We start from the raw sequence: 54,948 nt of genomic DNA on the forward strand, positions 1-54,948 counted from the left end.
GTACGACGCCTCCGCCATGACGCGGCCGAGCTCGGTGCCCACCTCCACCGTCGCCTTGCCCGCCGTGCCGTTCCGGCGGATCGACACCGGCTGGCCGTCCGGCGTCCACGCAGTGGTGGCCGGGGTGCCGTCGGCGTCGACCGCGCCCGTGAACGGCAGGACCCAGTCCTCCAGGTGCACGAGCGGCTCCGGGTCGAGCCGGTAGTAGCGGTGCTGCCCCTCTTCGCGACTGGTGACGAGACCGATGTCGCGCAGGACGCGCAGGTGCTTCGACACCGTGGGCTGGCTGACCCCGAGGCGTTCGACCAGCTGGCCGACGCTGAGCTCCCCGCCGGTGACGTCCGAACCGTAGGCGGACAACAGCGTGCCGAGCAGTTCGCGCCGGGTCGGGTCCGCCACGACGGAGAAGATGTCGGCCATGGGGCAAGGCTAGCCGGGGCACCACGGATGTACCATGACGAACCGTCCCGGCCCATGTCCTCGGAGGCATACGCATGCTCGACCGAACCGAGCCGATCCCGCACCACGTGAGTGTCGGCCGACGGCGAGCGAGCCGGATCGCGACGGTGCTGCGCTCGTCGCCGTCCCGACTGGCGATCGTCGTGTTCATCGCGCTGATCTTCCTGTTCACGGTGCTCTTCATGACGCCGTGGGCCACCGCGGACCGCAGCAGCACCCACTTCGCGGACGCCCTGTTCACCGCGGCGTCGGTGGTCTGCGTCACCGGGCTGTCCACCGTCGACATGGCGACGCACTGGTCGGTGTTCGGCAAGGTGCTGGTGGTCATCGGCACGCAGATCGGCGCCGTCGGTGTCCTGACCTTCGCGTCGATCCTCGGTCTGTTCGTCACCCGCAAGCTCGGCCTGCGCGCCAAGCTCATGGCGGCCGGCGACTCGAACCCGCTCCGCACCCACCACGGCGCCGTGCCCGAGGGACAGGCCGTCCGGCTCGGCGAGGTCGGCACCCTGCTCGCGACCGTCGCGGTGAGCACGCTGTCGATCGAGATCGTCCTCGGCCTGCTGCTCCTGCCGTCGGTGCTGATCGCCGGCATCCCGTTCTGGACCGCGGTCGGTGACTCCTTCTACTACGCGGCGATGGCCTTCACGAACACCGGGTTCTCGCCGAACGCCGACGGCCTCGACCCGTTCGCCCACGACTACTGGTTCCTGACGCTGCTGATGATCGGTGTCGTGGCGGGGTCCATCGGGTTCCCGGTGATCCGTGCCCTGACGAAGCAGCTGCGCACCCCGCGGCGCTGGCCGATCCACGTCAAGCTCACCCTGGCGACGAGCGCGATCCTGCTCCTCGGCGGTGCGGTCGTCTACACCGCACTCGAGGCGTCGAACCCGACGACCTTCGGCGAGGAAGGAGCCGGGCGCACCGCGTTCCAGGCGCTCTTCCTGTCGACGATGACCCGCTCGGGCGGCTTCTCGCTCGTCGACTTCGACCAGCTCAACGGCTCGAGCCTGCTCGTCACGGACATGCTCATGTTCATCGGTGGCGGATCCGCCTCGACGGCCGGTGGCATCAAGGTGACGACCCTCGCGGTGCTGTTCCTGGCCGCGGTCGCCGAGGCACGCGGTCGCCAGAGCATGGAGGCCTTCGGTCGCCGGATCCCGAGCGACGTCCTGCGGGTCGCGGTGGCCATCGTGCTCTGGGGGGCGACGATCGTGGCCGTCGCGACCGTGGTGCTCCTGCAGATCACCGACGACTCGCTCGACCGGGTGCTGTTCGAGGTGATCTCGGCGTTCTCGACCAGTGGGCTGTCCTCCGGCGTGTCCGCGGACCTGCCGGAACCGGGCAAGTACGTGCTCGCCGCCACCATGTTCCTCGGCCGGGTCGGTACAGTGACCATCGCCGCTGCCCTGGCCGCCAGCCAGAGCCGGCAACTGTTCCGCCGTCCCGAGGAGAGGCCGATCGTTGGCTGACCGCACCCGTTCGTCGCACCAGCACGGTGCCATCAGTCACGACGCCCCCGTCCTGGTCATCGGACTCGGGCGTTTCGGGGCCGCCACCGCCGGCCAGCTCGAACGCCAGGACCGCGAGGTGCTCGTCGTCGACACCGACGCCGGACTGGTGCAGAAGTGGTCCGACCGGGTCACCCACGCGGTGCAGGCGGACGCGACCGACATCGACGCGCTCCGGCAGATCGGCGCGCAGGACTTCGCCATCGCCGTCGTCGGCACCGGCAGCGACCTGGAGTCGAGCGTGCTCATCACGGCGAACCTGGTCGACCTCGGCGTCCCGCAGATCTGGGCGAAGGCGATCAGCCGCTCGCACGGCACGATCCTGTCCCGCATCGGCGCGAACCACGTCGTCTACCCGGAGCGCGAGGCCGGCGAGCGGACGGCACACCTGGTCTCCGGCCGGATGCTCGACTTCATCGAGTTCGACGACGACTTCGCCGTCGTCAAGATGTTCCCGCCGCGCGCGGTCCGCGGCAAGGACCTCGCCACCACCGTGATCCGCACCCGCTTCGGCCTGACCGTGCTCGGCATCAAGCCGCCCGGCAGCCCGTTCGTGCCGGCGACGCCGGACAGCGTGATCGGCGAGGACGACGTCATCATCGTCTCAGGTTCCGAGACCGACCTGGAGCGCTTCGCCGCGTACGAGTAACGACCAGCGGACGGACGGGAGGCCCGTGGCGGCGTCGCCACGGGCCTCCCGTCCGCACTGCGGTTGCGTCTACGACGCGGCGATCTCCTCGGCACGCGCGATCGCGGCCCGCGACGCGCGCAGCAGCGTGTCCGCCAGGTCGGCGTCCTGCAGCACCGCGACGGCACGCTCCGTCGTGCCCTTCGGGCTCGTCACCGCACGGCGCAGGTCGGCGGGCTCACGGCCGGACCGCTCGAGCAGCTCGACCGCGCCGCGGACGGTGCCCTGCACCATCGTCGCCGCCTGCTCGTGGGTGAAGCCGAGCTCCTCGGCGGCACGCTGCCACTGCTCGACCAGCAGGAAGACGTAGGCGGGACCGGAACCGGACACGGCGGACAGCGCGTCGAGCTGCGACTCCGGTACCTCGATGACCGCACCCGAGGCGGTGAACACCGACGACGCCAGCGCGACGGCCTCGGCGTCGGCCGAGGTGCCCGCGCTGATGCCGGTGACGCCGTGGCCGACGCCGATCGGGGTGTTCGGCAGGGCACGGACGACCCGGACGCCGGCGGGCACCCGTGCCTCCATGCTCGCGGTGGTGGTGCCGACGGCGACGCTGACCAGGACGGCGCCGGGCTCCAGGTCGGCGGCGACCTCGTCGAGCAGGTCCGCGATCATGTACGGCTTCACGCCGACCACGACGAGGGCCGCGCCACGGACGGCCGTCCGGTTGGCGTCGGGGTCGGTGTCGCTCGCTGTGGCGTCGAGACCGCGCTCCCGGTGGGCAGCAGCGGACACCTCGGACCTCGTGGTGAGGGTCACGGTGGCCGGGTCGAGTCCCGCGGCGAGCAGGCCGTCGAGGACCGCGCCGGACATGGAGCCGACGCCGAGCAGGGCGGTGCGGGGCAGGTCGATCGTCATGCTCCCGACCCTACCGACGCCACCCGCCTAGGATCGTGTCGCAGACCACGAGAAGGGGACAGCTGTGAGCGCTTCCGGAGGCACGAAGGCGATCTTCGCCGCACTCGGTGCCAACATCGGCATCGCGATCGTGAAGTTCATCGCGGCGGCGATCAGCGGATCGGCGTCGATGCTGGCCGAGGGCGTGCATTCCCTGGCCGACTCCGCGAACCAGCTCCTCCTGCTGCTCGGTGGCCGGAAGGCCCGGCGAGCGGGGGACCAGGAGCACCCCTTCGGCTACGGGCGTGAACGGTACGTCTACGCGTTCGTCGTCTCCATCATCCTGTTCTCGGTCGGCGGTGTGTTCTCGCTCTACGAGGGCATCGAGAAGCTCGCCCACCCGCACCCGCTCGAGAACTGGTGGCTCCCCCTCGTGGTGCTCGTCATCGCCATCGGGCTCGAGGGCTTCTCGCTCCGCACCGCCCTGAACGAGGCCCGACCGCAGAAGGGCTCGCAGAGCTGGGTGCAGTTCGTCCGCCGCGCGAAGGCCCCGGAGCTGCCGGTCGTGATGCTCGAGGACACCGCGGCCCTGCTCGGCCTGGTCTTCGCCCTGTTCGGCGTGGGCCTGACCGCGATCACCGGCAACGGGGTGTTCGACGCGATCGGCACCATGCTCATCGCGGCGCTGCTCATCGCGGTCGCCGTGGTGCTCGGCATCGAGACGAAGAGCCTGCTCGTCGGCGAGGGCGCGACCGCCGCCGACGTCGAGCGCATCAAGCAGGCGGTGCTCGACGGCCCCGAGGTCGACGCGATCATCCACCTGAAGACCCTGTACCTCGGACCGGACGAGCTGATGGTCGGCGTGAAGGTCGCCGTCGACGGGGACCGCCGGCTCGGTGACGTCGCCGCCGGCATCGACACCGTCGAGCAGCGTGTCCGGAGCGCCGTGCCGATCGCCCGGGTGATCTACGTCGAACCGGACGTGCTGCGCACCGGGCCGCAGCCGCCGACCGAGGCGATCGTCATCCTCGCCGCGGACTGAAGAAGTCGTCGAGCAACTCGGCACAGGCGGCCTCGAGCACGCCGCCGATGACCTCGGAGCGGTGCGGCAGCCGGCGGTCCCTGGCGATGTCGTAGACGCTGCCGCTGGCGCCCGCCTTCGGGTCCCACGCGCCGAACACGACCCGTGGCACCCGTGCGGCCATGACGGCGCCGGCGCACATCGGGCAGGGCTCGAGCGTCACCACGAGCGTGTGCTCTTCGAGGTGCCAGTCCCCCGTCACCGCCGCTGCAGCACGCAGCGCGAGGACCTCGGCGTGGGCCGTCGGGTCCTGTCGCGCCTCGCGCTCGTTCCGGCCGGTGGCGACCACGAGGCCGTCGCGGTCGAGCACCACGGCGCCGACCGGGACGTCGTCGGTCTCCAGGCACCGTCGGGCCTCGTCGAGCGCGCGCTCCATCGCCGGGACGAACGGGCGGGCTGCGGGCTCCTCCACGGGACCTCCTGACGGTCGACGGCACGCTAGGCTCGACCCTATGCGAGTCCACGTCGCCGACCACCCGCTCATCACCCACAAGCTCTCGGTGCTCCGCGACCGTACGACGCCCTCCCCCACGTTCCGCGCGCTGACCGAGGAGCTCGTCACGCTCCTCGCGTACGAGGCCACGCGGGGCGTCCGGGTCACGGCGACGCCGATCGACACGCCGGTGGCGCACACCATGGGCGTCGCGATCGCCAAGCCGCGGCCGCTCGTCGTCCCGATCCTCCGCGCCGGGCTCGGCATGCTCGAGGGCATGGTCAAGCTCGTCCCGACGGCCGAGGTCGGCTTCCTCGGCATGGCCCGCAACGAGGAGACGCTCGAGCCGCAGACCTACGCCGAGCGCCTGCCCGACGACCTGTCCGGGCGGCAGTGCTTCGTGCTCGACCCGATGCTCGCCACCGGTGGCACCCTCGCCGCCGCGATCGACTTCCTGTTCGCCCGCGGTGCGCAGGAGATCACGTGCGTGTGCATCCTCGGTGCCCCCGAGGGGCTCGCCATGGTCGAGCAGGCCGTCGGCGACCGCAACGTCTCGATCGTCCTCGGTGCGCTCGACGAGAAGCTCGACGAGAACGGGTACATCGTCCCGGGCCTCGGCGACGCCGGCGACCGGCTCTACGGGCTGGCCGAGTAGCGCAGACCCGCTACTTCGCGGACTGGAGGCGCGGTGCCGGCTGGCACCGCGCCTCCAGTCGTCCGTGCGGTCGCGCTCACCGCACCGTCCCGTTCCGGGGGTACCCGGTCGTTCCGGGCGTACCTGCCCGTTCCGGGCGTACCAGGTCGTTCCGGGCGTACCCGGTCGTTCCGGGCGTACCCGGTCGGTTCTTTCCACCCGGTACGCCCGATTCCACTTTCCATCGCGGGCGCAATGGGAAAGAACGGGCGTGCCTCCTGTCGTCCGTGCGGTCGCGCTCACCGCACCGTCCGTGCGGACGGTTGACACCGCGTTGGTATACCGCAGATACTCGTCACATGACTGCAACCGTGTCCACCCGCGTCCTCTCCGAGGCGTGCTCCTCCGCAGGGGCAGTGGGGACCGTCGGCGTGATGATGCCGACCATGCCGGTCATGCGTTGTCGAATGTGTGCCTGATCGGCACCCGTTCCAGCCGGATCCCCCGCGACACCACCCCCGTCGCGAGCGCGTGATCCCCGGGTGACGGACACCGTCGGCGACGCGCACCACGTCACGAGGTCTGTCTCCCGTTCCCCCGGGTCGGCCCCGGTCCGCAGCAGGACCGCAGGGCACATCGGCGCACCGCCGTACCCGGGATGACGCATTCGACACCGGCCGCCGCGCCACCCGCGCACCGGCCACACCGCCCGGAGAACCACCATGTCGCTCACCATCGCCCAGCCCCGCACCGCGCTCCGCTCCGCACCGGCCCCGACCGACCTCGGCACCGTGACGCCGATCCGTCCGCGCCCGGCCTCCCCGGTGGCGACCGGACCGACCACCGTGCCGACGAGCCCCGTGGTCGCACCGCAGCGGAACCGCGCACTCCCCGAGGGCACCGAGGCCCGCGGCTTCGCCCTGTACGTCGGCATCGACGAAGCGAAGGCCGCCGCCGCCGGCACGAACCTGGCCGCGGTGGTCGAGCAGCTCAAGGCCCTCACCGCGCAGCTCGTCCCGTCGTCCGAGACGTACGCGGCCGTCGCCGTCGCCGCCGAGCACTCCGGTGGCCGGGACGTCGACGTCGTCCGCCTCGCCCTGCAGGACCGCTCCGCGGTGGCCGCCCGCAAGCAGGCCGAGAAGCCCGAGCCCGAGGAGACCGGCGTCGTCATCGACATCTCCCGGAAGCGCGTGACCCTCGACGGCGAAGCGGCACCCCTGACCTACAAGGAGTTCGAGCTCCTGCAGTTCCTGGTCCTCCGCGAGGGCCAGACCGTCGACCGTTCCGCGATCATCGACGGCCTCTGGTCGGACGGCGAGGACGAGACCCCGAACGAGCGCACCATCGACGTGCACGTGCGTCGACTCCGCTCCAAGCTGGGCGCGTTCGAGGAGATCGTCCGCACCGTGCGCGGCGTCGGCTACCGCTTCGACCGGCACGCGGACGTCGCCGTGCGGTACGCGTCGACCCCGTCGCCCGACCTCTTCTGAGCCTGATCGGCTGCTCTTGGGGAACTCGCAGCGAACCGGCCCCGGAGAGGCTGGCGCGCCGTTACCGCTTCGTTATACAGTCGGTGGTGCAGACGGTGTTTGCTGTGGCACCGCCTGTGGAATGTGATTGCAGGAAACTCTTGGTGCAAGGGAGAGGGCCGGTCGCCGACAGGCGGCCGGCCCTCGTGCATGTCGCCCGGCTCCTGTCGGACCCCGTCGGTAGTGTGGTCAGACCGTACGACCGGAGGGAACGCGAACGTGAGCGAGACACGCCGCAGTGAGAAGGCGACCGCCGTCGCCGCCTGGGAAGCGCTCTTCCGCGCCCAGGTCGCCGTGATGCGGAGTCTCAACGCGGACTTCCCCGGCGACGAGATCTCGTTCAACGAGTACGACGTCTGCTTCAACCTGTCGACCCAACCCGGCCGCCGCTGCCGGATGCGCGACCTCACCGGGCACCTGCTCCTCACCCAGCCGAGCGTCAGCCGTCTGGTCGACCGACTGCTCGCCCGCGGCATCGTCGAGAAGCAGCCGGACCCCACGGACGCCCGCGGCGTGATCGTGGCCCTGACCCCGCACGGCTTCGACGTCTACCGCCAGGTCGCCGTGCAGCACGCGGCGAGCATCGCGCAGCAGGTCGGCGCCGGGCTCTCCGACCCCGAACTGCGAACCCTCACGGAGCTTTGCACGAAGCTCCGGCTGGCGGTCGGCACGGCACCGAGCCGGCGGTCGACGGCCCGCCCGGTGGCCGCTGCGGATGCGGCAACGGTGTGACCGGCGCGATCGTCTGGCTCCGTTACGACCTGCGGCTGTCGGACAACCCGGCGCTCCGTGCAGCGATCGACCACGGCGGCGACGTCACGGTGGTGGTCGTCCTCGACGAGCAGTCCCCCGGGCTCCGTCCGATCGGTGCCGCGAGCCGCTGGTGGCTGCACCAGTCGCTGACCGCCCTCGACGCCGACCTGCGCGAGCGGGGTTCCCGGCTGGTCCTCCGACGCGGTGCCGCGGCGACGGTCATCGACCAGCTCGTCGCCGACACCGAGGCGGACGCCGTGTACTGGAACCGTCGGTACGGCGCCGTCGAGCGGGACATCGACGCCGGCATCAAGGCGGCGCTGCACGACCGTGGCGTCGGGGCGCACAGCTTCGCCGCGAACCTGCTCTGGGAACCGTGGACGGTCCTCACCGGGCAGGGCGAGCCGTACAAGGTCTTCACCCCGTTCTGGAACGCCGTCCAGGCGCTGCCCGAACCGCGCCATCCCCTGCCCGACCCCGACGACCTGCCGGCTCCGGCCGACGTCACGGGTGATGCGCTGGCCGACTGGGCACTGCTGCCGACGAAGCCCGACTGGGCCGGCGGCCTCCGTGACGCCTGGACCCCGGGCGAGCACGGCGCGCAGCAGCAGCTCGAGCACTTCGTCGAGCACGCGCTCGAGGACTACGACCAGCGCGACGAGCCCGCGATGGAGGCCACGAGCAGCCTGTCGCCGTTCCTGCGGTGGGGCGAGATCAGCCCGTACCAGGTGTGGCACCGCCTGCACGAGCAGCTCGAGCCCGCGCAGCGCCAGAACGCGGCGGCGTTCCTCCGGCAGCTGGCGTGGCGCGAGTTCAACTGGAACGAGTACTTCCACTGCGACGACATCGCCACCGTCAACGTCCGTCGGAACTTCGACGCGTTCCCGTGGCGTGATCCGGAAGCGGCCGAGCTCGACCGCTGGCGGCAGGGTCTGACCGGCTTCGACCTGGTCGACGCGGGCATGCGCGAGCTCTGGCACAGCGGCGCCATGCACAACCGGGTGCGGCTGGCCGCCGGCAGCTTCCTCGTGAAGAACCTGCTCGTCGACTGGCGCGTCGGGGAGCAGTGGTTCTGGGACACCCTGGTCGACGCCGACCCCGCCAACAACGCGGCGAACTGGCAGTGGGTTGCGGGCTCCGGCTTCGACGCCGCCCCGTACTTCCGGGTCTTCAACCCCGATCGACAACTCGAGCGCTTCGACCCGCACCGCGAGTACGTGCACCGCTGGGTCCCCGCCGACGAGCTGCGCCCCGAGCCGATGGTCGACCTGAAGGCGTCGCGGCAGCGGGCGCTCGACGCCTACGAACGGATGCGGCGCTCGTGACCGGGTCGCAGCCAGCGATCGCCGCGGTCGTCGACCAGGTCGACGAGCTGTTCCGTGCTCGCGTCGAGCAGGGCATCGCGCCGAGCAGCGTGTGGGGCGTGTTCGACCGCTCCGGCCTCGTCGCGTCCGGGGGCCACGGCGACCGCGGGGACGGCCGGCGACCGGACGCCGACACCGTGTACCGCATCGCCTCCTGCACCAAGAGCGTCACCGCCGCGACCCTGCTGACCCTCGTCGCCCGGGGTGCGCTCGACCTCGACGCGCCGATCACCGACTTCGTGCCGGCCTTCGGTGCCGTCACCCTGCCGACCCCGGACTCCCCCGTCCCCACGGTGCGGATGCTGCTGACGATGTCGGCCGGGTTCCCCACCGACGACCCCTGGGCCGACCGGCAGGAGTCGATCTCGGACGCCGAGCTCGACGAGGTCCTGCGCGCCGGCCTGCTGTTCGACTCGCTGCCGGGCACCCGATTCGCCTACTCGAACCTCGGCTACGCGCTGCTCGGCCGGGTCGTCGCCGTCGCGTCGGGGCAGCCCTTCACCGCGGCCGCCAGCGAGACCGTGCTCCGTCCCCTCGGGCTCACCGACACGGTGTTCAGCGCGGACGAGTCCGGCGGCTTCGTCGTCACCGGGGTCCGCGGACACGAGGGCGACTGGGAACCACTGCCGATGACCGGCCCCGGCGCCTTCTCGTCGATCGGCGGGCTCTTCTCGACCGTGCGTGACCTGGCGCGCTGGGCGACGCACCTCGGTTCGGCGTTCTCCACCGCACCGGAGCCCGGCCCGGTCTCCCCCGCTGACCGCCGGCTGATGCAGCAGGCCATGCGGGTCGTCCCGTCGTCCGTCGTCCCGGGTTCGGCCCGCGCGACGGCGTACGGCTTCGGGCTGTTCGTCGAGCAGGACGACCGCTTCGGCGAGCTCGTCTCGCACTCCGGCGGCTACCCGGGCTTCTCCGCGCACATGCGGTGGTCCGTGCGCGACGGCTTCGGGGTCGTCGCGTTCGAGAACGCCACGCAGGCCAAGGTCTCCGCGGCCGCGCAGCAGGCGCACGACCTCGTGCTCGACGCGGCGCTGACGGCTCGGACACCCGACCCGGCGGAAGCCGGCACCGACGTGGCCGGAGCGACCAGCGGGGTGGCGGCGACCACCCGCGCGACGCGAGCCGCCCAGGCCGCCGTGACGCGCCTCCTGGCCGACTGGAGCGACGACCTGGCGGACGCCATCTGCACGCCGAACGTGGCCATGGACGTGCCCTACGACCGACGGCGCCGGGCGGTGGCGCAGGCCGTCGCGGACGTCGGTGCCGACCTCGGTGCTGCACCGGTGTCCGAGTACTCGGCGGCACCGTCGCACCTGCGCTGGTGGCTCCCCGGCACCTGCGGGCGACTGCGCGTCGAGATCCGGCTTGCGCCCGCCGCCGCGGGCCGCGTCCAGACCCTGAACGTCGTCGCCGAACCGTCGGAGCGCTGACCCGACGGCACCAGGCGGGCACCCGTCGGATCAGACCGGCGGTCGACCGCCCACGAAACCGAGTGCCCGCGCGGCGACCCGGGTGCCCTCGCGGGCTGCCGCGCCGACGCGGACGGGATCCGTCGCCCACGCACGGACGAACCCGGCGACGAAGGCGTCCCCGGCCCCGATGGTGTCGACGACGGTCGCCGGTGTCGCGGGGACCCGGTGGACGCTGCGGCCCCGGCGCCCGATGAGTGCACCGTCGGCCCCGGCCGTGACGACGACCAGGGGGACGTGCTCGGTCAGCCGCCGCACCGCGGCGTCGAGGTCGTCACCCCCGGCGAGGGCGAGCGCCTCGTGCTGGTCGGGGAAGAGCACGTCGACGCCCTGCAGGGCTTCGAGGAACCGGTCGGCACCGATCGTCTCGATCACCGCCACCGACGAGGGGTCCACCGCCACGCGCGCCGGGCCGGTCCGGGCGCACGCCACCAGGTCGGCGAGCCGGTCGGCCCCGCCGCCGAGCATGGCAGCCCCGGTCAGGTGCACGATGTCGGCGCGGGCGACCACCGACGGCGGGACGTCGGCGGCACTGATCTTCCCGCTCGCGGCGGGGTCCGACATCGCGGTGCGACCGTGGTCGTTGCGGACCGAGACCACGACCCCGGTGGACGTCATCGCGTCGTAGCGCAGGTGGGCGCGGACCCCGGCGTCCTCGAGCGCGCGCTCGTGGCGGTAGACGTCGTCGACTCCGACCCGGGCGACGACGTCGACCTCGGCCCCGAGCCAGCCGAGCCACGTGGCCGTGTTGCCACCGGCGCCGGTCGGCCGGTGGCGGATCTCCGCAGCGGGGTCGTGCACCCCGATCCGGTGCGCGGTGGTGTGCACGAGGACGCCGTCCAGGACGTCGCCGACGACCAGGAAGCGTTTTCCGGCGCCGCGACGACGGCCCGCGACCACCCGTCCGGCGCGGGTCCCCTCGGGCCGTGACGGCGGCAGAGCGCCCTCGTACGGCATGGACATCCGCAACAGTCTACCCGGAGCCGAGTTTTTCTCCGTTTCTATCGGTGAAAACGGAGGCTTCGCGGAAAGATCGCTCACAACGACCGATGGTGTCACTGATATACCGGCTGCTAGTATGTAGGCGGTCGCGCGACCACCGCCCCGACGACGGAGATGCCATGCCCAGGAAGCCCGACCCCACCCGCAAACCCGCGATCCTCGAGAAGGTCGTCGACCACTTCGTCGAGACCAAGATCGAGGACGTCACGGTCCGGGGCCTCGGCCGCGTACTCGGTACGAGCGCCTACCCGGTCGTCTACCACTTCGGCTCCCGCGACGCCCTGATCGACTCCGTCGTCGAACACCTCGCGACCTCGCACCGAGCACCCGCGCTCGACCCGGCCGCCGACACCGACGCCCTCGCCGACCACCTGGTCGCGACGTTCGGCGGGCTCGACGACCCGCACCGTGCGCTGGCCGCACGGCTCACCTTCGAACTCGGGTCGGTCGAGTCCCTCGACGGGCGGGACCGGCAGCGCCGCGCGCACCGCTGCCAGGTGGCCGCCATCCGGGCATGGTGCCGAGCACACGGCGCCGACCCCGTCCTCGCTGACCGTGCGGCTCAGCACACGGTCATGGCCGCCCGCGGAGCCCAGTGGGGCGCGCTCGTCGACTGCGCGCACACCGATGCCGACGCCGCACTGCGTCGCATCGCCCACGACCTGGCAGCCAGCACGGCCGACGCAGACCGCGTGCGCTGAGCGCACGCACCCACGCGATCGCGGACCGCTCGCGTACCCGGCGACGGGACACCGCGACCGCGGACGGCGACCGCGCACGGCCCGGAACGTGACCCGCACCACGAACAGGAGGCACGGTGCCAGCTGGCACCGTGCCTCCCGTTCGTCAGGTGGTCACCGTGGTGACCCGCCGACGCGGATCAGAGCGTGACGAGCCGCTGCGACTTCGCGTTCTCGAAACGAGCGGCGACGTTCTCCCAGTCGACGATGTTCCAGACGGCCTTGACGTAGTCCGCCTTGACGTTCAGGTAGTCGAGGTAGAAGGCGTGCTCCCACATGTCGAGCATGAAGATCGGGACGAGGCCGAACGGGATGTTGCCCTGCTGGTCGAAGAGCTGGAACGTGGTGAGCTTCTGGCCCACGGTGTCCCAGGCCAGCACGGACCAGCCGGAGCCCTGGATGCCGTTCGCGACGGCGGCGAACTGCGCCTGGAACTTCTCGAACGAACCGAAGAACTCGTCGATCGCCGCGGCGAGCTCGCCCTCGGGGACCTTCGTGTCCGGGCCGAGGTTGGTCCAGAAGATCGAGTGGTTCACGTGACCACCGAGGTGGAACGCGAGGTCCTTCTCGAGCTTGTTGATCGCGCCGAAGTTGCCGGACTCACGGGCCTCACCGAGCTGCTGCAGCGCGGTGTTGGCACCGGTCACGTAGGCCTGGTGGTGCTTGTCGTGGTGCAGCTGCATGATCTTGCCGCTGATGTGCGGCTCGAGCGCGGCGTAGTCGTACGGCAGTTCCGGCAGGGTGTACTCAGCCATGTGAGGTCCTTTCGATCAGTGGGTTGTGGACGCGGCTCCGCGGCTCACGAGAGCCGGGAACGATCGGTGAGGGAGTGGAATTCCCGGTTGTGGTAGACCAGCGGCTCGCCGCGGTCGGCGCCGACGATGATGTCGAGCACCTCGGCCACGACGACGGTCGAGCTGCCGATGGGCGTCGTCGACAGCGGTCGGCAGCGGAGTGCACTCGCCGCACTCGGCAGGTAGCGGTCCCCGGACGGCAGGGTCCCCCAGATCGGGTCGTCGGCGGCCGGGCTGCCGGTCGAGGCGAACCGCTTGGCCAGTGCGACCCCGAGGGAGTCGACCAGGTGCACGACGAACAGCGGCGCACCGAGCACGACACCGGCCGAGCCGGAGTTCGTCGAGAGCGAGAAGACCAGCACGGGTGGGTCGACGGCGACGCTCGCGACGCTCGAGGCGGTGAGGCCGGTCGGTCCGTCGGGGCCTTCGGCCGTGATGACGGCGACGCCGGCAGGGTGCCCGCGGAAGGCGGACTTGTACGCGTCGGCGATGGTTGCCGGTGCTTCGTCGGGCATGGTGATCGTGGTCGTTCCTTCGGGAGGGGCTGCCGTCACTCGGCGGCTGTCACCCAACGTATGACCTGAACCCTGGTTGAGGTCAACGATTCACAGGTTCGGGCATGGCCGGGCGCGCCGTTGCGGGCGCTTCGTGAGCAGGAATGGTCGGGTCACGCACGGCCACCCGACCATTCCTGCTCACGAAGCGCAGCGACGCTCGCGGAGCGCAGCGCGCGCCCGCGCGGCCGCTCAGCGGCGCTTGAGCATGACGAGTGCACCCGCGGCCGCCACGACCATGAGCACCGCGGCGACGCCCGCCGTGATCGTCACGCCGGAGTCGAAGGCCGCCCGCGCCGACTCGAGCAGCACCTGCCCGGCGCTGCCGCCGAGCTGCCCCGCCGCGGCGACCGCGCCGCCGAGGGTCTCCTGCGCCGCGACGTGCGCCGCCGAGGACAACCCGTCGGGCACCACGACGTGCGCCCGGTAGGTCGTCGCCAGGATCGTGCCGAGGACCGCGGTGCCGAGCACGGCGCCGATCTCGTACGCCGTCTCGGACATCGCCGACGCCGCACCCGCCTTGTCCGCCGGTGCCGTCGAGATGATCAGATCGTTCGTCACCGTCTCGGACGCGCCGATCCCGATGCCGAGCAGCACGAACGCGAACGCCAGGGCAGCGATGGAGGCGTGGTGTCCGAGGACCGCGACGAGGGCGTACGCCGCCGCCGAGAACAGCAGCGCGACCGACACGACCCAGCGCGGGGCGACACGAGCCACGATCGGCACGACCGCGAGCCCGGCGACGATGGTCAGGACCGACCCCGGGATGAGCACGATGCCGGACGCGAACGGGTCGAGCCCCGCCACGAGCTGCAGGTGCTGGGCGATGAAGAACAGGAACCCGGTGAGCGAGAACATCGCCGCCAGGTTCATCAGCACGCTGCCGGTGAAGGCCGTGCTGCGGAACAGGCGCAGGTCGAGCATCGGCGTGCGGGACCGCAACTGCCGACGGACGAACGCGATGCCGCAGACGACACCGACCGCGAGCATGGCGATCGCGAGACCGCGCTCCTCGGGGTGCACGACCGACTTGATGGCCCAGGCGATCGGTGCGAGGGCGCCGAGGGACAGGAACATGCTCGGCAGGTCGACCGGCCCGGGCATCGGGTCGCGGGACTCCGGCACGCAGAACGGCACGCCGACGAGCATGAGCACGAGGATCGGCACCGCGACCAGGAACACGCTGCCCCAGTGGAAGTGCGCGAGCAGCGCGCCGCCGACGAGCGGCCCGAGCGCGTTGCCGGCCGCGAACATCGTCGACCAGACGGCGAGCGCCATCCGCCGCTCCCCCGCGTCCACGAACACGTTGCGGATGATCGAGAGCGTGGCGGGCATGAGCATCGCGCCGAAGACGCCCATCGCGATCCGGGCCGCGACGAGCATCCACGCGTCGGTCGCGAACGCCGCGGCCACCGAGAACAGGGCGAAGCCGGTCGCGCCGATCACCAGGATCCGTCGGCGGCCGATGCGATCACCGATGCTGCCCATCACGACGAGCAGGCCGGCGAGCACCAGCGGGTACGCGTCCACGATCCAGAGCTGCGTGGTGGCGTCCGGGTTCAGCGCGCGGCTGATCGACGGCAGCGCGAAGCTCAGGATGGTGTTGTCGACCGAGATGAGCAGGACCGGCAGCATGAGCACGGCGAGCGCGAGGAACCGTCGGGCGCGGCTCCCGGTGACGCGGGTGGCGACGGGGCTGGTGAGCAGTGCGGACACGGCGGACTCCTGGGACTTCGAGCCGGACCAGGTCGACGGCGGGTGGTACGTGGGGCAGACGAGACGGGACGCGGGATGGACACGCGCCCCGTCAGGACTCCGTTAGTGTACCGTCCGGACGGTTTTGGTTGCAAATGCAACTGACGACGGCCGGGAGGCCCGTGGCGGTCCCGCCACGGGCCTTGCATCGGTCCACTGGTCGCGTCGTCGGGCCTACGCCGATTCGCGGAGCAGCAACCGGTGGCGCACCGTGCGCTGCACGGCTGCGCCCGAGCGCGGCAGCTCGCCCGCGAGCATGCCGAGGGCCAGGTCGAGGGCCTGACCGGCGACCTCGTCGAGGTCGACGGCGAGCGTGGTGAGCGTCGGCGCGACGAGCGTCCCGAGCGGCAAGCCGTCGACGCCGACCACACGGACGTCACCGGGGACGTCGACGCCGGCACGACGGCAGGCCGACAGCACGCCGAGGGCCAGCACGTCGTTGAACGCCAGGACCGCGTCCACCCGGCGGTGCTCGGCGAGGATCCGCTCGGTCTGTTCTGCACCGGCCTCTGCGGTGGGCGCGGACGCGACGACGAGGTCGGGCAGGTACCCGCGACGCCGGAGTGCCGCGACCATGTGCTCCCCGCGCTGGCTCGGCACGCCGTCGGCGGCGGCGTCGAGCACGACGGGGTGCTTCACCCCGACGTCGACGAGGTGGTCGGCGAGGTCATCGATCGCGGCGGTCGGGTCGATCCGGACCGCGGCGCGGGTCACCGGCCCCGAGGGGTCGAGTTCGACGACCGGGACCGAACCGAGCCGTTCGATCCACTCCGGCGCACGGGACCCGAGGTAGCCGATCACGACGTCGGTCTGGGCGCCGAGGGACTCCACCATCCGGTCCGAGTCGCTCGCGAGTCCGACGTCGGCGAGCATGACGTTCCACCCGCGGGCGGCGGCCAGGCCGAGCACCGCGGATGCGAGTGCCGGTGCGTAGGGGTTCCGCAGGTCGTTGACGACGAGCCCGAGCTGGTGGTCGCCACCCGTGACGAGCCCACGGCCGAAGCGCGACGGACGGTAGTCGAGCGCCGCCGCGGCCTGGAGCACGCGGTCCTTGGTCGCCGCGCTGATGCCGGACATGCCGTTCATCGCGCGGGTGACGGTCTGCCGGGACACCCCGGCGGCCGCGGCGACGTCGATGATCGTCGCGCGGCCGCCCGGGGTCAGGCGCGGAGGTCCAGCCATGCCACCTGTTCCGGGGAGAGGTCGACGGAGAGGCCGGTCATGGACGACCGGGCTTCCGCGATCGTACGGGGTCCGAAGAGCGGGAACGTCGGGAACGGCTGGTTGAGCACGTACGCCAGCGCGATCGCCGTCGCGGGGACGCCGAACTGCTCGCCCAGTTCGCGCGCACGCCGGAGCCGCTCGAAGTTGTCGTCCGAGTAGTAGCAGCGGACGAGCTCGGCGTCGCTGGTGTCCTCGGGAGTCGCACGGCCGGTGAAGAACCCGCGGGCCTGCGAGGACCATGGCAGCAACGGGACCTGGCGTTCCTCCAGCCACGCCTTCGATGCCGCATCGGTCGCGTGTTCGCAGCCGTCCCACGGCACGTCGTACGCCTCGGCGAGACCGAAGTGGTTGCTGAGCACCTCGAACCCGTGCTTGCCGTTGGCCCGTGCGTAGGCGTTCGCCTCGTCGAACCGTGCGGGGGTCCAGTTCGAGCCGCCGTAGACGCGGATGCGGCCCGCCCGGCGGTGCTCGTCGAGCACGTCGACGAACTCCCCCACCGGGATGTCGGGGTTGTCGCGGTGCATCATGTAGATGTCCGCGTAGTCGGTGCCCTGGCGCTCGAGGCTCTCGAGCAGCTGCCGGGTGATCGACTCCGGGTCACAGTGCGGGGTGTGGGCGCCCTTCGTGATGACCACCACGTCCTCGCGGATCCCCCGGTTCTGGATCCACTTGCCGAGCCGACCCTCGAGCACCCCGCCGCCGTAGATGTAGCCGGTGTCGAACACGTTGCCGCCCTGCTCGACGAACAGGTCGAAGATCGCGCTGGCGTGTGCCAGGTCGGGCTGGTTGTCGACGCCCATCACCAGGCGGGACATCCGCTTGCCGACGCCCGGCACCTCGCCGTAGCGCATCGGGTTGCCGTCCTGCACGGTGAGCGGTCGGCCGGACACCGTCGGGATGTCGGCGGTCTCGCCCTCGAAGGGGTAGCGCAGGCCGATCGCCGCGCGCCACCTGTCGAGCGTGCGGGCGGTGGCGAGGGTCTCGTCGATGGTCATCTGCGCCGCCTCGACCGCACCGGCACGAAGTGCGTCGGTGGTGGCGTCGGCTTCTCGGGCGTAGGGGTGCTCACCCGCGAACGACATCGAGCGAGGGGGTTCGTCGACGGTGTGGACCTCGATGGTGGGGTCGTCGCCCAGGGTCCACGGGTCGGTGAGCACGATGCGACCGCGCGAGCCGTACACCGACACGGCGTTGTCGTCCTGCACGAAGACGCCGGTCCGGACCGTCGCCGTGATCCCGCCCTTGTAGGTGAGCTGCGCGACCGTCCACTCGTCGACCCCGGTCGGCCCGAGCGTGCCCGTGGCGGTGAGGTCCACCGGCTCGGCGACGGCGACCCCGGTTGCGGCCTGCACGATCGCCGCGGCCATCGTCACCGGGTACCCGCCGACGTCGAGGATCCCGCCGCCGGCGGTGTCGACGTCGAACAGGCGACCGGTGCGCTCGCCCGTCCGGAACGCGAACGAGGCGTCGACGTGGGTCACGTCGCCGATCACGCCGTCGCGGATCAGGTCGAGCAGTGCCGCGGTCTGCGGGTGGAAGCGGTACATGAACGCCTCGACGAGCGGCAGGCCGGCCTGGCGCGCAGCATCGGTGAGTGCCATCGCGGTGCCGTGGTTCACGGCGAGGGGCTTCTCGCACAGGACGGCCTTGCCGGCCTCGAGTGCGGCGAGGACGAGTCGGGCGTGCCCGGTGTGCACGGTCGAGACGTAGACGGCGTCCACCCGCGGGTCGGCGAGGACGTCGTCGTAGGTACCGGCGGTCACGTCCGCGAACCCGAACCCGGCGGCCTCGTCGGCGAAGACCTGCGCCCGCTCGGCGGACGAACTGCCGGCCGCGACCAGGACACCCCCGCTGGCGGGCAGCTGCGAGAGGAAGCGTCGGGCGATGCCGCCGGGGCCGAGGACGGCCCACCCGGGGCGGTCGGTGGCGGTCGAGGTCGGGGTGGTGGCGGTGTTCGCCGTCTGCGCTGACATGCGGATCCTTGTCGTCTCGTGAACCTTCACGGTCGTCTCGACGCTAGCGGGCGCCGGAGCGATCGGCAATGGCCCCGAGGGAATTCGTGAGCGTTCACGGCCGCGACGGCGGAGCTGGCGTCTGCGCCCCCCGGAACTGCTCCTAGACTCTCGGCATGGCCAGTGCCCGCGACCGTGTCCTCGACAGCTTCGTCGCCATCGTGTGCGAGGAGGGCGAGCGTCCCGCCACACTCGACGCCGTCGCCGCGCGCGCCGGTGTCTCGAAGGGCGGCCTGCTCTACCACTTCGGCTCCAAGGCTGCGCTGGTCGAGGGGCTCTGCGAGCGACTGTCGGACCTGTCCGCGATCGACGTCGAGCGCATGCAGGAGGCCGAGGACGGCGCCGCGCGCTACTTCGTCCGCAACTGCCTGTTCGTCGGCAGCGAGCTGGACCTCGCCCTGCTCGCCGCAAGCCGCCTGCAGCAGGCCGGCTACGAAGAGGCCGGACGCACCCTCGACGACACCGAGAACGCCTGGCTCGCGACCCTCGTCGACGCCCTCGGCGACGAGCCGACCGCGCAGGCCGTCAAGCTCCTCGGCGACGGGCTGTACCACCAGGCCTCACTCGGTGCCGCGAGCGAGGTGCGACCGAAGCGGGGCAGCGTCGACATGGAGACCCTGCTCACCGTCGTCGACCGTCTGATAGCGACGCGACCGGGAGCGTGAACCGGCACACCCCCGGCTGGGGATAGACTGGGGAACGATCCACTCGTCGACACCCGGAGGTATCCCGTGGGCCGCGTCATCGCCGCTGTTTTCTCGATCCTGCTGCTGCTGGTGTCGATGTACCTGTTCGGGTTCGCCTTCCAGGTCGAGTCGGGCCAGGCCTTCGTCTTCATGGCCGGCGTGCTCCTGATGAGCCTCTCCTTCTTCCTGCCGATCCACGTGTTCGGCAAGCGCTAGCCAGCAAGCACCGCCGCTGACCAGCAAGCACTGATCAGCACACACAGAACGGCCCCGCACCTCTCGGTGCGGGGCCGTTCTGCGTGGAGCGTCAGATCACGAGCCGATCAGACCGGGAGGCGCAGGGACCGCAGGGTCACCGCGGTGCTGATCGCCGCGTGTGCGGCCTCGGCGCCCTTGTCCTCCTTGGAGTCGGGCAGCCCGGCGCGGTCGAGTCCCTGCTGCTCGTCGTCCAGCGTGAGCACGCCGAACCCGACGGGCTTGCCGGTGTCGATCGCGACCTGCGTCAGGCCACTCGTCGCCGCGCCCGAGACGTACTCGAAGTGCGGGGTGCCGCCGCGGATGATGACGCCGAGCGCGACCGCCGCGTCGAAACCGGCCTCGAGCGCGGTCTTCGCGACCACGGGCAGCTCGAAGCTGCCGGGGACGGGGATGACCTCGGCCGTCGCCCCGAGCCGCTCGACCTCACGCTTGGCCCCGGCCAGCAGGCCCGCGGCGATGGTATCGTGCCACTGTCCGGCGATGACGGCCACCCGGATCCCGGTGCCGTCGACCTGGTCGCGGTCCGCCGCGCCTGCTCCGCTCATCGTGTCGTTCCTTCCGTGGGCGCTGCGGTCGCTGCCGCCGCCCGGTCTGCAGCGTCCAGCCACTCGGCGAGCGCGGCGATGGTGATGACGGGCACGCCCTCGCGTGCCCCGAGTGCGACGAGCGCCGGCAGCCGCATCATGCTGCCGTCCTCGTCGACGATCTCGCAGATCGCCGCAGCGGGCCGGAGCCCGGCCGCGGTGACGAGCTCGATCGCTGCTTCGGTGTGCCCGGCGCGCTCGCGGACCCCGCCCGGTCGTGCGCGCAGTGGCACCACGTGTCCGGGGCGGTGCAGGTCGTCGCGCACCGAGGTCGGGTCGGCGAGGACCCGCAGCGTGCGGGCGCGGTCGTGGGCGCTGATGCCGGTGGTCACGCCGACGGCGGCGTCGACGGTGACCGTGTAGGCCGTGCCGCGGACGTCCTCGTTGTGCGCCACCATCGGCGGCAGGTCGAGGGCGTCGGCGATCTCGGTGCTGACCGGCGCGCAGATGAACCCCGACGAGTGCGCCACGGTCCACGCGATCCACTCCGGCGAGGCGAGTTCGGCGGACAGGATGACGTCACCCTCGTTCTCGCGGTCCTCGTCGTCGACGACGATCACCGGGCGACCGGCGGCGATCGACGCGATCGCGGCCTCGATGCTCGACGACCCGAGTGCCTGCGGGACGGCACCGGCCTCGGCGACCATCACCGGGCCTCCGATCCGACGGTCTCGAGCGACTGCGCCGCGGCGTCGAGCCGCAGCATGCGGCGGACGTGCCGCGCCAGGACGTCGGTCTCGACGTTCACCCGGTCACCCGGCACGCGGAGCCCGAGCGTCGTGGCCTCGAGCGTCTCGGGGATCAGGCTCACCTCGAACCAGGCCGCGTCGGGCGCGGTGTCCTCGGGCGAGACCGCGCTGACCGTGAGCGAGACGCCGTCGAGCGCGATCGAGCCCTTGTCGACCACGAGCGGGCTGAGCGCCGGCGCGAGCGAGAACCGCAGACGCCGCCAGCCGTCGCCGTCGGCCGTCTCGAGCACCGTGGCGGTGCCGTCGATGTGGCCCTGCACGATGTGCCCGCCCAGGCGGTCACCCACCGAGGCGGCGCGCTCGAGGTTCAGGCGGTCTCCCACCCGGAGTGCACCGTGGGCGCTCATGTCGAGGGTCTGCTTCATGACGAAGGCGGTGAAGGTCTCGGGGGTCTGCTCGACGACGGTCAGGCAGACACCACTCGTCGCGATCGAGTCGCCGTGCCGGGCGTCCTGCACGACGACGGGGCCGTGGACGGTGAGCGCGACGGAGTCGCCCTGCTGCTCGACGGCGGTGACGGTGCCGAGTTCCTCGATGATGCCGGTGAACACTGGTGTCCTCTCAACGGGACTCCGGGGGCGTTCGACGATCGTCGGCATCGACGGACGGGTCGCACCCCACGGGTCGTGGGGTCGTCCTGTCCGCCCAGCGCGCCTCCCATCCGGACTTTCACCGTCGGTCCCGGAATCCCACCGGGTCAACCTCTGTCGGGTTCGCACCCGTCATCAGTTCGTGGACTGTCACCACCGGCTCGGAATTACACCGACCCCGGAGCGCTTGCGTAATCGGAACGATACCCCAGGCCGCTGACGGCCGCGCCACGGTGGCAGGGCCGTCGTAACCGGGCGTCTCCCCCGGGCACGGTGAGCACGTGGCGCCCGAGGCGTCCGGCGTCCGCGTCCCGCGTCCGCACTGCGACGATGCACGAGTCGATCGACGAGCGTTCCGTCGGAACATGCACACGCATCCGATGCGCCCACATGTTCCGACGCGCACGGCCCGTCAGCGACCCCCGGGCACGGTGACGAGGGGCGCCACGGTGTGACGCCCCTCGATCACCCGCCGGTCAGTGCCGACGACGGAGCGCGAGCGTGCCCGCTCCGGCGAGGAGCAGCAGGAGCGCGAACCCGGCCGGCAGGACCGGCGAGCCGGCTCCCGTGTAGGCGAGCTCCGGCTGGCCGTCACCGGCCGCGGCTGCTGCCGCGACGGTCCCGGCGCTGGTGCGGACCCCGCTGGTGGCAGCGGTCGTGGTGGTCACCACACCCGCCGTGGAGGCCCGGGTCGGCTCGACGACGCCGACCACGCCCACCGGGATGGTCGCCGTGCCGGGCGTGGTGCCGGTACCGGTGCCCGTCCCGTCGGTGGGGACGGTGCCCGGGTCGGTACCCGGGTCCGTGCCCGGGTCCGTGCCCGGGTCCGTGCCCGGGTCCGTACCGGGGTCGGTGCCCGGGTCCGTACCGGGGTCAGTGCCCGGGTCGGTCCCGGGGTCAGTGCCCGGGTCGGTCCCGGGGTCAGTGCCCGGGTCGGTCCCGGGGTTCGTGCCGCTGCCGGGGGTGGTGCTGGTGCCGTCACCGACGATGCCGATCCCGTTGCCACCGATGGTGATCGGCAGGCTGATCACCGGGGTGACCTGGGTGCCGGAGAGCAGGCCGCCGTCGCCGGAGGTCGAACCGCCGGCCGTCGGGGTCGTCGTGCCGGTGGTCGGAGCCGTGGTGCCGCCGGTGCTCGTGCCGTCACCGAGGACGCCGATGCCGTTGCCACCGATCGTCACCGGGACGTCGACGACCGGGGACACCTGCGTGCCCGAAGCCGTGCCGTCCGAACCAGAGGTCGAACCACCGGCCGCCGGAGCGGTCCCGGTACCCGTGCCCGAGCCAGCAGCGGGCGCCGTGCCCGTCGCGGTCCCATCACCGAGGACACCGATGCCGTTGCCACCGATCGTCACCGGGACGTCGACGACCGGGGACACCTGCGTGCCCGAAGCCGTGCCGTCCGAACCAGAGGTCGAACCGCCGGTCGTCGGGGTCGTGGTGCCGGTTGCCGGAGCCGTCGTGCCGCCGGTGCTCGTACCGTCACCGAGGACACCGATGCCGTTGCCACCGATCGTCACCGGGACGTCGACCAGACCGGCCACCTGGGTACCGGAGAGCAGTCCGTCGGTGCCCGAGGTGGTGGGCGCCGACGGGGCTTCGGCAGCCGGTGCCGGGGTCGTCGCCGCCGGGGCGGTCGACGTCGAAGCGCCGTCGCCGAGGACGCCGATCCCGTTGCCGGAGACCGTCACGGGGACGGTCACGGCCGGGGCGACCTGGGTGCCGGAAGCCGTGCCGTCCTCGCCCGAGGTGCTCGGAGCGGGAGCGGCAGGAGCGGCAGGAGCCGGAGCGGGGGCAGCAGGCGCCGGAGCCGGAGCAGGCGCCGGAGCTGCCGCGGGTGCGGCGGCCGAGACCGCGTCACCGGCGACGGCAACGGCGTTGCCGCCGACCGTCACCGGAGCCGCGACGTCCGGAACCACCTGGGTGCCCGAGAGCGTGCCGTCCTGGCCCGAGGTGCTGGGGGCAGGAGCGGTCGTGGCCGGAGCAGGCGCCGGGGCCGGGGCCGGGGCCGGAGCGGCGGGCGTGGACCCCGTCGCCGTCGACACCGCGTCGCCGAGCACGGCGATCGCGTTGCCGCCGAGGGACACCGGGGCGTCCACGGAGGGGGCCACCTGGGTGCCCGAGACGGTGCCGTCGGCACCGGATGTCGTGGCCGCGTTCGCCGCAGCCGTGCCGCCGAGCGTGAGCCCGCCGACGAAGAGGGCGAACCAGAGCCCTCTGGAGACGTACTTGTTCATGGTCGTACTCCCTGATCGAGATCGTCACCGACCGCGGACGCAGCCGGGATGTGTGCGTGCCTGCCGTGGCGGACAGGCGCACCGATCTCAGTCAGGGGCGACGTCGTGCTCGCCGACGACCGATGCGGGGACCGCGTCGTCGGAGAGCGTGCCGCGAGACCCCGCGGCGAGGGAGACGATGTCGTCGGTCGAGCCGACGATGCCGACGGCTGCTGCGCCGCCGGAGGTCGAAGAGGCGCTGCCACCGAGCACGCCGGCGTCGGCTCCGTCGAACGGGAGCCCGTGGCCCTCGCCGTCCGCGGGGACGAGCAGCGCGTGTCCGCCGAAGGTCGCGTCCTGCGCCTCGACGGCCGTGACGACCGGACCGGCCGTTGCCGTCGTGGCGGCTGCAGCGAGCGGCTCCGAAGGGCGGAATCCGGCTGCGCGGTCGCCCGGGGCATCGGCGGCGACGACACGCGCGGATGCGGGTGCGGTGGGCACCGCGGCGCCCTGCGCGGGGACGGTTCCGGGCCGGACGGGTGTGTCCGCGACCGGCACCGACGGGACGGGCCCGGCGGACGGGTTCGAGCCGCCGCCCACCGGGAGCGCGGGGACGTCGACGACGGGGTCCGTGCCTCCTGGCAGGGTGCCGCCGACGGACGGGACGACGCCCTCGACCGCGTCGGGGACGGTGCCGACGGTCGTGCCGACCGAGCCGAGCGTGTCGTCGACCAGGCCCGTGACCGGGGCGGTGACGGTGCCGAGGGTGTCGTCGCCGAGCACTGTGCCGACCACCGGGACGCTGCCGACCACGTCGTCGACGGTGTCGACGACGGCGGTCACGGGGCGCGCGTCCGTGACGCGTTCCACGGTGCCGGTGACGGGGCGCAGGACGTTCGCGACGGTGTCGGTGACCGGCCTGGAGGCGCTGCTCACCTGGTCGACGACCTGTCGTACCGGGCGCGTGGCCGGGGCGGCCGCAGGGGCGGTCGTGGTCGGTTGGGCAGCCGGTGTGGTCGCGACCGGAGCGGGGCTCGACGGCGCGGGGGCTGCGGGAGCCGGAGCGGGGGCTGCGGGTGCCGGTGCGGGTGCTGCGGGCACCGGAGCAGGTGCGGGCGCGGGAGCAGGTGCGGGGGCCGGAGCGGGCGCGGCAGGTGCAGGTGCAGGTGCCGGTGCCACGGCCTTGCGGACGGGGTCCGTCACGCCGCCGACGACCTTGCCGACCTCGCCGGTCACGCCCTGCACGGTGCCACCGACGCCGTCGACCACGCTGCCGACGAGTCCGCGCTGCTCGGTCGGTGCGGCGGAGGTCGTCGCGGCGGAGGCAGGTCGCGCGCCGAGGAGCAGGGACAGCAGCACGAGGGCGGCGAGGGTCCCGACGCCCAGCAGGACGATGCGGAGTGCGGCGCGCCAGGGTGCGCGCAACGGGTGGTCCATGCGCTCACCTCCTGATCTCGGCTGCGCACGTAGAGTGGTTGACCGGCAATGTACGCCGATCCGGTCCGGAACACACCCCGTTTCGGAAGAAATTCTCAGGAAGGGCCGTCCGTGGTCTCGATCTTCAACGCTCCGACCCGCAACCTGGACATCGTCACGCTGCACGAGATCCTGCGGCTCCGCCAGGACGTCTTCGTCGTCGAGCAGGAAGCCGCGTACGGCGACATCGACGGCCGTGACCTCGAGCCCGGCACCGTGCAGTTCTGGGCCGGCAACGGTTCGGTGGACGCGACGCTCCGCCTGCTCCGCGAGCCCGACGGCACCGAGCGCATCGGCCGGGTCGCCACCGCGAAGCACGCCCGCAGCCAGGGGCTCGGCGCGCAGCTCATGGAGGCAGCGATCGCCGAGTCCCGCTCGCCGAGCATCGCCCTCGGCGCCCAGTCGCACCTGGAGCAGTGGTACGGCCGCTTCGGCTTCGTGCGCTCGGGCGACGAGTACCTGGAGGACCGCATCCCGCACATCCCGATGACCCGGGAGCGCTGACCCGGGTTCCGCGCGTCAGGCCCGCCAGCGCCGCAGTTCGTCGAACGAGCGGCCCTGCGTGGCCCGGTCGGCGACGAGGCGTTCGAACACGATGTTCGTCTGCGTCGTCGCCACCGAGGGGTCACCGCTCAGCTCGTCGGCGACGAAGTCCCGGAGCTGCTCGGTCGACTCGCACGCGATGTGGACGAGGAAGTCCTTGTCCCCCGCCAGGAACGACACGTCCTGCACGACGGGCACCCGCAACAGGCGCTTGGCGAAGTCCCGCAGTTCGTGGCGGGCCGCGGCGTGCACCCGGACGGACACCATCGCCTCGATCGAGAACCCGAGCCGGGCAACGTCCACCTCGGCCCGGTAGCCGCGGATCACCCCGGCGTCCTCGAGCGCACGGACCCGTGCCAGACAGGTCGACGGCGCGATGCCGACGGCGGCCGCGAGCCGGTTGTTCGGGATCCGGGCGTCGGCCGACAGGGTCCAGAGGATGCGCTCGTCGACCTCGTCGAGGCGCGGAGCGGGGTCGGGGCGACGTGCGGGACGGTCGGACACGGCTCGACGCTACCGCGGCGGCGCGAGCAGGGCGCGGAGGGCGTCCTCGAGCGCGGCCGACACGACGGCGTCGTCGGCGGATGCCAGCGGTTCCACCGCGGTGGACTGCCGGAGCATCGACATCCCGAGCACCACCGCCAGCGCGATCTCGGCGCGGACGAGCAGTTCCTCGGACCCGGCGCCGCCGACCGTGCCCGCGAGCCGTTCGGCGTACCGGCGCAGCGTCTCTCGGCGGATGGCATCGGCACCGTCGTCGCCGGAGGACCGGAGCAGGAGCATCAGCTGCAGTGAGTCGTCGTCGGTCGGGGCCCGCACGATGTGCGTGATGATGCCCGTCAACGCCCGTTCGAGGCCCTGCTCGCTCGTCTCCTCGGCCCCCAGGTCGCGGACGACCCGGTCGAGGCAGGCGCGGAAGAGCCCCTCCTTCGAACCGAAGTACCGGTTGATCAGGGCGACGTTCACCCCGGCGTCCCCGGCGATGTCGCGCACGGTCGTCGCGCGGTACCCGTCGAAGGCGAACCGACGGCGGGCGGCCTGCACGAGCAGGAGTCGGGTGGCCGCGGCGTCCTTGCTCATGGAGCGCAGCCTACCGGTCCTCACAGGGATGTAAGCAAGCGTTGACATGCCTTCTCGAACGCGTACGCTCGTCATGTCAGCAATTGTTTACATCGACGACCACGACGACACGGAGCACGATGACCGACACCATGCAGAGCCCACGGACCGGCTCGCACCCCACCACCGACGGGCGCCGTCCGAACAGCACGGCGATCATCGTCTACCTGTCCCTCGGCGGCCTGTCCTTCGCGGTCCTGCAGTCGCTGGTCGCCCCGGCACTGTCGACCATCGGGCAGGACCTCGGCGCCTCCACCAGCGCGACGAGCTGGGTGCTCACCGCCTACCTGCTCTCCGCCTCGGTGCTCACGCCGATCCTCGGTCGCCTCGGCGACATGATCGGCAAGCGCAAGGTCCTGATCGTCGTGCTGTCGATCCTGCTCGTCGGCGCCGTGCTCGCCGCCCTCGCACCGAACCTCGGCGTGCTGATCGTCGGGCGCGCGCTGCAGGGTGCCGCCGGAGCCGTGATGCCGCTGTCGATCGGCATCGTGCGTGACGAGCTGCCGAAGGAGAAGGTCAGCGTCACGATCGGCCTGCTGTCGGCGATCTTCGGCATCGGTGCCGGTGTCGGCATCGTCGCGGCCGGGCCCATCGTCGAGCACCTGTCGTGGCACTGGCTGTTCTGGCTCCCCGCCGTGCTCGTCGTCATCGCCCTGCTCGGCGCGGTCTTCGGCATGCCGGAGTCCCCGGTGCGGAAGCCCGGTCGCCTGGACATGGCCGGCACGTTCGTCCTCGCGGTGTCGCTCGTCGCGATCCTGCTCGCCGTCAGCGAGGGCGAGACCTGGGGCTGGGGTGACGGCAAGACCATCGGTCTGCTGGTCCTCGGCGCCGCCGCACTGGTCGTGTTCGTCCTGGTCGAGCTCCGGGTCGCCGAGCCGCTCATCGACGTCCGGCTCTTCGCGGTCCGCGGCGTCTGGACCGCCCACGTCGTCGCACTCGTCTTCGGGTTCGCGATGTTCGGCACCTTCGTCCTCGTCCCGACGCTCCTGCAGCTCCCGACGGCGCTCGGCTACGGCTTCGGCAAGGACGTCACCCAGGCCGGGCTCTTCCTGCTGCCGACCGTCGTGATGATGGTCGTCGCCGGGCCCATCGCAGGCATCCTGGTGCGCAAGGTCGGCCCGAAGCCGCCGATGCTCATCGGCGGGTTCGCCATCGTCGCCGCGTTCGTGCTGCCGGCGATCGCACACGCCGAGCTGTGGCAGGTGGTGACCTCCGGCGTCCTGACCGGCATCGGCATCGGCATGGCCCTCGCCGCCTGCTCGAACGCGATCATCGAGAGCGTCCCCGCGAACCAGACCGGTGAGGCCATCAGCGCCAACACGGTCGTCCGGACCATCGGCTCGAGCGTCGGCACCGCAGTCATCGCCGCGCTGATCACCTCGCACAGCACGCCGCAGGGACTGCCCACCGACGACGCCTTCACCATCGGGTTCTGGGCGTGCACCGGTGTGGCGGTCGTGGCCGTGCTCGCCGCCGTCGCCGCGCCGTCGATGCGCGCCCGCCGCGCAGCGGCCGCAGCCCGTGGGATCGACGACCTCGAGGAGGTCGCCGAGTAGGGCCGTGGGCCCGACCACCCGGGAGGCCCGTCCAGCGTCGTCGACGCGGGGCGGGCCTCCCGTCCGTTGCACAACCTGGGAACGCACCGGGCAGACGGGAGTCAGCGTGACGATCATCGGACCGGTCGCGTCCTGTCAGGGGACGCGGACCGCCGCGCCCGGACAGGAGACCCCATGAGCAGCACCGACCACGACGACACCACCACTCCCGGACGGCCGTCGTTCCGCGACACCGTGACCGCCGGACTCGTGCAGAAGGCCCTCGAGCCGGTGCTGCGCGCCGTGCGCGAGGAGGTCGCCTCGGCGCGGCGCGAGATCGGCGAGCGCGCGAGCGGTGCGAAGACCGGGCTGGTGCTCACCGGTGTCGCTGTCGGGTTCGCCCTGACGACCCTGGTCGCGCTGGCCGGCTTCGCGGTGGCGCTGCTCGCCCTGGCGCTGCCGCTGTGGGCGGCGACCGGGATCACCTTCGTCGTGTTCGCGATCGTGACCGCGATCCTGTTCGTCGTCGGCCTGCGCGGGATCCGGCGGGGTGTGCCGCCGGTGCCGAAGGACACGATCCAGGCGGCGAAGCAGCGGGTGACGCACGCGGCGGACACCCAGGAGGACAGCGCCGCGCGCGACTGACGGACCCGACGGACCGGCTGCGGGGGCAGCGACCGCCGGCGCGGGCTCCGCTACATCGCCAGGGTCATGCCGACCACGGCGACGGTCATCGCGAAGACCTCGCCGCTGCGGACGGCCCGCCGGTCCTCGCGGCCCCACTCGTACCGGAGCAGCCAGCCGCTGAACGCGCAGTAGCCGATCACGCCGGCGCCGAGCACCGCGGACAGCGCGATGCCGTGCCCCGCGTGGTCGCCGGCGACACCCGAGGCGTGGCCCATCAGCAGCATCCCCGCCATCACGACGGCGGACAGCGCGCGGTGGACGTCCATCGGCTCCGCGCGGCGACCGTCGGCGCGTCGGCGACGCATCACGGGCAACGGCGCGAGCAGGAGCAGGAGGGTCGCGGCGAACAGGGTCCACACCGCTCCGGCGTCGACGACGGGCATGAGCATCGCGACGAGCATCACGCCCGCCGGCACGATCACGCCAGGGCGCGGTCGGTAGCGGTCACCGACGATGCAGCACACGGACGCGAACTGCGGCACGACGAGCATGGCGTCGGCGACGGTCTCGTGCACGTGGGGCGTCCTCGGTGCGGCGGAGTGGTGCGGGGTGGGGTCAGTCCTCGGCGCGGGCAGCGGCCTTGGCGGCACGCTCCTGCTTCACGCGGGCGTTCTCGGCGTGGACGGCGGCCTGCGTCGCACGCTCGCGGACGAGCCACTCGGGCTTCTGCTCGAGCAGCGTCTTGATGTCCGCCGTCGTCAGTGCGTCGTCGATCCCCGCGCGGCTCAGGCCGGAGATGGAGATGCCGAGCTTCTGCGCCACGACCGGTCGCGGATGCGGGCCGTCGCGTCGGAGGTCCTCGAGCCAGGTCGGGGGTTCGGTGCGGAGCTCGTCGAAGGCGGTCCGCGTGAGGGGAGCGCTCTGGAAGGACTCCGGAGCCGCCGTCAGCAAGATGCCGAGCTTCTTCGCAGCCGTCTCGGGCTTCATGGTCTGTTCCTGCGCCATGAGGACAAGGGTACGGCCCCTATGCTCGTCTGCATGACCGCGGCTCTCAGCATCGCCTTCGTGCCGGGGGTCTCCCCCGCAAAGTGGGCCCGTGTCTGGCGGGAACGCTTCCCCTCCATCGAGCTCCGGCTGCGGCCGATCGGCGCCGACGACGTCGACGACACGCTGGCCGGCGAGGCCGACATGGTCTTCGCACGCATGCCCGTGTCCGAGCAGCACAACGCCATCCCGCTCTGGACCGAGACGGCCGTCGTCGCGATGCCCAAGGACTCCCCCCTCGCCGAACTCGCCGAGGTCGACCTCGCCGACGCCGAGGTCCACGTGATCGACGCCGGCCCGGTGCCGGCCGACATCGACGGATCGCTCGACCTGGTCGAGGCGAACGTCGGCGTCGTCGTGCTCCCCCAGTCACTGTTCCGCGCCGCCAGCCGCAAGGACCTGGTCGGTCGTCCGCTCATGGACGCCGAGGGCACGCGCATCGCGCTGGTCTGGCGGGACGAGGACGCCACCGAGACCACCGAGGAGTTCATCGGCGTGGTGCGCGGGCGGACCGCCAACAGTTCGCGCCAGCCAGGAGGCCCGGATCGCGACGCCGACGACGACTCGCGTCCGGCTCGTGGCAGCGCCAAGGCCGGGTCGGGTGCCAAGGGTTCGTCCGGTGGTTCGGGTGGGTCCGGCGGTTCGGGTGCGTCGGGTTCGTCGGGTTCCAAGGGCGGCGCCGCGGGCGCCGGCGGCAAGGCCAAGGCCAAGTCGCCCGGCAGCGGCAAGTCCGGCGCCGGCAAGAAGTCCAACACCGGCAAGGGGCCGACACCCGGACGCGGCAAGATGCGCGGCAAGCCGAGCCGGGGTTCCAAGGGCAACCGATGACGGACACGCGGCTGGCACTGATGCCGGCCACGCGCCTCCCGGCCTGGCTCCAGCGCACGATGGCCGAGTACGTCGAGTCGCGGATGCAGGCGGGCGAGACCCGCGAGCAGGCCGAGGCGAACGAGCAGCAGTCGCGGGACCGCTGGTTCCCGGGCGGGTCCCCCGCTGACGGGCACCTCGTGTGGGACGTCACCGACCAGGACGACACCGTCATCGGGTACCTGTGGATCGGACCGCTCACGCCGGGCAGCACCGACTGGTGGGTGTTCAACGTCGAGATCGACGAGGCACACCGGCGCCGCGGGCACGCACGGCGGGCGCTCGAGCTCGGGCACCGCGCAGCTGCGGAGCACGGCGCGACGAGCATCGGGCTGAACGTGTTCGGCTACAACGCCGGGGCGCAGGAGCTCTACGCGGCGCTCGGGTACCAGGTGACGTCGGCGCAGATGCGGAAGCCGCTGGTCTAGCGCAGGACGGCTGCGGCGGCGCGGGTCACCCTCGCGCCGCGCGACTCCTCGGCTGCTGCGCGGGCCCGGGTGACGACGACGGCGTCGGCGCGCTCGGCCGATCCGTGGTCGAACGGCGGTTGCGGGTCGTACTCGATCTGCAACTGGATCGCCTCGGCAGCGGGCCGTCCGGCGAGCTCGGCCGCGAGCCACAGCGCCATGTCGATGCCTGCGCTCACCCCGGCCGCGGTGACGACGGCGCCGTCCCTTGCGATCCGGGCGTCCACCGGCTGCGCGCCGAAGGCCTCGAGCATCGGCTTCGAGGCCCAGTGGGTGGTCGCGCGTCTGCCGGCGAGCAGCCCCGCGGCGCCGAGCACGAAGGCGCCGGTGCACACCGAGGTGATCCACGTCGCGTGCTCGGCCTGGCGCCGCACGAAGGCCACGACGTCCGGGTCGAGCATCGCGTCGAAGGCACCGTCGCCACCGGGCACCACGAGCACGTCCGCGGGGCCTGCATCCCCGATCGTCACGGTGGGGACGAGCGCGAGGCCGCAGTCGCTCGGCACCGGGTCGAGCGTCGCCGCGACGTACTCGACGCGTGCGCCGGGCACGCGGCTGAGGACCTGCGCCGGACCGGTCAGGTCGAGCTGGGTCAGGTGGGGGAACAGCAGGAACGCGATCCGGATGTCGTCGGCCATGTCGTGACCATAGTCCCGGCGTTCTCGTTCTCGTTCTCGTTCTCGGGCCTGCTCGTGTCCGTGGGCGGGGCTCAGCTTGGCTGGGCTTGCCCGTCAGCTCCAGACGCCGGAGGTCCCGCGCCGGTGGCTGCCCATCAGGTGGGTGTCGACGATGCCGAGCGCTTCCATCAGGGCGTACATCGTGGTCGGTCCGACGAAGGCGAAGCCGCGCTTCCGCAGCGCCTTCGACAGGGCGAGGGACTCGTCGGACTTCGTCGGGACCTCCGCGGAGGACCGAGGCTCGGGCGTGGTCGCCGGCCGGAACGACCACACGAAGTCGGCGAGCCCGCCGTCCTGCCGCAGGGCGATCGTGGCGTTCGCGTTGGTGATCGTCGCGAGGATCTTCGCGCGGTTCCGGACGATCCCGGCGTCGGCCATGAGCCGTGCGACGTCGTCCTCACCGAAGGCTGCAACGGTGTCGGCGTCGAAGTCGGCGAAGGCGGCCCGGAACGCCGGTCGTTTGGCGAGGATCGTGCGCCACGACAGACCGGACTGGAACGCCTCGAGCGAGAGCCGCTCGAACACCCCGCGTTCGTCATGGACGGGCATGCCCCACTCGGTGTCGTAGTAGTCGCGTAGGAGCTCGTCCGACGACGCCCAGACCGGCCGGGCGAGGCCGTCGTCGCCGGTGACGAGGTCGGGCACGGGCGGGGCGTCGACGGGCTCGGTGCTCATGCGACCATCCTGGCGGGCGCCGCCGACAGCCGATCACTCACTCGGCGGGCGGGCCGTCCTGCGTCGCCTGCTCGTCCATCCACACGTACTCCCAGCGGTGTCCGTCCGGATCGGTGAAGCTCCGCTGGTACATGAAGCCGAGGTCCATCTCCGGGCGGTCCTCGGTGCCGCCGGCAGCGACCGCGGCGTCGACGATGCGGTGGACGTCCTCCTTCGACGGGGCGCTGAGCGAGTTGATGACCTCGATCGTGTCGGTGTCGGCGATCGTCTTGTCGGTGAACTCGGCGAACTTCGCCGTCGTCAGGATCATCACGGAGATCGTGTCGGACACCACCACGCACGCCGCGGTGTCGTCGCTGAAGGCCGGGTTGATCGAGTACCCGAGTGCCTCGTAGAACGCCTTCGAGCGCTCGAGGTCCGTGACGGGCAGGTTGATGAAGACCATCGTGTCCATGGCGGTTCCTTTCGTCACGCTCAACCTGGACCCACCCGGACCAGCGCGCAACCGTTTCGTGGGGGAACCAACCGGTACACAACATGCTGGCCGGATGCGGGCGTACGTGGACGAGTCAGAACCCGGTGGTGGACGAGACCACACCGCGTACGTCCTCGCTGCGGTGATCATGCGGATCAACGGCGAGGACGAAGCCCGCGAGGCGGTTCGACGGGCGACCCCTCGGCGGATGCGGAAGCTGCACTGGTACGAGGCACTCGGAGAACAGCGACTCTCATGGCTCGACCTCCTGCGGCATGCCGTCGCCATCGTCGTCGTCCGTTACGCCGGTCATCCGGCCCGGACGGAACGCCGTCGCAGGCGGTGCCTGGAGCGCCTTGCTTGGGAGCTCGATCAGCGAGGAGTCAGTCGCGTGGTCTTCGAGTCGCGCGGGCCGTCACGCGACGCGAGTGATGCTTCGATGATGGAGTCGCTCCGCGGTCGGGGCCTCGGCGCAGAGTTGCAGTACGAACACGTCCGAGGCGGCGTGGAGCCGCTGTTGTCACTCGCCGACATCGCCTGCGGGATGCACGTGCACGGCGCCGAGAGCGAGCACGTGCGATTGGAGGTCGTGCGGGCCGAGTGACGGTCCGGACAGCGCAAAACCCCGGTCCCGCGCTGGCTGCAGGATGCTCCGGGGCTCACTTTCGACCGAGCAGCACCCGATCGACATATCAATGCTACCCGCAACGCTCGGCCCCGGTCAAGGCGCCGGCCGCCGCGGCCGGAAACGACGAAGTCGCTGTCGTCCGACAGCGACTTCGTCGTTCCGCGTCAGGCCGGGGACGCCCGACCCAGATGGCCTCAGGCCAGCTCGCGCCCCTCGCCCGCGGCACGCTGGTGCGACTCGGCCTCGGCCTGGCTGATGATGTCCTCGGCGGGTACCGGGTTCAGGCGGTCCCAGAGGAAGAACAGGCCGCCGCCGACGAGCAGCGAGATCCCGACCCACAGGTTGATGTGGATCCCGCCGGTCTTCTCGGGGTCGGTGTTCCAGTGCACGATCCCGACGATGGTCGTGATCACGCCGTAGAGCACGAACAGGCCGCCGAGGATGCGGCGCAGGTCGAGTCGGCGGGTGGAACGGACGAGGGCTGCCTTCTGCTCCTCGGTCATCGCGCCGGGGGTGGTGGTGTCACTCATGAGAAGTGGTCTCCTTCGCGGATCAGAGGAACGGGAGGTAGAGGACGACGCACAGGACGAGCGCGACGGTGCCGAGCAGGGCGGGCGAGCGGTACCAGGCGGTGTCCGTCGCGACCGAGTCGCCGTGCAGGTCGATCTTGCCCACGCCGTAGACGAGTCCACCGAGCTCCTTCTCGTCCTTCGGCTTGGTGAGCATCGAGACGACGAAGCCGACGACCAGCACGGTGACGAACGAGATGATCGCTCCGTACAGGGTCTCCGCGGTCGCGGTGGCGAACAGGTCCGGGTTGACCAGGTAGGCGATCCAGGTGATCGTCGGGGTCACGATGCCGAGGACGTAGCCCCAGAGCGCACCCTGCGTCGTCATGCGCTTCCACAGCAGGCCGAGGATGAACACGGCGAACAGCGGTGCGTTGAAGAACGAGAACAGCGTCTGCATGTACGTCATGATGTTCGACGCCTGGGCCGCGATGAACGCGGTCGCGATGCCGACCACGACGCCGACGACGGTGACCCAGCGGCCGGTCTTCAGGTAGTGCAGGTCGGGCATGTTCGGGCGGATGTAGCGCTGCCAGATGTCGTAGGTGAAGACGGTGTTGAACGACGAGACGTTCGCCGCCATGCCCGCCATGAACGACGCCAGCAGGCCGGTCACCGCGATGCCGAGCACACCGGTCGGCAGGTACATCTGGATGAGCTTCGGGATCGCGTCGTTGTAGGTCAGCGTGCCGTCGGCGAACTGGTTGCCCACCACTGCCGCGGCGATGAGGCCGGGGATGACGACGATGGCCGGGATGAAGAGCTTCGGGATCGCGGCGATGAGCGGGGTGCGGCGGGCCGCGGACATGTTCTTCGCCGAGAACGCGCGCTGCACCTCGGTGAAGTTCGTGGTCCAGTAGCCGAACCCGAGCACGAAGCCCAGGCCGAGCACGATGGCGAGCCAGTTGGCGCCGATCGGGTTGGTGACGTCACCGAAGCCGGTGCCGGCCCAGGCCTGCAAGTGCTGCACGCCCTGGGTCTCGGTGATGGCCTTCGACAGACCGTCCCAGCCGCCGACGCGGTGCAGACCGACGATCGTCAGCGGGATGAGCCCGGCGATGATCACGAAGAACTGCATGACCTCGTTGTAGATCGCGCTCGAGAGCCCGCCGAGGGTGATGTAGACGAGCACGAAGCCGGCGGAGACGATGATCGCCAGCCACTCCGGCCAGCCGAGCATGGCTTCGATGACGATGGCCATCGCGTACAGGTTGATGCCCGCGATGAGCACGTTCGACACCGCGAACGCGATCGCGTTCACCAGGTGCGGCGCCTTGCCGAAGCGGCGCAGCATGAACTCCGGCACGGAGCGGACCTTCGAGCCGTAGTAGAACGGCATCATCACGAGGCCGAGGAACACCATCGCGGGCACGGCGCCGACGAGGTAGTAGTGCAGGGTGGCCATGCCGATCTGGGCACCGTTCGCCGCCATGCCGAGGATCTCGGTGGCGCCGAGGTTCGCGGACACGAACGCCAGGCCCGTGATCCACGCCGGCATCGAGCGCCCGGACAGGAAGAAGTCCATGCTCGTCCGGACCTGCTTGCGGGCGGTGAACCCGATCCCGATGACGACCGCGAAGTACACGATGATCATCAGGTAGTCGACCCAGCCCAAGTCGAGCCGGATCCCTTCGTTCGCTGCAGCGAGAACCATTCACATCTCCACGTCAGTGTGTTGCAGTCGACAACTCTGCCGACCCGGACGGAGACGTTACACCGATTTGTGACCGTTCACATAGCCAGCGCATGCATCGTCCGAGCCGCGCGGCGCTCCCCCGGTTCGCTACGCTCGGCCCATGACCGACGCGTCGCGCATCCTCGTCCTCAACGGCCCGAACCTCGACATCCTCGGGCGCCGCGACCCGGAGCAGTACGGCACCGTGACGCTCGCCGAGATCGAGGCGATCGTGCACACCGAGGCGGCCGTGCACGGGCTCGAGGCCGACTTCCGCCAGACGAACCGCGAGGGCGAGCTCGTCGAGTGGCTGCACGAGGCCCTCGACGACTTCGCCGCGGTCGTCATCAACCCCGCCGCCTACGCGCACACCTCGGTCGCGCTGCACGACGCGGTGGAGGCCCTGTGGGTCCCCGTCGTCGAGGTGCACCTGTCGAACACGTGGAAGCGCGAGCCGTTCCGCCACGTCGACCACGTCGCCACCGCCGCGACGGCGGTCATCGCCGGCGCGGGCGCCGACGGCTACCGCCTGGCGGTCGCGCACGTCGCGTCCCTGCTCGGCTGAGCCACAGTCGCGCGGGAGGCCCGTGGCGGCGTCGCCACGGGCCTCCAGTCCGCCTGCTGGTCACGCTGGGTCGCGCCCGTTCCTTCCCACGGCACGCGCGATGCCGGGTGGTTCCGGGCATACCTGGTGAGAACTTTCGACCAGGGACGCCCGGAAGCACCGGGGACGCCCGGAAGAGCCGGGCGCGCGCACGCTGATCAGAACTCGGCGGGGCGCCGCACGTCGGTCAGGCCGGCGGTGGCGAAGCCGCCGCGGATGAGCGGCACGGCCCGGCGCACGGCCTGGTCGATGCGGAGCTCCAGGTCGACGCTCGCGATGTCGTAGCCACCCTCGCGCTTGGTGAAGTCGCGCTCGTTGCCGAACACCCCGAGCGGCAGGGTCGTGGACTGGAAGAACCCGAACAGCGGGCGCATCTGGTGCTCGACGAGCAGGGCGTGCCGGTCGCTGCCGCCGGTGGCGGTCAGGAGCACCGGGGTGTCGACGAGGTCGTACTGCCCGACCCAGTCGAAGAAGAGCTTGAAGGCGCCGGAGTAGGCCGCACGGAAGGCCGGGCTGCCGACGACGAGCACGTCCGCGGCCTCCACCGTCTCGAGGGCCCGACGGGTGCGGTCGGACGTCGTCTCGCGACCCGACGCCGCTCCGAGGTCGGCGAGCAGCGGGCCGATCTCGATCGTCTCGGTCCGAGCGCCGTCGATCTCCTCGGCCAACCGGGCCACCGTCGCCGCGACCAGGGTCGAGGTCCGCGAGGGGTCCGATGGGCTGCCACTGACGCCGACGACCAGTTCTCCGCTCATGCGGTCGATGCTCACACGCTGCCGGGGCGGGCGGCACGTTCGTGACGACATGTGTCGGGTGCCAGTCGGTCGGGGTAGCGTCCGCGCCATGCAGACCTTCCTGCCGTACGCCGACTTCCGGGCATCCGCCGAGGTCCTCGACGACCGGCGGCTCGGCAAGCAGCGGGTCGAGACCCTGCAGGTGATGCGCGCGCTGACGCTCCCCGACTACGGCTGGCAGCACCACCCGGTGACGGCGATGTGGCGCGGCTACCGTCCGGCGCTGATGGCGTACCAGGAGGCCACGTGCCGCGTCTGGGCCGAGCGCGGGTACGCCGACACGTGTCTCGAGAAGACCCTGCTCGACCTGGGCCGCGTGCCGGAGGACCTGGCGGCGTACGAGCGCGGCGACGTGCCCATCCCGCCGTGGAACGACGACGAGGCCCTGCACGTCTCGCACCGCTCGAAGCTCGTGCAGAAGGCGCCGGAGCACTACCGGGAGCTGTTCCCGGACGTACCGGACGACCTGGACTACGTCTGGCCGGGGACACCCGAACCGGCGACGCACAGCGCCTGACCGTCAGGCGACCGCCCGGCTGTCAGGCGACCGCCCGGCTGTCAGGCGACCGGGATCCAGCGACCGCCCTCGCGCCGGGTGACGACGTCGGAGCGGATCTCGACCACGTCCCGCAGCCCGTCGACTGCGGCATCGCGGACGGCCGCGGCGGCACGGTCGTCCTCGGCCTCGAAGCGCACGACGGCACAGGGGACGCCACGGAGCAGCCGGACGTCCTCGGCCTCGACCACGGCGTGTTCGCGCACGAGGGCGGCCGCGGCGGGCAGGACGGCGTCCGGGGCGGTGCCGGGTGCGAGGGCACCGATCGCCAGGGTCGCGCGGTACGAGGGCATGCGACGACGCTACCGGGGAACCGGATCCCGCCGTGGGCTGCAGGGGAACCGACGCCGCTCAGGGGTGCGGACGTCGACCCACGGCGGGATCGCGGTGTACGGCGGGACACGACGACAGGGGGAACGTCGCGCCCCGCGCCGGACGTCGATCAGGGGGTCGACATCCGGTCTGGGTCCACCGCGCGGCTCGGTTCAGGGGAACCGCACGGTGGTGGACCTCAAGGGTGTTCGGTGTCCTCTCGGTACCGGTCCGTCTCGGTCGGTGCGGGCATCGACCGGTGGGCGGCGGCTGGCCGGACCATCGGGAGCAGGGCACTCCCGGCGGTCGCGAGCGCTCCGACCACGGCGATGATCCCGAGCGGGGCCGTGCCGAGGTCGTGCTGCGCTGCCAGGGCGAGCGCGACGAGGGTGGCCGGCGCCGGCAGGAGCTGCACCGCGCGGAAGCGGTCGTCCCGTCGTGTCCGGGTCATCATCGCGTTTGCCATGACGACACTCTGACGCAGATCGGTTGTCCGCAGAAGGGGGGACACGTACCCAGAGATGGAGTAGAACGTCTAGTACACCTCAGCCGAGGGCGCGGACGGTCGCCACGGCATCTGCCACGGCCCCGACGACGACCGGGACGTCGTCGGCGGTCAGGGCCGCGTCGAACGTCAGGCGGAGCGCGGTGCGGGCCACGTCCTCGGGGATCCCGAGCGCCGTGAGCACGTGGGAGGCCTCGGTGCTGCCCGCGGCACAGGCGCTGCCCGACGACGACACCACGTCGCGCTGCTCGAGCTCGAGCAGGACGGTCTCGCCGTTGACGCCCGGGAAGCAGAACGACGCGTGCCCGGGCAGTCGGTGCTCCCGCGACCCGGTGACGAACGCGCCGGGGACCGCGGCGAGCACGCCGTCGAGCACCGCGTCGCGCACGGTGGTCGCCGTGCCCTCCCCCGACCGCACCGTCTCCGCCGCCAGCCCGAGGGCGGTCGCCACCGCCACGGCACCGGCCACGTCCTCGGTACCAGACCGCCGCCCCCGTTCCTGTCCCCCGCCGTGCAGCAGCGGCTCGAGCGGGACACCGGCGCGCACGGCGAGCACGCCGGTGCCCTTCGGGGCGCCGAGCTTGTGCCCGGACAACGACAGCGCGTCGACGCCCAGCACCCCGAGACCGATCGGCAGCCAGGGCGCGGACTGCACGGCGTCGGTGTGGATCCGCGCCCCGACCTCGTGCGCCACCGCCGCGAGCGCGGGGACGTCCTGCACGGTGCCGATCTCGTTGTCGGCGTGCGCGATCGAGACGAGCGTGGTGTCCGAGCGGAGTGCCGCGCGCAGCACCGCCGGGTCGACGCGGCCGTCCGGGCCGACGGGCAGCACGGTGACGTCGAAGTCGTGGAAGCGGGCGAGGTACGCGCAGCTCTCCAGCACGGCCTCGTGCTCGATGGCGCTCGTGACGACGTGCCGACCGCGGGGCGCGGCGAGGGCGATCCCCTTGATCGCGGTGTTCGCCCCCTCGGTGCCGCCGGTGGTGAAGACGACCTCGGCGGGCCGGCACCCGAGCACCCCGGCGACGGCGGACCGTGCAGCGGTGAGTCCCCGCGCGGCCTCGTCCCCGACCCCGTGCGTCGACGAGGGGTTGCCGAACACCCCCGTCAGGTAGGGCCACATCGCCTCGAGCACCTCGCGGCGGACCGGGGTGGTGGCGGCGCGGTCCAGGTAGAACACGGTCAGTCCCGGACCGGCACCGCGACGTCGATGTCGAGTCCGAGGTCGAGCGCCCGCGCCGAGTGGGTCAGCGCCCCGACCGAGATGACGTCGACGCCGGTCGCTGCGATCGCCGCGACGGTGTCGAGCGACACGCCTCCCGAGGCCTCGACGAGCGCGCGTCCGGCGACGATGCCGACCCCGGTCACGAGTTCGTCCGGGGTGAAGTTGTCGAGCATGATCGTGTCGACCCCGGCCGCGACGACGGGTTCGATCTGGTCGATGCGGTCCACCTCGACCTCCACGTGCACGGTGTGCCCGAGCCGCTGGCGGGCCTGGGCGATCGCGTCGCCGATGCCGATCCCGCCGGCCAGGAGCACCGCCAGGTGGTTGTCCTTGGCGAGCACGGCGTCGGACAGCGAGGTGCGGTGGTTGTGCCCGCCGCCGCACCGGACCGCGTACCGCTCGAGTGCTCGGAGGCCGGGCGTCGTCTTCCGGGTGTCGACGATCCGCGCCGAGGTGCCCGCGGCGGCCGCGACGTGCGCCGCGGTGGTCGTCGCGATGCCCGACATCCGCTGCACCAGGTTGAGGGCGACCCGCTCGGCCCGCAGCACGGCGCGCGCCGACCCGGTCACGGTCGCGAGGACGTCGCCCGCCGCGAAGTGCGTGCCGTCGGTGACGTGCACGACGGCGTGGATCGCCGGGTCGACGGCGTGCATCACGGCGACGAACACCGCCCCGCCGCTCAGCACGCCGGGCTCGCGTGCGCCGAGGGTCGCGGTTGCGGTCGCCTCCGCGGGGATCAGGGTCTCGCTGGTGACGTCGCCCCAGGGCGCGTCCTCCTCGAGCGCGGTCTCGATCACGCGACGGAGCGCGTGCGGCGGGATGGTGCCGGGGTCGGTGGTCATGCGGGTACCTCCTGCGGGACGGCTGCGGAGCCGTCGGCGCGTTCGTCCGTGTGCTCGTCGGGGTGTGCGTCGGTGGGGTCGGCGACCCAGGCGTACGAGGCCGGGGCGGTGGGGTCGGTGTCGGGGTGGTCGGTGCGGGCGTGTGCCCCGCGGGACTCGGTGCGGGCCTCGGCGGCGAGCGCGACGAGTCGGGCCAGGTCGAGCAGCGCACGGTCCTCGTGCTCGCGCACGCCGCCGCCGGTCGGCGCGGTCAGCGCGTCGAGGTCGCGGCGCGCGCTGGCCAGCCCGACGGCGTCACGGAGCAGCCCGACACGGTCCGTCATGACGGACTGGACCGCCTGCCGGACGGCACCGACGTCGTCGAGGTGGGTCGCGCCTCCAGGCAGGGTCGGACGGGAGGAACGGATCGCGTCGGCCGCTCGGGGCACGCTGGTGACGTGGAGACCGGCGTCCCCGCGCAGGCGGAGCAGGCCGGGTCGCGGTGCGGCGACCGCGTCCGCTGCGCGGACCGCGAAGACGAGTCCCTCGACCAGGGAGTTCGAGGCGAGCCGGTTGGCGCCGTGGACGCCGGTGCAGGCGGCTTCACCGACGGCGAGGAGTCCGGGCAGGCTGGTGCGGCCCTCGGCGTCGGTGGCGATGCCGCCCATCGAGTAGTGCGCGGCCGGTGCGACCGGGACGCCCTCGCGGGTCCAGTCGAACCCGGCGGCGCGGGTGGCCCGGGTGAGTCCGGGGAACCGCGTGACCAGGAACCCGGCGTCGAGGCCGGTGGCGTCGAGGAGCACGGGTGCGCCGCCCTGGTCGCGCACCGCGGCGGCGATCCCTCGGGCGACGACGTCACGCGGGGCGAGTTCGGCGTCCGGGTGCACGTCGGTCATGAAGCGGCGCCCTGCGGCGTCGCGGAGGACGGCGCCCTCACCGCGGACGGCTTCGGACACCAGGCCGCCTCCGGGGACGGCCAGCCGTGTCGGGTGGAACTGGACGAACTCCAGGTCCGCGAGGACGGCACCGGCGCGCCAGGCGGCGGCGACCCCGTCGCCGGTGGCGACCAGGGGGTTCGTCGTCTCGCGGTACAGGTGTCCGGCTCCCCCGGACGCGATGACGACGGCGTCCGCGTCGAGCCGGCGGGGTTCCCCGAGCAGGTCGAGGACGTCGACGCCGACGACCACGCCGCCGCGGACGACGAGGTCGGTCAGGCTCGTGCGCTCGAGGATCGTGACGTGCCGTCGGTGCAGTGCCGCGATGAGGGTGCGTTCGATGGCGGCTCCGGTCGCGTCGCCGTCGGCGTGCACGACGCGCCACCGGCCGTGCGCGGCCTCACGACCGCGGGCGAGGTCGTCGCCGTACCGGTCGAGGGTCGCCGGGTCCGACGACCGGTCGAAGGGCACCCCGAGGGCGAGCAGGTCGCGGACGCGGGCCGGACCGTCGGTGCACAGGACCTCGACGGCCCGGGCGTCGGCGCTGCCCGCCGCGGCGACGTGGGTGTCGGCCTGGTGCAGTGCCGCGGAGTCGTCGGCACCGAGCGCCACCGCGATGCCGCCCTGGGCGTACGCGGTGGCGCTGTCGGCGAGCGCCCCCTTCGTCACCAGGGTGACGTCGTGCAGGGCACTGGCGCGGATCGCTGCGGTCAGCCCGGCGATGCCGGAGCCGACGATGACGACGTGCACGGTGGTCTCCCTCGTTCGCTCGGACTCGTGTGTCAGCCGCGCGGCTTGGCGGCGAGCATGCGCTCGAGCGCGACCTTGGCGTCGGCCTGCACCTCGGCGGGGACGACGATCTCGTTGAGGACCTCGCCGCGGACGAGGGCTTCGAGCACCCAGGCGAGGTAGCCCGGGTGGATCCGGTACATCGTCGAGCAGGGGCAGACGACTGGGTCGAGGCAGAAGATCGTGTGTTGCGGGTACTCGGCGGCGAGCCGGTTCACCATGTTGATCTCGGTGCCGATCGCGAACGTCGTCGGCTCGGTGGCCGCGGCGACGGTCTTCCGGATCAGGTCGGTGCTGCCGGCGTGGTCGGCGGCGTCGACGACGGCCATCGGGCACTCCGGGTGCACGATGACCTGCACGCCCGGGTACTCGCGGCGGGCCTGGTCGATCTGGTCGACGGTGAAGCGGCGGTGCACCGAGCAGAAGCCGTGCCAGAGGATGACCTTCGCCGCTTCGAGGTCGCTCGTCTCGTTGCCGCCGAGGGGCTTCCGGGGGTTCCACATCGGCATCAGGTCGGTGCTGATGCCCATCGCCTTCGCGGTGTTGCGGCCGAGGTGCTGGTCGGGGAAGAACAGGACGCGCTGCCCGCGCTCGAAGGCCCACTCGAGGACGGTCGCGGCGTTCGACGAGGTGCAGACGATGCCGCCGTTGCGACCGCAGAAGGCCTTGAGGTCGGCGGCGGAGTTCATGTAGGTGACCGGGATCACGGGCACGCGGCCGTCGGCGTCGGGCTCGGTGCCGTACACCGCGGTCAGCTCCGCCCACGCGGCCTCGACGCTGTCGATGTCGGCCATGTCGGCCATCGAGCAGCCGGCGGCCAGGTTCGGCAGGATCACGCGCTGGTCGTCGCGCGCCAGGATGTCGGCGGTCTCGGCCATGAAGTGCACGCCGCAGAACACGATCGCCTCGGCGTCGGGCTTCGTCAGGGCGGCGTTCGCGAGCTGGAACGAGTCGCCGAGGAAGTCCGCGTGCCGGACGACCTCGTCGCGCTGGTAGAAGTGCCCGAGGACGACGACCCGGTCGCCGAGGGTGGCCTTCGCCCGCTCGATGCGCTCGTGGAGCTCGTCGGTCGGAGCCGTCTTGTACTCGTCGGGCAGGACGCCCTGGCGCGGAGCGCTCGTCGGGATGACGTCGGACATCGACGACCCCGGGCCGTACCCGGGGCGGGAGTCGAAGTCCCACGTCGGCATCGCGAGGTCGGGCGTGCAGGTGCTGCCGCCGGCCTTGCCGTTGGAGATGAGTTCGATCGTCGTGGCGATGGACACGGGGCTTCCTATCGGTTCCGCTGCTGGTGCTGATCGGCCCCGGTCTGCAGCGGGCCGTTGTCCGCGTAGGCCAGGTCGGGGTTCGAGCGGTACAGCCGGGCCGGACGGTGCCGGCCCCCGCTCGTGGTCTCGTCGGTCGGCAGGACCGCGTCGGTCTTCTCGACCTGCCGACGGAAGTTCGCGGGGTCGAGTGCTCGGCCGAGCACCGCCTCGTACACGCCGCGGAGTTCGGCGAGGGTGAAGCGGTCACCGAGGAACGCCTGCGCGATCCGCGAGTACGACATCTTGTTGCGCAGCCGCCACAGGGCGTACTCGACGATGCGGTCGTGGTCGAAGGCGAGCGGCGGGTGCTCGTCGGCCAGGAACCACCGGACGTTCCAGTCGTCGGGCACGACGTTCGCCTCGTCCGGGTGCACGAGTGCCCAGTACACGATCGACACCACGCGGCTCGGGGAGCGTCCGACGTCACCGAACGCGTAGAGCTGCTCGAGGTAGCGCGGCTGGACGTTCGTCGTCTCGCGCAGTCGGGCGGCCGCGGAGTCCTCGAGCCCCTCGTCGTCGCCGACCCAGCCGCCGGGGAGCGCCCAGGAGCCCTCGAACGGTTCGGCGACGCGACGGACGAGCGGCATCCACAGCGCCGGGGCGCCGGTGTCGGGGTGCGGGCGCAGTGCGACGATCACGGTGGAGACCGCGACGCGGATGCCTGCTTCGTCCATGGTGGAGATAGTGTCAATCTGACTCGAAGTGTTCGGGTTGGGATGACACTATCACTCCCGACGCGGCGCGCTCGTCACGAGCCGGAAACAGATCGTCACGGGGCCGAAAACTCCCGGGGTGCCGCCGCGGTTAGCGTGGAGGACATGACAACGGTGACGAGGGTGCATGCCGTGGTGTCGGGGACGGTCCAGGGGGTCGGCTTCCGGTACTGGACCGCTCGGAAGGCGGACGGGCTCGACCTCGTCGGCTACGCGAGGAACCTCTGGGACGGCACGGTGGAGGTCGAGGCAGAGGGACCCTCGGTCGCCGTGGACTCGCTGGTCGAGTGCCTGCGCACCGGGCCACCGTCGGCGACCGTGACGGACGTCAGCCTGCGGTCGGTGGTGCCGCACGGGGACGCCGACGGGTTCGCGATCCTGCACTGAGCGGACGTGCGTGGGAGCTGCGCCGACGACCGGCGTGCTCGGCACCGATCGTTCACCTGCGGATGTCGGAGCGAAGCGGAATAATCGCATCCACTCAGGGAGTTGGCCTGTCTGCGCGTCCTGCGCCACACCCGTTCCACCCGTCGTGACCCACCAGGAGCACCCGCATGACCCAGGCCGTCGATTCCGCCCCCCGCACGGGAAGCGTCTCGCAGCCGTCCGCTGCCGAGACCCGACTCGTGATCGGGCTGCTGCTCGTCTCCGCGTTCGTCGTCATCCTCAACGAGACCATCATGGGCGTGGCCCTGCCCCGGCTCATGGACGACCTGGACATCAGCGCCGCGACCGGCCAGTGGCTGACCACCGGCTTCCTGCTCACCATGGCGGTCGTCATCCCGATCACCGGGTTCCTGCTGCAGCGCTTCAACACCCGACCGGTGTTCGTCTGGGCGATGGGCCTGTTCTCGGTCGGCACGCTGATCGCCCTGCTCGCGCCGGGCTTCACCGTCCTGCTCGTCGGCCGCATCGTGCAGGCCAGCGGCACCGCGATCATGATGCCGCTGCTCATGACGACGGTCCTGACCCTCGTCGACCCCGCACACCGTGGCCGCATCATGGGCAACATCTCGATCGTCATCTCGGTCGCTCCGGCCATCGGCCCGACGATCTCCGGCCTGATCCTCAACGCGTTCTCGTGGCGCTGGCTGTTCGGCTTCGTGCTGCCCATCGCGATCGCGGCGCTCATCCTCGGCATGGTCAAGGTGCAGAACGTCTCGACGCCGCGCAAGGCGCCGATCGACGTCGTCTCGGTCATCCTCTCCGCCTTCGCGTTCGGTGGCATCGTCTACGGCCTGTCCAGCATCGGTGAAGCCGGCACGACCGGTCCGCTCGTCCCGGTGACCGCCCTGGTCGTCGGCGCCGTGGCCCTCGCGGTGTTCATCGTCCGGCAGACCCGCCTGCAGCGCACCGACAGCGCCCTGCTCGACCTGCGCACCTTCCGCACCCGTGGCTTCACGGTGCCGATCGTCGCGATGGGCCTGAGCTTCATGGCGATGTTCGGCACGCTCATCCTGCTGCCGATCTACCTGGAGCGCGTCCTCGGCCTCGAGGTCCTGCAGGTCGGCCTGCTGCTGCTCCCCGGTGGGCTGCTGATGGGCCTGCTTTCCCCCATCGTCGGGCGCATCTACGACCGCCGTGGCCCGCGCGTGCTGCTCATCCCCGGATCGATCATCGTCAGCGCCGTGCTCTGGGCGCTCTCCACCGTGGGCGTCGACACCAGCGTGTGGTTCGTCCTCGGTGCGCACGTGGTGCTGAGCATCGGCCTGGCCCTGACCTTCACGCCGCTGTTCACCGCGGCGCTCGGCGGGCTGCCCCCGAAGCTGTACTCGCACGGCAGCGCGGTGCTCGGCACGGCGCAGCAGCTCGCCGGTGCGGCGGGCACGGCCCTGTTCGTCACGCTGCTGACGATCGGTGCGGCCACCGCCGTCGAGGGCTCCGGTGCCCGCGGGGTCCAGGTGGCCACCGCGTCGGGCGTCGGCACCGCCTTCATGGTCGGCGCGATCATCTCGCTGTTCGGCATCCTCGCTTCGGTGTTCGTCCGCCGGCCCGAGGTGCCGGAGGGCGCGCCGACGCCCCCGCCCGTGCACTGACCGACGAGCCTCGCGCACCGACCGACGAGCCGGGCCGGACGCCGAACCCGTGACGGGTCCGGCGCCCGGCCCGCGCCCGTCTCCGGGCCGCGTGGCAGGGTGGGCGCCATGCGGTCGACGACGAGCGAGCTCAACTGGTCCGGCACGGTCACGTACACGGCCGAACGGGTCGTCCGTCCGTCGTCGATCGACGAGGCCGCCCAGGTCGTGGCCGACGCCGATCGGGTGCACGGCCTCGGTACCCGGCACTCGTTCAACGACGTCGCCGACACCCCGGGCACCCTGCTCGACCTGACCGGCATCCCCACCGACCTGGTCGTCGACGCCGAGCACCGCACCGTGACGCTCGGGGCCGGCACCCGGTACGGCGACGTCGCGGCCGACATCGACCGTGCCGGGTTCGCCCTGCACAACACGGGTTCCCTGCCGCACATCTCCATCGGGGGTGCGGTCGCGACCGGCACCCACGGTTCCGGCACGACACTGGGCTCGCTCGCCACCGCGGTGCGCGCGTTCGAGGTGCTCGGTCCGGACGGCTCCGCCCGGACGATCGACCGGACGGACCCCGCGTTCGACGGTGCCGTGCTGCACCTCGGCCTGCTCGGCATCGTGACCCGGGTGACCCTCGACGTCGAACCGTCCTACCGGATGCGTCAGGACGTCTACGGCGCGATCCCCTGGGACACCTTCACGGCGAACGTCGCCGAGGTGCACGCCACCGCGTACTCGGTGTGCGCCTACACGGTGTTCGGCGACGCGATAACCGAGGTCCTGGTGAAGTCGCGCGTGCCCGAGGGCGCCGAGGACGTGCCGGTCCCGGAGACCCTGGCCGGCGCACGCCGTCTGCCCGGCACCCCCGGCGACGACCACCGGACCGCGCGCGACGGCTCGGTCGGCCCGTGGTGGGACCGCCTGCCGCACTTCCCGATCGGGTCCGTCCCGAGCCACGGGTCCGAGGTGCAGAGCGAGCACTTCGTCCCGCTCCGGCACGCGGCGGCCGCCCTCGACGCGCTCCGGGGGTTCGCCGACCGGATCCAGCCGCACCTGCACGTCTGCGAACTCCGGACGATGGCGGCGGACGACCTCTGGCTCAGCCCGACCCAGGGCGAGGACGTGCTCTGCATCGCGTTCACCTGGAAGAAGCACCCGGCCGAGGTCGCCGCACTCCTGCCCGACCTGGAGGCCCGGCTCGCGGCCTTCGACGGCCGACCGCACTGGGGCAAGATGAGCTCGCTCGACCACGCGGCGATCGCCGGGCTCTACCCGCGGCTGGCGGACTTCCGCGACCTCGTCGCCCGGGCCGACCCGGAGCGGACGTTCGCATCCGCGTTCGGCGAGCGCGTGCTCGGGACCTGACCCGGGCCTCCAGGCCGTGCCCCGCTAGTCGGTCGTGAACGCGAGCGGCGTGATCGTCCGCGTCTCGCCGTCCCAGTGCCGCACGCCGCCGACGTCGAGCGTCTCCGGCAGCGGCACGGCGCGCAGCGCAGCGACGGCGCGCGGCAGGTCCTCGTCGCGCACCCGACGGGCCAGCGTGACGTGCGGCGACCAGTGCCCGGGCACCGACGTCTCGACGCCGCCGGGGGCGACCGCGTGCACCTCGGCGTGGAAGGTCGTGAGCGCCGCGTCGAGGACCACCGCGCGCACGAGCACCGACCGACCGGCACCCGCGGGGAAGAGCAGCAGCCCGCCGAGCCGGATCGCGGTCGGGACCGACGTGCGGAACCCGGCCGGCACGGGCAGCCTGTCCCCGGCGGCCAGGGTGACGTGCGGGGCGTTCGACGGCGACGGGTGCCGACCGAGGCTCGGCAGGTCGGCGTCGATCAGGGCCTGCCAGGCGGACCGCACGGCGGCGTCCGACTCCGGGCCGAGGACGAGTTCGATGCTGCGCACGATCCGAGTCAACCAAGTCGTGTCGGGACGCGTGCTCCGACGCAGGCGGCACGGATCGAGTGCTGCGTAACACGACGGAACGGAACTCGCACCGGGGGTGGGCCGCACGTCACACTCGTCTCCACGCCGCGGACCACCGCGGCGCCCCCACACGCACGGCCCACGAGGAGCACCAGCATGTCCGCAGCCCCCGCACTGCCCGAGAAGCCGAAGGGCAAGCGCCCGATCGGCTGGATCGTCGCGGCCGCGATCGTCGTCGTGGCGATCGTCGTCGCCGTCGTCGTCGGAGCCCTCCGTTCCGGGAGCAACGACGCCGGTGCCGCCGGTGACGCCGCCCCGAAGACCGTCACGATCGGTGTCTCGGACAAGTCGCTCGGCTACTGGAGCACGTACACGAAGCTCGCGAAGGACAAGCTCAACGTCACCGTCAAGCTGACGAACTTCTCGGACTACTCGCTGCCGAACCCCGCCCTCAAGGACGGCCAGCTGGACATCAACCAGTTCCAGCACATCCAGTACCTGGCGGACTACAACGTCACCTCGAACGACGACCTGCAGCCGATCGGCTCGACCGCCGTGTACCCGCTGCCGCTCTACGCGACGAAGTACGACAAGCCGTCCGAGCTGCCCGCGAACGCGAAGGTCGCGATCCCGAACGACTCGATCAACCAGGCCCGTGCGCTCCTGATCCTGCAGGCGGCCGACCTGATCACCCTGAAGGACGGCGGCTCGGCGTTCTCCACCGCGGACGACATCGAGACGAAGAAGGTCGACGTCCAGCCCCTCGACGCCTCGCAGACCGCGAACGCGCTGCAGCAGGGCTCCGTCGCCGCCGCCGTCGTGAACAACAACTTCGCCACCGCCGCCGGTCTGCCGATCTCGGACGCGATCTACCAGGACGACCCCTCGAGCGCGAGCGCCGCCCCGTACGTGAACGTGTTCGCCGTCCGCGACGAGGACAAGGGCAACAAGACCTACCTCGAGCTGGCCGAGCTGTTCCAGGACGACGCCGTGCAGAAGGCCTTCGCGAAGGACCTGCCCGAGGCCGTCGCCCGCGACGAGAGCGCCTCGAAGCTGCAGGACGAGCTCGCCCAGGTCGAGCAGGACGCGAAGGCGGCCAAGCAGTAGTGCCGGTCCTCGTCGAACTCCGCGGCGTCTCGAAGCACTACCGCCGCGCCGACACCGGCGAGACCGTGGTGGCCGTCGAGGACGTCTCCCTGGACGTGCACCAGGGAGAGGTCCTCGGCGTCATCGGGTACTCCGGTGCCGGAAAGTCCACCCTGGTCCGCCTGGTCAACGCGCTGGAGCTGCCGAGCTCCGGCACGGTGACCGTCGCGGGCCGCGAACTGACGGCGATCCCCGAGCGGGACCGCCGTCTGGCGCGTCGCAACATCGGGATGATCTTCCAGCAGTTCAACCTGTTCCGGTCCCGCACGATCGCCGGCAACGTCGCGTACCCGCTCAAGGTCGCCGGTGTGCCGAAGGCCGAGCGGAACCGTCGCGTCGCCGAGCTGCTCGACTTCGTGGGCCTGCTCGAACGCGCCCACGCCTACCCGGAGCAGCTGTCCGGCGGCCAGAAGCAGCGCGTCGGCATCGCCCGCGCCCTCGCCGCGTCGCCCGACCTGCTGCTCGCCGACGAGGCGACCAGTGCCCTCGACCCGGAGACCACCTCCGAGGTGCTCGCGCTGCTCCGCCGGGTCAACCGGGAGCTCGGCGTCACCATCATCGTCATCACGCACGAGATGGACGCCGTCCGGCAGATCGCCGACCGGGTCGCCGTGATGGAGCAGGGGCGGGTCGTCGAGGTCGGCGACGTCTACGACGTGTTCTCGGCCCCGAAGACCGGTGCCGCGCAGCGCTTCGTCCGCACCGCGCTGCACGACCGGCCCTCCCCCGAGACGCTCCGGCGCCTGCGGGACCGGCACCCGGGTCGGCTCGTCACGGTGCAGATCACCGACGAGGCCGGGCTGCAGAACCGCATCGACGCCGCGTTCCGCGCCGCCGGGGTCACCGCCGAACTCGTCTACGGCGGGGTCGGCGAGATCCGGGAGCGCCGGATCGGGTCGCTCACCTACGAACTGAGCGCGCCCGGCGCCGAGCCCGACGCCATCGATCGCGCGATCGCCGCACTCCGCGCCGACGGCGTCACGACCGACGAGGAGGCCGCCGCGTGAACAACAACTCGTTCCAGAGCGTGATCGACACGTTCGACGTCTTCCTCGCCGCCATCCGCGACACCATCGTGATGTCGCTGATCTCGCTGGTCATCGCCGGGGTCATCGGCCTCGCGCTCGGCCTGCTGCTCTACGCGACCCGGCCGGGCAACGTCCTCGGCAACCGCACCGCGTACACGGTGCTCAACGTGTTCGTGAACCTGATCCGCCCGATCCCGTTCGTGATCTTCCTCGCGGCGATCGCGCCGCTGTCGCGGGTCGTCGTGCAGACCACGATCGGCGTCCCCGCGGTGACCTTCGCAATCTCGTTGGCCGCGGCGTTCGCGGTGTCCCGGATCGTCGAGCAGAACCTGCTGTCGGTCGACCCGGGCGTCGTCGAGGCGGCTCGGGCCTCGGGCGCGCACCCGGTCTCGATCCTGCTGACCGTGCTCATCCCCGAGGGTCTCGGCCCCCTGATCCTCGGCTACACGTTCATCTACATCGGCATCGTCGACATGACCGCACAGGGTGCGCTGATCGGTGGTGGCGGGCTCGGCGAGTACGCGATCACCTACGGCTCGCAGCGCTACGACTGGTGGGTGGTCTACGTCTCGGTGGCGGCGATCGTCGTCATCGTGCAGCTCGGCCAGTTCATCGGCAACCGCTTGGCGCGGGCGACGCTGCGTCGCTGACGCGGGCTCGCGGGCTCTGAGGGCAACCGCCTGGAGGCCCGGTGCCGGTCCACGAGACCGGCACCGGGCCTCCGGTGCGTCGCCGCCCCGACGGGCGCGCCCAGCGTCGTCCGCCGAGCGGTCACGACTCCCCGCTCATCTCCGCCGAGGTCGCACGAACCGTCGCTGCGCGCCCCCGCAACCGACCGTTTGCGACCACTCAGTGATGCGCACGCGGCATGTCGTGCGACCTCGACACGCACCGCCGAGCGGTCACGACTCCCCGCTCGTCTCCGCCGAGGTCGCACAATCGGTCGCCCGACGCCCCCGCAACCGACAGTTCGCGGCCACCCGGCGGCACACCCGCGGCATGTCGTGCGACCTCGGCAGGCGCTGCCGAGCGGTCGGAACTCCCCGCTCACCTCCGCCGAGGTCGCACGAACCGTCGCCCGACGCCCCCGCAACCGACAGTTCGTGACCACTCGGCGGCGCGCACGCGGCATGTCGTGCGACCTCGGCAGGCGCTGCCGAGCGGTCACGACTCCCCGCTCTCCTCCGCCGAGGTCACACGAACCGTCGCCCGACACCTCCGCAACCGACAGTTCGCGACCACCCGGCGATGCGCACGCGGCATGTCGTGCGACCTCGGCACGAGCGGCCGATGGCGCGTGTCAGGCGGCGGGAGCCTCGACGGTGGTGACCGCGCCGGTCTCGCCGGGGTGCTCGTAGTGGGCACGGACCAGGATCGGGCGGTGGTCGGAGATGCCGGCCGGCAGGGTCTCGACGCCGGCGATGTGCAGGCCGACGCTCGTCGCGAAGTCGAAGTGGCCCGTGAACTTGCGGTAGCGCAGGTACGTCGGCTGGTCGGAAAGCGACAGCGCGAACCCACCCTGCTCGATCTTCCGGCGCAGGTTCGTCTGGAACCACGGGTAGTTGAAGTCGCCGACCATGACCGCGGGGACGTCCTTCGCAAGCTCGCGCAGGAACTGGTGTGCCGCCTCGATCTGCTTGCGGCGCAGGGAGTTCGTCGCGGTCAGGGGCGAGGCGTGGAACGACGCGACGACGACCTCGGCGTCGGCCTCGGTGTCGCGCAGGTGCATCGCGATGAGCCGTTCGTGCGCGGGTGCGAGGACCCGGTCGTGCAGCGACTTCTGCAGCGAGTGGATGCTGAAGTCCTGCACCTCGAAGCGGTCGTCGCGCTTGTAGATCGCGAGCCCGAGTCGGTTGGTGCGGGTCGACGCGGCGAGCGAGAGGCCGCCGATCGACGGAGCGAGGTCGTTGCTGTCGCACTCCTGCACGCACAGGACGTCGGCGTCGGACGCCTCGGCCAGTGCGGCGAGCTCGCTGTTCGCGGTGTGCTCGCGGAGGTTGTAACTGACGACACGGAGCTGCGTGGGCTGCACGGTCTGCTCTGATGCGATCGTGCTCTGCTGCTCTGGCGCGGCCATGCTGCCTTCCTGTCCGGGTGTTCCGGTCACCCTGCCGCGGTCACCGTACTCGGGTACCGCGGACGGTTGCTGAGACTGTAACGCCTGCCGGGTTTCCACCGTGTGACCGTGACGGAAACGGACAGCGGCGGGATCAGGCGCGGACACGGCGGACCGGGCGGACGGTGTCGCCCGCTGTGCGACTCATCAGGATGCCCTCGACGCAGGCGACCACGAGCAGGGCGGCGATGACCCAGAACGCGGCCGTGTACGGACCGTCACCACCCAGGCCGGAGGCCGCGCGGATGACCACGGCGGCGACGGCCACACCGAAGCCCGCGGCGGTCTGCTGCAGGGTCGACGACAGCGTGTTGGCGGGGGTCATGTCCGCCTGCTCGACGTCGGCGAAGGCGATCGTGTTGTACGCCGTGAAGCCCACGGAGCGGGCAGCACCGCTGACGACGAGCAGCACGGCGAGCAGCCAGAACGGGGTGTCCTCGGACATGAACGCCATCGCGACCACGGTCAGCGCGGCGACGGCCGACGACACGATGATCACCGGGCGGTAGCCCCACCAGCGCAGGAACGGGGTCGTCATCGGCTTGATGCCGAGGTTCCCGACGAACACCCAGAGCACGGCGGACCCGGCGAGCACGGCGCTCCAGCCCCAGGCGTCCTGGAACAGCAGCGGGAGCACGAACGGCACCGCGGACACCGCCAGGCGGAACAGGCTGCCGCCGGCGTGCGACACCCGGAAGGTCTCGAGCCGGAACGCGTCGAGCCCCATGATCGGGTGCGGAGCCCGGCGGAAGTGCCGGATCGCGAGCCAGCAGCAGACCGCGCCGAGGACCCCGGAGACGACGACCGCGGTGACCGGCACGACGTCGAGCGCGAGCAAGGACGCCATGACCACGAGCGAGCCGAGCCCGAAGCAGGCGAGCAGCGACCCGAACCAGTCGAACGGCACCCGCTGCGCAGCACGCTCCTGCGGCACGAGCACCAGGGCGGCGACGAAGGCGATGACGCCGAGCGGGATGTTGATGAGGAAGATCCAGTGCCACGACAGCGTCTCGACGAGGACCCCGCCGATGAACGGCGCGATGATCGGTGCGGCGAGGGCCGGCCAGGTCAGGATCGCGATGGCGGTGACGAGTTGTTCGCGCCCCGCGCTCCGGAGCACGACGAGCCGGCCGACGGGCACCATGAGCGCTCCGCCGAGGCCCTGCAGGATGCGCCACAGCGTCAGCTCGACCAGCCCGGTGGACAGCGCGCACAGGGCGGACGCGATCGTGAACAGCGCGATGGCCCCGGCGAAGACGGTCCGGGAACCGATCCGGTCGGTGAGCCAGCCGGACACCGGGATGAACACTGCGAGGGTCACGAGGTACGCGGTGATCGCGACGCCCACCGCGGCGGAGTCGACCCCGAGGTCACGCCCCATGGCCGGGGCGGCGGTCGCCAGGATCGTGCCGTCCAGGAGCTCCATGAAGAAGGTCCCGGCCACCAGCACGGCGACCGCCGTGCTGCCCGTCCGTCGTCTGGGTGTCGTCGCCGTCGTCGTCATCGCCCACCGAGACTATGCCCGCCGACGTCCGCCCCGTCACGGACGGGCCGCCCACCGGACGCGACACCGGGCGCGGCACCGCCCACCGGGCGCGGCACCGGCCAGGGGACGGACGCGAGACAGCGCGCACGACGCGGGACGGGCCTCCAGGCGCAGTTCCGTGCGATCCTCACGCTCGGGCCGACTAACCTGTCCGGGTGCCGACCCGACCACACGAACGCCGAGGAACTCGCGCGTGAGCCGCACCGACAGTGCCGGCGTGGTCGCCGCGGGCACGGCCAGCGGTCGACGACGTGTCCTGGACACCGTGGCCTCCCTGCCGGCGTGGGCGGCGGTCCTGCTCGTCT

At 71.9% G+C, this 54,948-nt stretch carries 60 protein-coding genes and 1 riboswitch (2 of these 61 only partly in view); of the genes, 26 read left to right on the forward strand and 34 right to left on the reverse strand.

Translation table 11 applies throughout. The annotated features are described in order from the left end of the window. Positions 1–420, reverse strand: partial view of an ArsR/SmtB family transcription factor gene (locus tag DEI96_RS12670; RefSeq protein WP_051596885.1) — the 5' portion only. Its footprint begins 96 nt before the window's first position; only the first 420 of its 516 coding nucleotides appear in the window; it begins with the start codon at positions 418–420; the stop codon falls past the left edge of the window. A 74-nt stretch (positions 421–494) separates the two neighbouring features. Between DEI96_RS12670 and DEI96_RS12675 the strand changes: the two genes are divergently transcribed. Both DEI96_RS12675 and DEI96_RS12680 read left to right on the forward strand, forming a co-directional pair. Further along, complete coding sequence (locus DEI96_RS12675; protein ID WP_071406293.1) at positions 495–1,928, forward strand: TrkH family potassium uptake protein; 1,434 nt, start codon at positions 495–497, stop codon at positions 1,926–1,928. Further along, positions 1,921–2,616: a potassium channel family protein gene (locus tag DEI96_RS12680; RefSeq protein WP_217499818.1), complete on the forward strand. Its 696-nt coding sequence runs from the start codon at positions 1,921–1,923 to the stop codon at positions 2,614–2,616. The genes DEI96_RS12675 and DEI96_RS12680 overlap by 8 nt, the downstream gene beginning before the upstream one ends. 69 nt (positions 2,617–2,685) lie before the next feature. Here DEI96_RS12680 and proC read toward each other — a convergent pair whose 3' ends face one another. Next, entirely contained in the window at positions 2,686–3,516 is an 831-nt protein-coding gene (proC, locus tag DEI96_RS12685; RefSeq protein WP_111022228.1) for a pyrroline-5-carboxylate reductase, read from the reverse strand. A 64-nt stretch (positions 3,517–3,580) separates the two neighbouring features. Between proC and DEI96_RS12690 the strand changes: the two genes are divergently transcribed. Further along, the gene (locus DEI96_RS12690) at positions 3,581–4,537 is read left to right on the forward strand and encodes a cation diffusion facilitator family transporter (RefSeq protein ID WP_111022227.1); all 957 of its coding nucleotides are present in this window, start codon (positions 3,581–3,583) and stop codon (positions 4,535–4,537) included. Here DEI96_RS12690 and DEI96_RS12695 read toward each other — a convergent pair. Beyond that, positions 4,518–4,952, reverse strand: coding sequence for a nucleoside deaminase (locus DEI96_RS12695; RefSeq protein ID WP_111022357.1), 435 nt, complete (start codon positions 4,950–4,952; stop codon positions 4,518–4,520). The two genes, DEI96_RS12690 and DEI96_RS12695, sit on opposite strands and share 20 nt — an antisense overlap. A 76-nt stretch (positions 4,953–5,028) precedes the next feature. On the opposite strand from DEI96_RS12695, the gene upp reads away from it, so the two are divergent. The 5 genes from upp (at position 5,029) to DEI96_RS12720 (ending at position 10,719) form a co-directional block, all read left to right on the forward strand. Continuing rightward, the gene (upp, locus tag DEI96_RS12700) at positions 5,029–5,664 is read left to right on the forward strand and encodes a uracil phosphoribosyltransferase (protein WP_071406290.1); all 636 of its coding nucleotides are present in this window, start codon (positions 5,029–5,031) and stop codon (positions 5,662–5,664) included. A gap of 701 nt (positions 5,665–6,365) precedes the next feature. Beyond that, positions 6,366–7,133, forward strand: coding sequence for a winged helix-turn-helix domain-containing protein (locus DEI96_RS12705; RefSeq protein ID WP_111022226.1), 768 nt, complete (start codon positions 6,366–6,368; stop codon positions 7,131–7,133). A gap of 258 nt (positions 7,134–7,391) precedes the next feature. Continuing rightward, complete coding sequence (locus DEI96_RS12710; RefSeq protein ID WP_171907864.1) at positions 7,392–7,904, forward strand: MarR family winged helix-turn-helix transcriptional regulator; 513 nt, start codon at positions 7,392–7,394, stop codon at positions 7,902–7,904. Then, positions 7,901–9,250, forward strand: coding sequence for a cryptochrome/photolyase family protein (locus tag DEI96_RS12715; RefSeq protein WP_111022225.1), 1,350 nt, complete (start codon positions 7,901–7,903; stop codon positions 9,248–9,250). Before DEI96_RS12710 ends, DEI96_RS12715 begins: the two co-directional genes overlap by 4 nt. Then, the gene (locus DEI96_RS12720) at positions 9,247–10,719 is read left to right on the forward strand and encodes a serine hydrolase domain-containing protein (protein WP_181440430.1); all 1,473 of its coding nucleotides are present in this window, start codon (positions 9,247–9,249) and stop codon (positions 10,717–10,719) included. The genes DEI96_RS12715 and DEI96_RS12720 overlap by 4 nt, the downstream gene beginning before the upstream one ends. Before the next feature lie 30 nt (positions 10,720–10,749). Here the strand turns inward: DEI96_RS12720 and DEI96_RS12725 are convergent, their stop codons facing one another. Then, positions 10,750–11,721 (reverse strand): carbohydrate kinase family protein, encoded by a 972-nt coding sequence (locus DEI96_RS12725; RefSeq protein ID WP_111022223.1) that lies wholly within the window; start codon positions 11,719–11,721, stop codon positions 10,750–10,752. 158 nt (positions 11,722–11,879) lie between these two features. Between DEI96_RS12725 and DEI96_RS12730 the strand changes: the two genes are divergently transcribed. Continuing rightward, a complete protein-coding gene (locus tag DEI96_RS12730) occupies positions 11,880–12,461 on the forward strand; it encodes a TetR/AcrR family transcriptional regulator (RefSeq protein ID WP_111022222.1) in 582 nt (193 codons plus the stop codon). Between the two features lie 179 nt (positions 12,462–12,640). On the opposite strand, the gene DEI96_RS12735 is transcribed toward DEI96_RS12730, so the two are convergent. From DEI96_RS12735 to DEI96_RS12755, 5 genes are all read right to left on the reverse strand, one after another. Next, positions 12,641–13,255, reverse strand: coding sequence for a superoxide dismutase (locus DEI96_RS12735; RefSeq protein WP_111022221.1), 615 nt, complete (start codon positions 13,253–13,255; stop codon positions 12,641–12,643). Between the two features lie 44 nt (positions 13,256–13,299). Next, positions 13,300–13,809 carry a flavin reductase family protein gene (locus DEI96_RS12740; protein ID WP_027466322.1) on the reverse strand — a complete coding sequence of 170 codons (510 nt, stop codon included), beginning with the start codon at positions 13,807–13,809 and terminating at the stop codon, positions 13,300–13,302. Positions 13,810–14,040: 231 nt separating this feature from the next. Next, positions 14,041–15,564 (reverse strand): MFS transporter, encoded by a 1,524-nt coding sequence (locus tag DEI96_RS12745; RefSeq protein ID WP_111022220.1) that lies wholly within the window; start codon positions 15,562–15,564, stop codon positions 14,041–14,043. A gap of 213 nt (positions 15,565–15,777) precedes the next feature. Beyond that, positions 15,778–16,785, reverse strand: a complete 1,008-nt coding sequence (locus DEI96_RS12750) for a LacI family DNA-binding transcriptional regulator (RefSeq protein ID WP_111022219.1) — start codon at positions 16,783–16,785, stop codon at positions 15,778–15,780. Then, positions 16,764–18,800, reverse strand: coding sequence for an aldo/keto reductase (locus tag DEI96_RS12755; protein WP_111022218.1), 2,037 nt, complete (start codon positions 18,798–18,800; stop codon positions 16,764–16,766). Before DEI96_RS12755 ends, DEI96_RS12750 begins: the two co-directional genes overlap by 22 nt. Before the next feature lie 155 nt (positions 18,801–18,955). Between DEI96_RS12755 and DEI96_RS12760 the strand changes: the two genes are divergently transcribed. After that, complete coding sequence (locus DEI96_RS12760) at positions 18,956–19,504, forward strand: TetR/AcrR family transcriptional regulator (protein WP_027466318.1); 549 nt, start codon at positions 18,956–18,958, stop codon at positions 19,502–19,504. A 66-nt stretch (positions 19,505–19,570) separates the two neighbouring features. Then, positions 19,571–19,741, forward strand: coding sequence for a hypothetical protein (locus DEI96_RS12765; RefSeq protein ID WP_017888559.1), 171 nt, complete (start codon positions 19,571–19,573; stop codon positions 19,739–19,741). A 107-nt stretch (positions 19,742–19,848) separates the two neighbouring features. Here the strand turns inward: DEI96_RS12765 and ribH are convergent, their stop codons facing one another. From ribH to DEI96_RS12790, 5 genes are all read right to left on the reverse strand, one after another. Further along, a complete protein-coding gene (gene ribH / locus DEI96_RS12770) occupies positions 19,849–20,328 on the reverse strand; it encodes a 6,7-dimethyl-8-ribityllumazine synthase (protein WP_111022217.1) in 480 nt (159 codons plus the stop codon). Next, entirely contained in the window at positions 20,325–21,014 is a 690-nt protein-coding gene (gene ribB, locus DEI96_RS12775; RefSeq protein WP_111022216.1) for a 3,4-dihydroxy-2-butanone-4-phosphate synthase, read from the reverse strand. Before ribB ends, ribH begins: the two co-directional genes overlap by 4 nt. After that, positions 21,014–21,667 (reverse strand): riboflavin synthase, encoded by a 654-nt coding sequence (locus DEI96_RS12780; RefSeq protein ID WP_111022215.1) that lies wholly within the window; start codon positions 21,665–21,667, stop codon positions 21,014–21,016. Before DEI96_RS12780 ends, ribB begins: the two co-directional genes overlap by 1 nt. Before the next feature lie 94 nt (positions 21,668–21,761). Continuing rightward, positions 21,762–21,896, reverse strand: a riboswitch (FMN riboswitch). Positions 21,897–22,182: 286 nt separating this feature from the next. Beyond that, positions 22,183–23,943, reverse strand: coding sequence for an LAVTG motif-containing sortase-dependent surface protein (locus DEI96_RS12785; protein ID WP_284183605.1), 1,761 nt, complete (start codon positions 23,941–23,943; stop codon positions 22,183–22,185). 87 nt (positions 23,944–24,030) lie between these two features. Next, positions 24,031–25,359: a hypothetical protein gene (locus DEI96_RS12790; RefSeq protein WP_181440428.1), complete on the reverse strand. Its 1,329-nt coding sequence runs from the start codon at positions 25,357–25,359 to the stop codon at positions 24,031–24,033. A 111-nt stretch (positions 25,360–25,470) separates the two neighbouring features. Between DEI96_RS12790 and DEI96_RS12795 the strand changes: the two genes are divergently transcribed. Beyond that, positions 25,471–25,902, forward strand: coding sequence for a GNAT family N-acetyltransferase (locus DEI96_RS12795; protein WP_111022214.1), 432 nt, complete (start codon positions 25,471–25,473; stop codon positions 25,900–25,902). A gap of 15 nt (positions 25,903–25,917) precedes the next feature. On the opposite strand, the gene DEI96_RS12800 is transcribed toward DEI96_RS12795, so the two are convergent. Continuing rightward, positions 25,918–26,445, reverse strand: coding sequence for an Lrp/AsnC family transcriptional regulator (locus tag DEI96_RS12800; RefSeq protein WP_027466312.1), 528 nt, complete (start codon positions 26,443–26,445; stop codon positions 25,918–25,920). A gap of 9 nt (positions 26,446–26,454) precedes the next feature. Continuing rightward, positions 26,455–27,021: a TetR/AcrR family transcriptional regulator gene (locus DEI96_RS12805; protein ID WP_111022213.1), complete on the reverse strand. Its 567-nt coding sequence runs from the start codon at positions 27,019–27,021 to the stop codon at positions 26,455–26,457. A gap of 119 nt (positions 27,022–27,140) precedes the next feature. Here DEI96_RS12805 and DEI96_RS12810 point away from each other — a divergent pair, with 119 nt between their 5' ends. Then, positions 27,141–28,616, forward strand: a complete 1,476-nt coding sequence (locus DEI96_RS12810) for an MFS transporter (protein WP_111022212.1) — start codon at positions 27,141–27,143, stop codon at positions 28,614–28,616. A 174-nt stretch (positions 28,617–28,790) separates the two neighbouring features. Continuing rightward, positions 28,791–29,240, forward strand: a complete 450-nt coding sequence (locus DEI96_RS12815) for a phage holin family protein (protein WP_111022211.1) — start codon at positions 28,791–28,793, stop codon at positions 29,238–29,240. A gap of 50 nt (positions 29,241–29,290) precedes the next feature. On the opposite strand, the gene DEI96_RS12820 is transcribed toward DEI96_RS12815, so the two are convergent. Both DEI96_RS12820 and DEI96_RS12825 read right to left on the reverse strand, forming a co-directional pair. After that, positions 29,291–29,797: a hypothetical protein gene (locus DEI96_RS12820; RefSeq protein ID WP_017888550.1), complete on the reverse strand. Its 507-nt coding sequence runs from the start codon at positions 29,795–29,797 to the stop codon at positions 29,291–29,293. 40 nt (positions 29,798–29,837) lie between these two features. Then, positions 29,838–30,227 (reverse strand): DUF5997 family protein, encoded by a 390-nt coding sequence (locus DEI96_RS12825; RefSeq protein ID WP_017888549.1) that lies wholly within the window; start codon positions 30,225–30,227, stop codon positions 29,838–29,840. 33 nt (positions 30,228–30,260) lie between these two features. Here DEI96_RS12825 and DEI96_RS12830 point away from each other — a divergent pair, with 33 nt between their 5' ends. Beyond that, positions 30,261–31,094: a LysR family transcriptional regulator substrate-binding protein gene (locus DEI96_RS12830; protein WP_220039097.1), complete on the forward strand. Its 834-nt coding sequence runs from the start codon at positions 30,261–30,263 to the stop codon at positions 31,092–31,094. Then, positions 31,091–31,561, forward strand: a complete 471-nt coding sequence (locus DEI96_RS12835; protein WP_111022209.1) for a GNAT family N-acetyltransferase — start codon at positions 31,091–31,093, stop codon at positions 31,559–31,561. The genes DEI96_RS12830 and DEI96_RS12835 overlap by 4 nt, the downstream gene beginning before the upstream one ends. On the opposite strand, the gene DEI96_RS12840 is transcribed toward DEI96_RS12835, so the two are convergent. The 3 genes from DEI96_RS12840 to DEI96_RS12850 form a co-directional block, all read right to left on the reverse strand. Next, complete coding sequence (locus DEI96_RS12840; protein WP_111022208.1) at positions 31,558–32,238, reverse strand: DJ-1/PfpI family protein; 681 nt, start codon at positions 32,236–32,238, stop codon at positions 31,558–31,560. The genes DEI96_RS12835 and DEI96_RS12840 overlap by 4 nt on opposite strands. Before the next feature lie 93 nt (positions 32,239–32,331). Next, entirely contained in the window at positions 32,332–32,952 is a 621-nt protein-coding gene (locus DEI96_RS12845; protein ID WP_111022207.1) for a DNA-3-methyladenine glycosylase I, read from the reverse strand. 37 nt (positions 32,953–32,989) lie between these two features. Continuing rightward, positions 32,990–33,406, reverse strand: coding sequence for a VOC family protein (locus DEI96_RS12850; protein WP_111022206.1), 417 nt, complete (start codon positions 33,404–33,406; stop codon positions 32,990–32,992). On the opposite strand from DEI96_RS12850, the gene DEI96_RS12855 reads away from it, so the two are divergent. Beyond that, positions 33,387–34,031 carry a hypothetical protein gene (locus DEI96_RS12855; RefSeq protein WP_284183606.1) on the forward strand — a complete coding sequence of 215 codons (645 nt, stop codon included), beginning with the start codon at positions 33,387–33,389 and terminating at the stop codon, positions 34,029–34,031. The two genes, DEI96_RS12850 and DEI96_RS12855, sit on opposite strands and share 20 nt — an antisense overlap. 218 nt (positions 34,032–34,249) lie before the next feature. On the opposite strand, the gene DEI96_RS12860 is transcribed toward DEI96_RS12855, so the two are convergent. Then, a complete protein-coding gene (locus tag DEI96_RS12860) occupies positions 34,250–34,585 on the reverse strand; it encodes a hypothetical protein (RefSeq protein WP_111022204.1) in 336 nt (111 codons plus the stop codon). Between the two features lie 22 nt (positions 34,586–34,607). Then, entirely contained in the window at positions 34,608–36,278 is a 1,671-nt protein-coding gene (locus tag DEI96_RS12865; protein ID WP_071405106.1) for a sodium:solute symporter family protein, read from the reverse strand. Positions 36,279–36,420: 142 nt separating this feature from the next. On the opposite strand from DEI96_RS12865, the gene aroQ reads away from it, so the two are divergent. Then, positions 36,421–36,864 carry a type II 3-dehydroquinate dehydratase gene (gene aroQ / locus DEI96_RS12870; protein WP_027466301.1) on the forward strand — a complete coding sequence of 148 codons (444 nt, stop codon included), beginning with the start codon at positions 36,421–36,423 and terminating at the stop codon, positions 36,862–36,864. Between the two features lie 197 nt (positions 36,865–37,061). Here the strand turns inward: aroQ and DEI96_RS12875 are convergent, their stop codons facing one another. After that, positions 37,062–37,658, reverse strand: a complete 597-nt coding sequence (locus DEI96_RS12875; RefSeq protein ID WP_111022356.1) for an NAD(P)H-dependent oxidoreductase — start codon at positions 37,656–37,658, stop codon at positions 37,062–37,064. Between the two features lie 88 nt (positions 37,659–37,746). Here DEI96_RS12875 and DEI96_RS12880 point away from each other — a divergent pair, with 88 nt between their 5' ends. Beyond that, the gene (locus DEI96_RS12880; RefSeq protein WP_111022203.1) at positions 37,747–38,214 is read left to right on the forward strand and encodes an MSMEG_6728 family protein; all 468 of its coding nucleotides are present in this window, start codon (positions 37,747–37,749) and stop codon (positions 38,212–38,214) included. A gap of 41 nt (positions 38,215–38,255) precedes the next feature. Here the strand turns inward: DEI96_RS12880 and DEI96_RS12885 are convergent, their stop codons facing one another. From DEI96_RS12885 to DEI96_RS12915, 7 genes are all read right to left on the reverse strand, one after another. Continuing rightward, complete coding sequence (locus DEI96_RS12885; RefSeq protein ID WP_110863438.1) at positions 38,256–38,546, reverse strand: hypothetical protein; 291 nt, start codon at positions 38,544–38,546, stop codon at positions 38,256–38,258. A 218-nt stretch (positions 38,547–38,764) separates the two neighbouring features. Continuing rightward, positions 38,765–39,031, reverse strand: coding sequence for a hypothetical protein (locus DEI96_RS12890; RefSeq protein WP_111233264.1), 267 nt, complete (start codon positions 39,029–39,031; stop codon positions 38,765–38,767). 79 nt (positions 39,032–39,110) lie between these two features. Next, complete coding sequence (locus DEI96_RS12895) at positions 39,111–40,250, reverse strand: cysteine desulfurase family protein (RefSeq protein ID WP_111022202.1); 1,140 nt, start codon at positions 40,248–40,250, stop codon at positions 39,111–39,113. A 2-nt stretch (positions 40,251–40,252) separates the two neighbouring features. After that, positions 40,253–41,137 (reverse strand): carboxylating nicotinate-nucleotide diphosphorylase, encoded by an 885-nt coding sequence (nadC, locus tag DEI96_RS12900; RefSeq protein ID WP_111022201.1) that lies wholly within the window; start codon positions 41,135–41,137, stop codon positions 40,253–40,255. Continuing rightward, entirely contained in the window at positions 41,134–42,801 is a 1,668-nt protein-coding gene (nadB, locus tag DEI96_RS12905; RefSeq protein WP_111022200.1) for an L-aspartate oxidase, read from the reverse strand. Before nadB ends, nadC begins: the two co-directional genes overlap by 4 nt. Before the next feature lie 32 nt (positions 42,802–42,833). Continuing rightward, positions 42,834–44,105 (reverse strand): quinolinate synthase NadA, encoded by a 1,272-nt coding sequence (gene nadA, locus DEI96_RS12910; protein ID WP_111022199.1) that lies wholly within the window; start codon positions 44,103–44,105, stop codon positions 42,834–42,836. A gap of 8 nt (positions 44,106–44,113) precedes the next feature. Continuing rightward, positions 44,114–44,821 (reverse strand): NUDIX hydrolase, encoded by a 708-nt coding sequence (locus DEI96_RS12915; RefSeq protein WP_035808830.1) that lies wholly within the window; start codon positions 44,819–44,821, stop codon positions 44,114–44,116. 144 nt (positions 44,822–44,965) lie between these two features. Here DEI96_RS12915 and DEI96_RS12920 point away from each other — a divergent pair, with 144 nt between their 5' ends. The 3 genes from DEI96_RS12920 (at position 44,966) to DEI96_RS12930 (ending at position 48,252) form a co-directional block, all read left to right on the forward strand. Further along, the gene (locus DEI96_RS12920; RefSeq protein ID WP_071247546.1) at positions 44,966–45,247 is read left to right on the forward strand and encodes an acylphosphatase; all 282 of its coding nucleotides are present in this window, start codon (positions 44,966–44,968) and stop codon (positions 45,245–45,247) included. A gap of 167 nt (positions 45,248–45,414) precedes the next feature. Then, complete coding sequence (locus tag DEI96_RS12925) at positions 45,415–46,896, forward strand: MDR family MFS transporter (protein WP_110863444.1); 1,482 nt, start codon at positions 45,415–45,417, stop codon at positions 46,894–46,896. 108 nt (positions 46,897–47,004) lie between these two features. Beyond that, a complete protein-coding gene (locus DEI96_RS12930) occupies positions 47,005–48,252 on the forward strand; it encodes a D-arabinono-1,4-lactone oxidase (protein ID WP_111022198.1) in 1,248 nt (415 codons plus the stop codon). Between the two features lie 24 nt (positions 48,253–48,276). Here the strand turns inward: DEI96_RS12930 and DEI96_RS12935 are convergent, their stop codons facing one another. Continuing rightward, the gene (locus DEI96_RS12935; RefSeq protein WP_258372677.1) at positions 48,277–48,786 is read right to left on the reverse strand and encodes a 2'-5' RNA ligase family protein; all 510 of its coding nucleotides are present in this window, start codon (positions 48,784–48,786) and stop codon (positions 48,277–48,279) included. Between the two features lie 177 nt (positions 48,787–48,963). Between DEI96_RS12935 and DEI96_RS12940 the strand changes: the two genes are divergently transcribed. Genes DEI96_RS12940 through DEI96_RS12950 form a run of 3 tightly spaced genes read left to right on the forward strand, consistent with a single transcriptional unit; the run spans position 48,964 to position 51,631 of the window. Next, complete coding sequence (locus tag DEI96_RS12940) at positions 48,964–49,914, forward strand: MetQ/NlpA family ABC transporter substrate-binding protein (protein ID WP_111022196.1); 951 nt, start codon at positions 48,964–48,966, stop codon at positions 49,912–49,914. Continuing rightward, entirely contained in the window at positions 49,914–50,960 is a 1,047-nt protein-coding gene (locus tag DEI96_RS12945) for a methionine ABC transporter ATP-binding protein (RefSeq protein WP_111022195.1), read from the forward strand. The genes DEI96_RS12940 and DEI96_RS12945 overlap by 1 nt, the downstream gene beginning before the upstream one ends. Next, on the forward strand, positions 50,957–51,631 hold the full coding sequence (locus DEI96_RS12950) for a methionine ABC transporter permease (protein ID WP_017888525.1): 675 nt from the start codon (positions 50,957–50,959) through the stop codon (positions 51,629–51,631). The genes DEI96_RS12945 and DEI96_RS12950 overlap by 4 nt, the downstream gene beginning before the upstream one ends. A 650-nt stretch (positions 51,632–52,281) precedes the next feature. Here DEI96_RS12950 and DEI96_RS12955 read toward each other — a convergent pair. Both DEI96_RS12955 and DEI96_RS12960 read right to left on the reverse strand, forming a co-directional pair. Next, the gene (locus DEI96_RS12955) at positions 52,282–53,058 is read right to left on the reverse strand and encodes an endonuclease/exonuclease/phosphatase family protein (protein ID WP_071405095.1); all 777 of its coding nucleotides are present in this window, start codon (positions 53,056–53,058) and stop codon (positions 52,282–52,284) included. A gap of 133 nt (positions 53,059–53,191) precedes the next feature. Further along, entirely contained in the window at positions 53,192–54,601 is a 1,410-nt protein-coding gene (locus DEI96_RS12960; protein ID WP_111022194.1) for an MFS transporter, read from the reverse strand. Positions 54,602–54,836: 235 nt separating this feature from the next. On the opposite strand from DEI96_RS12960, the gene DEI96_RS12965 reads away from it, so the two are divergent. Further along, positions 54,837–54,948: the 5' end (the start) of a putative hexosyltransferase gene (locus DEI96_RS12965; RefSeq protein WP_111022193.1), read on the forward strand. The gene runs 1,136 nt beyond the window's last position; only the first 112 of its 1,248 coding nucleotides appear in the window; its start codon is at positions 54,837–54,839; its stop codon lies off the right edge, out of view.

It is taken from the genome of Curtobacterium sp. MCLR17_031 (assembly GCF_003234775.2).
Lineage (GTDB): Bacteria > Actinomycetota > Actinomycetes > Actinomycetales > Microbacteriaceae > Curtobacterium > Curtobacterium flaccumfaciens.

Excerpts from the sequence above, each read along its gene's own strand:
- DEI96_RS12675 (WP_071406293.1), top strand. The coding sequence starts at position 495 with ATGCTCGACCGAACCGAGCCGATCCCGCACCACGTGAGTGTCGGCCGA.
- proC (WP_111022228.1), bottom strand. The coding sequence starts at position 3,516 with ATGACGATCGACCTGCCCCGCACCGCCCTGCTCGGCGTCGGCTCCATG.
- DEI96_RS12695 (WP_111022357.1), bottom strand. The coding sequence starts at position 4,952 with ATGGAGCGCGCGCTCGACGAGGCCCGACGGTGCCTGGAGACCGACGAC.
- upp (WP_071406290.1), top strand. The coding sequence starts at position 5,029 with ATGCGAGTCCACGTCGCCGACCACCCGCTCATCACCCACAAGCTCTCG.
- DEI96_RS12705 (WP_111022226.1), top strand. The coding sequence starts at position 6,366 with ATGTCGCTCACCATCGCCCAGCCCCGCACCGCGCTCCGCTCCGCACCG.
- DEI96_RS12725 (WP_111022223.1), bottom strand. The coding sequence starts at position 11,721 with ATGTCCATGCCGTACGAGGGCGCTCTGCCGCCGTCACGGCCCGAGGGG.
- DEI96_RS12730 (WP_111022222.1), top strand. The coding sequence starts at position 11,880 with ATGCCCAGGAAGCCCGACCCCACCCGCAAACCCGCGATCCTCGAGAAG.
- DEI96_RS12735 (WP_111022221.1), bottom strand. The coding sequence starts at position 13,255 with ATGGCTGAGTACACCCTGCCGGAACTGCCGTACGACTACGCCGCGCTC.
- DEI96_RS12740 (WP_027466322.1), bottom strand. The coding sequence starts at position 13,809 with ATGCCCGACGAAGCACCGGCAACCATCGCCGACGCGTACAAGTCCGCC.
- DEI96_RS12750 (WP_111022219.1), bottom strand. The coding sequence starts at position 16,785 with ATGGCTGGACCTCCGCGCCTGACCCCGGGCGGCCGCGCGACGATCATC.
- DEI96_RS12755 (WP_111022218.1), bottom strand. The coding sequence starts at position 18,800 with ATGTCAGCGCAGACGGCGAACACCGCCACCACCCCGACCTCGACCGCC.
- DEI96_RS12760 (WP_027466318.1), top strand. The coding sequence starts at position 18,956 with ATGGCCAGTGCCCGCGACCGTGTCCTCGACAGCTTCGTCGCCATCGTG.
- ribH (WP_111022217.1), bottom strand. The coding sequence starts at position 20,328 with ATGAGCGGAGCAGGCGCGGCGGACCGCGACCAGGTCGACGGCACCGGG.
- ribB (WP_111022216.1), bottom strand. The coding sequence starts at position 21,014 with ATGGTCGCCGAGGCCGGTGCCGTCCCGCAGGCACTCGGGTCGTCGAGC.
- DEI96_RS12785 (WP_284183605.1), bottom strand. The coding sequence starts at position 23,943 with ATGAACAAGTACGTCTCCAGAGGGCTCTGGTTCGCCCTCTTCGTCGGC.
- DEI96_RS12790 (WP_181440428.1), bottom strand. The coding sequence starts at position 25,359 with ATGGACCACCCGTTGCGCGCACCCTGGCGCGCCGCACTCCGCATCGTC.
- DEI96_RS12805 (WP_111022213.1), bottom strand. The coding sequence starts at position 27,021 with ATGAGCAAGGACGCCGCGGCCACCCGACTCCTGCTCGTGCAGGCCGCC.
- DEI96_RS12810 (WP_111022212.1), top strand. The coding sequence starts at position 27,141 with ATGACCGACACCATGCAGAGCCCACGGACCGGCTCGCACCCCACCACC.
- DEI96_RS12815 (WP_111022211.1), top strand. The coding sequence starts at position 28,791 with ATGAGCAGCACCGACCACGACGACACCACCACTCCCGGACGGCCGTCG.
- DEI96_RS12825 (WP_017888549.1), bottom strand. The coding sequence starts at position 30,227 with ATGGCGCAGGAACAGACCATGAAGCCCGAGACGGCTGCGAAGAAGCTC.
- DEI96_RS12830 (WP_220039097.1), top strand. The coding sequence starts at position 30,261 with ATGACCGCGGCTCTCAGCATCGCCTTCGTGCCGGGGGTCTCCCCCGCA.
- DEI96_RS12835 (WP_111022209.1), top strand. The coding sequence starts at position 31,091 with ATGACGGACACGCGGCTGGCACTGATGCCGGCCACGCGCCTCCCGGCC.
- DEI96_RS12840 (WP_111022208.1), bottom strand. The coding sequence starts at position 32,238 with ATGGCCGACGACATCCGGATCGCGTTCCTGCTGTTCCCCCACCTGACC.
- DEI96_RS12845 (WP_111022207.1), bottom strand. The coding sequence starts at position 32,952 with ATGAGCACCGAGCCCGTCGACGCCCCGCCCGTGCCCGACCTCGTCACC.
- DEI96_RS12855 (WP_284183606.1), top strand. The coding sequence starts at position 33,387 with ATGAAGACCATCGTGTCCATGGCGGTTCCTTTCGTCACGCTCAACCTG.
- DEI96_RS12850 (WP_111022206.1), bottom strand. The coding sequence starts at position 33,406 with ATGGACACGATGGTCTTCATCAACCTGCCCGTCACGGACCTCGAGCGC.
- DEI96_RS12860 (WP_111022204.1), bottom strand. The coding sequence starts at position 34,585 with ATGAGTGACACCACCACCCCCGGCGCGATGACCGAGGAGCAGAAGGCA.
- DEI96_RS12865 (WP_071405106.1), bottom strand. The coding sequence starts at position 36,278 with ATGGTTCTCGCTGCAGCGAACGAAGGGATCCGGCTCGACTTGGGCTGG.
- aroQ (WP_027466301.1), top strand. The coding sequence starts at position 36,421 with ATGACCGACGCGTCGCGCATCCTCGTCCTCAACGGCCCGAACCTCGAC.
- DEI96_RS12875 (WP_111022356.1), bottom strand. The coding sequence starts at position 37,658 with ATGAGCGGAGAACTGGTCGTCGGCGTCAGTGGCAGCCCATCGGACCCC.
- DEI96_RS12880 (WP_111022203.1), top strand. The coding sequence starts at position 37,747 with ATGCAGACCTTCCTGCCGTACGCCGACTTCCGGGCATCCGCCGAGGTC.
- DEI96_RS12885 (WP_110863438.1), bottom strand. The coding sequence starts at position 38,546 with ATGCCCTCGTACCGCGCGACCCTGGCGATCGGTGCCCTCGCACCCGGC.
- DEI96_RS12890 (WP_111233264.1), bottom strand. The coding sequence starts at position 39,031 with ATGGCAAACGCGATGATGACCCGGACACGACGGGACGACCGCTTCCGC.
- nadC (WP_111022201.1), bottom strand. The coding sequence starts at position 41,137 with ATGACCACCGACCCCGGCACCATCCCGCCGCACGCGCTCCGTCGCGTG.
- DEI96_RS12915 (WP_035808830.1), bottom strand. The coding sequence starts at position 44,821 with ATGGACGAAGCAGGCATCCGCGTCGCGGTCTCCACCGTGATCGTCGCA.
- DEI96_RS12920 (WP_071247546.1), top strand. The coding sequence starts at position 44,966 with ATGACAACGGTGACGAGGGTGCATGCCGTGGTGTCGGGGACGGTCCAG.
- DEI96_RS12925 (WP_110863444.1), top strand. The coding sequence starts at position 45,415 with ATGACCCAGGCCGTCGATTCCGCCCCCCGCACGGGAAGCGTCTCGCAG.
- DEI96_RS12930 (WP_111022198.1), top strand. The coding sequence starts at position 47,005 with ATGCGGTCGACGACGAGCGAGCTCAACTGGTCCGGCACGGTCACGTAC.
- DEI96_RS12940 (WP_111022196.1), top strand. The coding sequence starts at position 48,964 with ATGTCCGCAGCCCCCGCACTGCCCGAGAAGCCGAAGGGCAAGCGCCCG.
- DEI96_RS12955 (WP_071405095.1), bottom strand. The coding sequence starts at position 53,058 with ATGGCCGCGCCAGAGCAGCAGAGCACGATCGCATCAGAGCAGACCGTG.
- DEI96_RS12960 (WP_111022194.1), bottom strand. The coding sequence starts at position 54,601 with ATGACGACGACGGCGACGACACCCAGACGACGGACGGGCAGCACGGCG.